Source organism: Senegalimassilia anaerobia JC110 (assembly GCF_000236865.1).
Taxonomy (GTDB): domain Bacteria; phylum Actinomycetota; class Coriobacteriia; order Coriobacteriales; family Eggerthellaceae; genus Senegalimassilia; species Senegalimassilia anaerobia.
In genome coordinates this window covers 1-57,671 of sequence record NZ_HE611015.1, presented here as the reverse complement: position 1 = coordinate 57,671, position 57,671 = coordinate 1, and the positions used below count along the sequence as shown (strand labels likewise).

Sequence of the window (57,671 nt, the reverse complement as noted above, 5' to 3'; positions counted from 1 at the left end):
GGCGATCTTGACGTTCAGGTCGGAATAGCACACGGTGTTGCGGATCTGGTCATAGGCGCGACCGGTGCCGAACACGGCGAAGCTGCCGGTGAACGCGATGTTGCCGGTGGTCGCGAGACCTGCCGCCACATCGATCATGTTCTGCTCGGCGATGCCGCAGTTGAACAGACGGTCGGCGTAGCCGGCCTTCGCGAACTTGGCCGTGGTGGTGGAGCCGGTCAGGTCGGCATCGACGGCGACGACGGGCACGCCTTCGCCGGCGAGCTCCGCCAGCGTGACGCCGTAAGCCGCGCGCGTGGCGCGCTTGACCTGGGACTGTTCTGCATTTGCAAGCGTAACCATCGCTTATGCCTCCTTACGTGCGGCCTCGAGCTCGGCCACAGCCTGCTCGGTCTGCTCGGCGTTGGGCGCCTTGCCGTGCCAACCGGCCTGGTTTTCCATGAACGACACGCCGCGGCCCTTGATGGTGTTGGCCACGAGAACATGCGGGCGGCCGTCGGCGGCGCGCTTGGCGGCGTTGAGAGCTTTGATGAGCGCATCGATGTCGTGGCCGTCAACCTGGCTTGCCTCCCAGCCGAACGCGGAGAACTTGGCGCACATGTCGCCGGGGTCGCACACGTCGGCGGTGTCGCCGTCGATCTGCAGATGGTTGCGGTCGACGATGGCGACGAGGTTGTCCAGGGTCTCATGGGCGGCCCACATGGCGGCCTCCCAAACCTGGCCCTCCTCGCACTCGCCGTCGCCGAGCAGGCAGAATACGCGCTGGGGCTTGCCCGCCAGCTTCAGGCCGGCGGCCATGCCGGCGGCGATGGACAGGCCCTGGCCGAGAGAGCCGGTGGAAACCTCGACGCCCGGGCACAGGTTGCAGTCGGGATGGCCCTGCAGGCGCGTACCCAGCTTGCGCAGCGTCTTGAGCTCCTCGCGCGGGAAGTAGCCGGCATGCGCGAGCGCCGCGTACAGCGCGGGCGCCGCATGGCCCTTCGCCAGGACGAACCGGTCACGGTCCTCCCACTTCGGCTGCTCCGGATCATGGTCCATCACGCCGCCGAAATACAGCGCGGTGAGGATGTCGGTGCACGAAAGCGAGCCGCCGGGATGTCCGCTTCCCGCCTCGGCGATCATGCGCACGATGTCGATGCGCATATCGCATGCCCGCTGCTCAAGCTCGGTCATTGCTTGTCCTTTCGTCGTTTTGACGCTTTCACTATCAACAGGGAACGCGGTTTCCCGCATCCCGCTATCGCTATACCATGGCTCCCCTATCGGCGGCGTTGCGCCGGCAAGAGGACGGTGCTCCAAGCCGCTTCATGCGTCCGCAAGCACCTTGAGAGCTACTCCTGCGACACGCGCCACTTGTGGTAGCCCACCACGAACTGCTCGATGTCGCCGTCGAGCACCGCGTCCACGTTGCCCGTTTCCACGCCGCTTCGCACATCCTTGACCAGCTGATACGGGAACAGCACATAGTTGCGGATCTGGCTGCCGAAGCTGTTCTCCATGCGCTCGCCCCGCAGCTCGTCGATCTGGTCGCGGCGTTTCTGTTGCTCAATCTCGTAGAGCTTGGATTTCAGCACGCGGATGGCGGCATCCTTGTTCTGCAGCTGTGACTTCTCATTTTGGCACGTGACCACGATGCCCGTGGGCATGTGCGTCAAGCGCACGGCCGAGTCGGTGGTGTTGACGCACTGGCCGCCCGGTCCGCTGGAACGGTACACGTCAACGCGCACGTCGTTCATATCGAGGTTGACCTCGATATCGTCGGGGAGCACGGGAAGCACCTCGACGGCGGCGAAGGTGGTGTGACGGCGCTGCTTGACGTCGGTGGGGCTGATGCGCACCAGGCGGTGCACGCCGTTCTCGCTGCGCAGCATGCCGTAGGCCAAACGACCTTCGATCTGCAGGGTGGCCTTGTTCAGGCCGACGGCCTCCGCACCGGGGACCAGGTCGAGGACCTTGACCTTCCAGCCCTTCGAGTCCGCATAGCGGCTGTACATGTTGTACAGCATCTCGGTCCAGTCCTGGGCTTCCAGGCCGCCTTGACCGGGGCTGACGGTGAGGATGCAGTCGCCGTCGTCGAAACGCCCGGAGAACCAGCTTTCCACCTCAAGGGCGTCGAGCTTGCCGTCAAGCGTCTCGAGGGTCTGCTGCACCTCTTCGGCGAACAGGGGATCCTCCCCTGCCAGCTCGTGCGCGGCACGGGCGTCGTCGAGCAACGAGACGGCGGCGTTGTACGCGTCGATGGTGTCGCGAAGCGAGCTTGCCTGCTTCGACACGGTTTGCGCGCGCTGCGCATCGTCCCAGAAGCCCGCCTGCGCGATCTGCGCGTCGAGCGCCGTGAGCTGGGCGGTTTTGTCATCGATGTGCAGGAAGCTGTGCGCATCGGAGACGCGCTGGGCAACCTGTTCGATATCTTTCAGTTCTTTATCTGCCATAGTTATTCCATACTACCAGCAAAACGCCCCGCGCTTGCGTGCAGGGCGTTGGAGTGCATAGTTTCTTCGCGCCTTCGAAGACGCCGTTTCGGGCTATCTATCCTTGCCGTGGCACTTCTTGAACTTCAGGCCGCTCCCGCACGGGCAAGGGTCGTTGCGTCCCACGTTGGCGAACGGATCGTCTTTATCCTTGACGTAGGTCTGGGGTTTCGCCGGCGCGGGCTTGGGCGCCGAACCCGCCGCCTGCTGGGCGCGCCGAGCAGCCTGCTGCTGAGCGACGGCGTGGCCAACGCCCGTCTGCCCGAGCGCCTGCTCGGGGTTGGAGTAGCTCACGCGGCCCTCGAGCGGATTGGGCTCGGCGGGCATCTGCGGAGCGGCGGATGCCGCCACCTGCAGACGCAGCAGGGTGCGCAGATACTCCTCGTACATGGAGTGCGTCAGGTTGCTGAAGGCACGGTAGGCCTCGTTCTTGTACTCCACCAACGGGTCGCGCTGGCCGAAGGCGCGCAGGCCGATACCGGTTTTCAGGTAGTCCATATCCTGCAGATGCGCCATCCACCTGCGATCGATGATGCGAAGCATGACCTGCGATTCCAGCATGCGCATGATGGGCTCGCCAAGCTCGGCGGTCTTCTGCGCCACCACGCCGTCCAGATATGCCTCAAGCGCCTCGCACACCTGCGCCGGATCGTCATCGTGATCGACCTCGGCCACATGGAAGTCGTTGAGGCCCGTCATAGAGGCCGCCCATAAATCGACCGCCTTGCAATCCCAATCGTCGCTCGGCAGCTTCTCGGGGCAGTTCTCCTCCACCACGGCCTCGACGGCATCGGCCACGATCTCGGGGATGCGGCCCTCCATGTCCTTGCCGTCCAGGATGGCGTTGCGCTCCTCATAGATGGCCTTGCGCTGCAGGTTCATGACATCGTCGTATTCAAGGACGTTCTTACGCGCTGCGAAGTGCATGCTTTCAACCTGGCGCTGAGCCGATTCGATGGCCTTTGACACCATGGATGCCTGGATGGGCATATCGTCGGGCATGTTGGTCTTCTCCATCATGGCGCCGATCTTGTCCATACGCGAACCGCCGAACAGACGCATAAGGTCATCTTCGAGCGACAGGTAGAACTGCGTGGTGCCCGGATCGCCCTGACGGCCGGCACGGCCGCGCAGCTGGTTGTCGATGCGTCGGCTTTCGTGGCGTTCGGTGCCGATGACGCACAAGCCGCCCGCCTCCAAGACGCGCTTCTGCTCGGCTTTGCACGTTGCGCGCGCAATATCGAGCGCCTCCTTGCGCTGGCCCTCCGTGGGCGCCGGCAGGCCGCCTTCATCGGCGGGCTGCATGCCGGGCTCGAGATCGGGATCGAGGCCGCGCTCGAGCAGCACGTCGTCGGCGAGCACGTCGGGGTTGCCGCCGAGCAGGATGTCGGTACCGCGGCCCGCCATGTTCGTGGCGATGGTGACGGCGCCGACACGGCCGGCCTGGGCGATGATATGGGCCTCGCGCTCATGGTTTTTCGCATTGAGCGTCTCATGCTTGATGCCGCGCTTGTCGAGCAGGCGCGAGAGCTTCTCGGAGCTTTCGATGGACACCGTGCCGATAAGGCAAGGCTGGCCGGCCTGATGGCGAACGGCCACGTCATCGGCCACAGCATGGAACTTCGCATCGACGGTGCGATAGATCAGATCGTCCTCGTCGATACGTTTTACCTGCTTGTTCGGCGGGATAGCCACGACCGGCAGCTTGTAGATCTGGCGGAACTCGGCGTCCTCGGTCATAGCCGTGCCCGTCATGCCCGAGAGCTTGTCATAGAGGCGGAAGTAGTTCTGCAGCGTGATGGTGGCAAGCGTCTGGTTCTCCTCGCGCACCTGAACGTGCTCTTTGGCCTCGAGCGCCTGATGCAGGCCCTCGGAGTAGCGGCGGCCCTCCATGATACGGCCCGTGAACTCGTCGACGATCTTCACCTCGCCGTTGACGACCACGTAATCGACGTCGCGATGGAACAGGAACTGCGCCTTGAGCGCCTGCTGCAGGTGATTGGGTAGCTGGCCGGACGGGTCGGCATAGATATCGTCGATGCCCAGCATGGTCTCGATCTTGGTGAGGCCCGACTCTGTGGCGTTGATGGTCTTTTTGGCCTCATCCATCTCGAAGTCCTCGTCGAGCTTCAAAGCGGGCATGACGCGGGCGAACTTATTGTACGTATCGGCGGCGCGCGTGCCAGCGCCGGAGATGATCAGCGGCGTGCGGGCCTCGTCGATGAGGATGGAGTCGACCTCGTCGACGATGGCGAAATGATGGCCGCGCTGCACGCGGGCGTCGGCGCGCGTGACCATGTTGTCGCGCAGGTAGTCGAAGCCGAATTCGGAGTTGGTGCCGTAGGTGACATCGGCCTGGTAGGCCAGCTTCTTGGCCTCGGGGCGCATGCCGTTCTGGATAAGGCCCACGCTCATGCCCAGAAACTCATACACCTGCCCCATCCACTGGCTGTCGCGGCGCGCCAGGTAATCGTTGACGGTGACGATGTGCACGTTCTGCCCGCCGAGAGCGTTGAGATAGCCGGCAAGCGTGGACACGAGCGTCTTGCCCTCGCCCGTGCGCATCTCGGCGATCTGGCCGTCGTTGAGGGCCATGCCGCCGATGAGCTGGACGTCGAAGTGACGCATGCCCAACGTTCGCACCGACGCCTCGCGCACCGCCGCGAACGCCTCGGGCAGCACGTCGGCGGTGGAAGCACCGGCCTGCACGCGGCCGCGCAGCTCGTCGGTGAACGCGCGCAGCTGCTCGTCGGATTTCGCCTGCATCTCGGGCTCGAGGCCGCCGATCTTGTCGGCCAGGGCCTGGTAGTTCTTCAGCTGCTTGCCTTCGCCGAACGTGAGCAGCTTGGAGAGGAAACCTGCCATATGAGCGCCATTCCTTTCAGCGCCGGCCCTGTATGCCGGCGCGGGTTAGTTCAATCAGTGAAACTGTAGCATATCCTCGATTCAGCTAGGTTCCTTTAGCCGACTTGCACAGCTTCTTCGCAGCGCCGCGCAGCTTTTCGCGGGGGTTTGCCTTCGTAGGGCTCTTGCTCCACCTGCGCGCGTCACCCGAACGCGCGCCGAAACGGGACCGCCCGCATCAAGCGCTGCAAGGGCGCCGCCCTCGCACACCCTTGCAGCGCCCCTTCGCCCTACACGCGCTCCTCGACCTCGATGATGGAACGGTACAGCCGCATCGTCTCGGCAGAAGGGTCGATCCCCAGATCGTCGGCCAGATACCGCCGGCAGGCGAAGTAGGTTTGCAGCGCGGCGGTGCGCTGCAGCGAGGCTATCTGGGCGCGCATGAGCGCCACATACACGTCCTCGCGCGAGTCGTCGCGGGAAAGCGCCGCACGGGCGAACCACAGGCCCTCCCGGGGGTCGCCCGAGTCAAGCAGCTTCCCCGATGCCGCCACCAAGGCATCCACCAGGCGGTTTTTGCAATCCTCGCGAAGCCCGTCGATGACATCGCAGCCATCATCGCCCGGCAGAAGCTCGTCGGCGAACGAGTCCTCGACCCGCGCGAACAGATGCCCCCAGCCGCCGCGCCCCGGACGGTTGAACAGCAACGCCCGGCATACCTCCTCAAGCTCGAGAACGTCGCTTGCCAGCAGGCGCGCCTCGATGCACACGCCGTTTTGATGCCTGACAAGGTAAGGGCAATCGCCCTCGGGCGTGGATAGCGCCGAACGCAGCTGCGACCAGGTGGCGTAAAAGTTCTTTCGCCGGCACGATGCGCTCGACTCGGGCCAGAGCTGCGCAGCCAGGCGATCGCGCGACACGTCGCGCCCGCGGTTGAGCACGAGCAGGGCAAGCAGAGAGCGGACCTTCTGCCGCGAAAGGTGCCCCGATTCGACCGCAGCATCTCCCACCTTCACCTCCAAGCGGCCGAACAGGTTCACGGTAAGGCGCGGCGGCGCCGGCGTCGCGGGCATCGCCGTCCCCCACGCCACTTTGCGAAACGCATCGGGATGCGTATTCTCGAACGACGCGCGGGAGCGCAGCTTGCGGGCACGGGCGCGCTCGCACTCCATGCGCTGCATGGAAAGGGCCCTCTCAAGCTTGTTCGCCGACATTGCGCAGCGAGGGTCCAAGCCCGGCATATCCAAGCATCCGCGCTCCAACACGCGCGAGAACGAACAAGCCGCAAGGGCCTGGGCAAGCGTGAGCGACCCGGTTGCGGCAAACGCCCGGGAAACGTTGCGGGCGACCGCGGCGGCCACGCGCTCGGCCAGCTGAACCGCCAGCAACCCCTCGGAGCCGCCCGCATCGTCGAGCAGCTTCGCGGCGCACAGCAGCGCGCCTTCCGCGAGTTCCGCCCCTTCGAATGCCAGAAGCCACGCCTGCGCGGGAAGGATATCCTCGTTAAACGCCGGATCGACCACGCAGGCCATGGCGTTCAGCTGAGGAAACGGCCCATCGCCCAGCTCGCGTATGGCCGACGCGCACGCGGCAGCTGCTTCCCCCGCCGAACCGGACAGTTGCACGAGCTGCGCCACCGCCTGCTGCGCAGGGTCGGCGCCGCAGGCAAGGGCGCGACGCGCCGCAAGGCAGCCCGCCACGTTCTCGCCCAACAGAGCGCAGCGCACCGCCTCCTCAAGATGCTGCTGGGCGTCAAGCTGACGGGAATCCAGGCTTGCATATAACGTGCGCGCGTTCAAAAGGCACGCCGCATCGCGCAGCCGGCGACTTTGCGAAGCAAGCCAGGTGCAGCGCACGTGAGCGGATGCCAAACAGCGCATGACCTCGCAAGCCCGGGCACAGCGCCCAGCATCCATGAGGGCCTCTGCCAATCGCAACACGAACGCGCCCGCATCCTCATGCGCGCTCGCACCGAGATTCGCCAGCCTGTCCGAGAACGCCTGAGCGATCTGGGGCACGCCGAACGGGGCCGCGCAAAACGTGCCGCGCACGCGATCGACGCCTACATAGACGTAGCTTCGCTCCAGAAGCTCCGCCACCTCATCGTCGATGCGAACGATGCGCCGGGCGTCGGAAAGGCTTCCCGACCCCAGGCACAGCAAGGCGAACAGGGCCGCCATCACATCAGCGGGCAGCTCCTCGGACGCAGCAAGCTCCAAAAACGCAGGCGATACGGACTCTCCCCAGGCAAGCGCCGCCACGCGGCTGCAACGCGCGACATCGTGCGCCGGGGTCTCGGCGATGTCGGAAGGCAGGCGCGCGAAATCCACCTCCTCGTCGCTGAGCAGCAGGTCGCCCGCGCCTACGAGCATGCGATCGATCTGGTCGGCGAACACATCGGCGGCCGGCGTGCAGGTGATGAGCACCTCGCAACCTCGGTCGAGCAGATCATCGAGAACGGCGCCGAACAACTCGGCTCGCAGGGAATCAAGCGGCGGGACATCCTCGAACACGGCGAGAAAGGACTGGTCGTCAACTTCAACGAGACCATCGACGATGCCGCGCGCGTCTAGATCGCGTAAAAAGCACGGGCTGGCGCAATCGATCCAGAACACGTGGTCGAACGCGAACACCGTTTCAGCGTATTCAAGCGCTAGGGTGCTTTTCCCGAAACCTGACGGGGCCACCATGAACCGCGCGACGTTGCGCTCGCGTAGCAGCTTGGCCACCAGCGCCGGGCGCGGATACGCGCGCAAAGAAGAGAACCTGGACGGCCGGTTTCCGCGGCACGCCGATTGAGCTAAAAAGGACAGCATCCTGCAAACCCCCTATAAGACGGGATCGGATGCTTGGCCTGTGATGCCGCCACCATACCGCAATATATTGATGCCGACAAGAGCCGGTATTTCGATAATGCAAGGTGATTTCGCATGTTTTCACAAACTATAGGATTTCATGAACTATATATTGTGGGTATCACAAAGCGAACTCACAACAGATTCGAGATCCGGATACAGCGATGCCCGCACGCCTTGCGACGTGCGGGCATCTGCTAACGGCACCGGCGGCGCCTTGAACGGTTGCGGGCGATGGTGCGCTACGCTTCGCGGCCAACCAGCTTGGCGATGCGCTCGGAATAGGTCAGATCGGTCAAGCCGGCCTCCCCTTCCAGGTCAACCAGGGGCGCGTCGTTCCACAGCGATTCCAGGCGATAGTAATCGCGCGTTTCGGGCTGGAACACATGCACGATGAAGCTGCCGTAATCCAGCAGCGACCACGTGCCGTCGGCCGTGCCCTCGATGTGATAGGGCTTCGCGCCGCCGCGCAGACGGCATTGCTCCTCGATCTCGTCGACTACGGCATCGACCTGACGGTTGTTCGACGCCGTGCAGATGACGAAGTACTCGGTGACGCCGATCAGGTCGCCGACCTGCTGCACCATGATATCGGTGGCCTTCTTCTCGTTAGCGGCCTGCGCGGCGATGATGGCGCACTCGCGCGGGCTGAGAAGGTCGGGCTTCTGACGTCCGTACATATCCACGCCCTGATTGATGGGGGCGTTGTTGTCCACTGCCTCGTTCACTTGCTTCCTTTCGCATCGTTTGCGGCGGCGCGCTCACGTGCGCGTGCCACGTAATAGTTCCAAACGGTCACGGTATCGGGATGGATGAGCTTGCGACGCTCGATGAGGTTTCCCACCACGTATACGAGCGTTGCCATGAACAGATCCTCAAGCTCCACCTTCCCCACCATATCGCGCAGCTTGTCGACCCCCGCGCAATAGCGCCCAGGCTCGATGACGTCTGCCACGTACACGATAAGGTCGAGCGGCGACATGCCTACGGCCCCGGTGGTATGCAGGCGGATGGCCTGCAGCAACGGCGCCGGAAGCTCGGGGAATTCCCTGGCCAGCGCTGCCGCGGCGGTAGGGCCGTGCAGCAGATGGGGCATGTCCAGATAGCTTGCCAGCTGATCGGCGATACCGAGCTCGACCGCGCGAGCGCGGATGCCCTCGTCATCGTAGCCCTTGTCCCAATCGTGCAGAAGGCCTGCCAGACGGGCCAGACGTTCATCCTGCCCGTAGACCCGCGCCATGCGCGCCGCCGTCTCGGAAACCCCCAGGGAATGCTCGAAGCGGCTACGTTTCACGCGATGCGCGAGGTCATCGCGCCGGGCCTGGTAAAACGCATCGCCGAGAATGCCTGCCGCGCCCAGCTCCGTTGCCCTGCTTCGATCCGCTTCGACTTCGCTCACTTCGCACACCGCTTCCCTGTTCCGCTTCCAACCATAGAGCCCATGGGCGGCAATATAGTCGAGCACCCGCCGCACCGTCAAATAGCGTATGGATAGGCCCGCTTGCACGCGGGCGCGCAGGTAGCTTGACGACACGGCCAGCCCCGTTGCCTCCAGCATATGGATGCGGAAGTTGCCCGACCGCTCGATGGTGAGCTTGGTTTCCTCCGAAAGGGCGTATCCCGGCCGCGTTGCGGCGATCAACTCCGCCATGCTGGCGATGGCGGCGCTTTCGCGCCACTTCAAGATGGAGCATACCGCATCCGCGCCCGTGATGAAGAACAGCGCCACGTTTCCCGGATAATGTTCACGAAGCTGGCGCAGCGTATCGGCCGTGTAGGTGACGCCCGGGCGGTCTATCTCGATGCGGCTGACGTCGAAAGCAGGGTTGCCCTGCACCGCCAGACGGCACATCTCGAAGCGCTGCTCAGCGGGCGTGACGTCGCGCTTGAGCTTGAACGCCGGCTTTCCCGCGGGGATGAACACCACGGCATCCAGGCTGAACGCCTCGCGCGCCTGTTCTGCGCAGGCCAGATGCCCGATATGGATGGGGTCGAACGTGCCGCCCATGATGCCGAGGCGCACCGGACGGCCGTCGGCTCCAAGATCGTCGAAGCGCTCGCAGACCACGGGGGCAGCCGCCGCTTGCTCGCACCCGGCGCCGACGCCGGCTTGCGTGAGGACCATCCTAGGCACGCACCTGCCCCGAGCCGCGCAGCACGTACTTGTACGAGGTCAGGCCCTCGAGCGCGAAGGGGCCGCGCACGTGCAGCTTCTGCGTGGAGATGCCGATCTCGGCGCCCAGGCCGAACATGCCGCCATCGGTGAACGCGGTGGAGGCGTTCACATACACTGCGGCTGCATCAACTTCGTTGACGAACCGCTCGATGGCCGCCGCGCCTTCGGCGAGATTCGGATCGGCGACGATGGCCTCGGAATGCATCGTGCCGTAACGGTTGATATGGGCGATAGCCTGTTCGGGGCCGCTAACGCAGCGCACGGCCAGTTCAGGCGATAGATATTCCGTTTCCCAATCCTGCTCGGAAGCGCGCTCGACCTGCAGCGCGGCATCGGTCGGTAACCGCTTTTCACCGGCAGCAAGCGCGGCCTTGCATGCAAGTTCATCACCGTGGATGCGCACGCCCTTGTCGGCGAGCATGCCGAACAGCTCCGGCAGGAAACGCTCGGCCACGGACTGGTCGACGAGCAGCGTCTCGCAGGCGTTGCACACGCCATAGCGGCGGCACTTGGCGTTGACGACGATGTTTCGCGCCATATCGAAGTCGGCCGTGGAATGGACGTACACATGGCAGTTGCCCGTTCCCGTCTCGATAACGGGAACCTTCGCGCAATCGACGCAATGGGCGATAAGGCCCGCACCGCCGCGCGGCACAAGGACGTCGACCACGCCGCGCAGGCCCATGAGCACGTCGGCCGCGGCGCGATCGGTGGACTCGATGATGCCGATGCATCCGGCGGGCATGCCGGCCGAAACCGCCGCATCGTGCAGCACATGCGCGATGGCGGCGCAGGACTTGGCCGCCAGGGAACCGCCGCGCAGCACGCAGGCGTTGCCCGACTTCAGACAAATGCCCGCAGCATCGGCGGTGACGTTGGGGCGCGCCTCGTAAACGACGGCCACCACGCCGAGCGGGACCGCCACACGCGAGAGCCGGATGCCGCTGTCGAGCGTGCGCGAATCGAACACGCGGCTGAGCGGGTCGGGAAGCGCTACCAGGTCTTCGAGCGCGTCGGCCATGGCCATGACACGCCCTTCGTCGAGCATCAGACGATCGAGCAGGCTTTCCTTGGTGCCGGCTTGACGCGCTGCGTCCATATCCTGGGCATTGGCGGCCACGATGGCGCCGGACCGATCGCGCAAGGCACGAGCCATAGCGCTCAGGGCGGCGTTACGCTCCTGCGCGGTAGCCTGCGCGAGCGCCGGGCTAGCATTCTTGGCGGCCTGCGCGACCGCCAGCACTTCCTGTTCCAGCATGATCGACTCACATTCTGTCGTATATCCAAAGCATGGGGCGAAACGCCCCTATTCGAAGACCACCAGCTCGTCGCGGTGCACCAACGGACGCTGGGTCAGCGCGGCAAGCAGGCGGTTGCGCTCGAGCACCTCGCGCGTTTTGCCGCAGGCAAGTTCCACCTCATCGGCGGAGAACGCCGCGCGGCCGCGGGCGAACAGATGCCCCGCAAGGTCTTTGATGTCGACGATGTCGCCGGCCTCGAAACGACCTTCGACGCTGGCAACGCCCACGCAAAGCAGGGATTTGCCATGCCCGATGAGCGCCGACTTCGCACCTTCGTCGACCACCACCGCGCCGCGCGCCGAGTCGCCAAGGGCGATCCATAGCTTGCGGGGCGTGATCTCGTGAGGCTTCTCCAACGCCGAGAAACGCGTGCCGACGGCCTTGCCCGCTGCCGCATCCTCGACCACATGGGGCTGGCGCCCGTAGCAGATGATCATGGGGATGCCGGCCACCATGAGCACGCGCGCGGCTTTGATCTTGGTGATCATGCCGCCCGAGCCCACCGTGGAACCGGCGCCGCCGGCAACCGCCAGGATCTCAGGCCCGATGCATTCCACATGGGGAATGAGCTTGGCGTCGGGGTTCGTGTTCGGATTACCGTCGTAAAGACCGTCGATATCCGAGAGGATGACCATGAGGTCGGCATCGATCAAGCACGCGGCCAGCGCGGCGAGCGTGTCGTTGTCGCCGAACTTGATCTGCTCGACGGCAATGGTGTCGTTCTCGTTGATGATGGGCACCACGCCCAGCTCCAGCAAGCGCAGAAGCGTGTTGCGGGCATGCAGATACGCATGGCGATCTGCCGTATCGCGGCGGGTGAGCAACACCGTGGAGGTGACGATGCCGTGGGCCGCGAACGCCTCGGCATACGCCGTGGCCAAAGCCGACTGCCCCACCGACGCCGCCGCCTGCAGGCTCGGCATGTCGCTGGGGCGCTTCTGGATGCCCAGGGCCTCAAGGCCGCACGCGATGGCGGCCGACGTCACGATGACAGGCTGCCAGCCGGCGGCCTGCACCTTCGCGATCTGGTCGGCAAGCGCCGCCAGGTACTCGTAATCGATGCTGCTCTCCGACGTGGTGAGCGTCGAAGACCCGATCTTAATGACCAGGCGCCGTGCGACGCCCGCCTTAGCATCCAGCTGCTCCATTAGATATCAAGCTCCTCGAACAGATCTGCCGCCGTCCTGGTGGATTCGAACTCGAAGGCGCGCCCGCAGATGCGGATCTCGTCACCATCGACGGCGCCGGCCTTCTCGAGCGCCTCCTCGACGCCCACGCGCTTGAGACGGTGCTGTAGAAACACCACAGCCTCCTCGTTTTCCCAATCGCACTGCACCACCATGCGCTCGACCTGGGTGCCCACCACGCGGAACACACCCTCGGAAAGCTTGCGCACGGTGAAGCGCTTGTCGCGTGCCTCACGCTTGAGCTCCCAGACATGCTCGTACTGCACGTCGGACGCCTCGGCCTGGCGAGCCTGCTCGCGAAGCTCGTGGACCTGGTTGGCGATGGCGGCCTTCAAGCTGTCCACACCCTCGCCGGTGAGCGCGCTGATGCAGTACACCTTCGGGTCGATGGGGCTCGGCGCGAACTCGTTGCCTCCGGCAGCGGCGATGGAGTCGGCCTTGACCTGCGCCTTCAGACGCTCCAGCGCCTCTTCGGTATCCGCAACGTCGATCTTGTTCGCCACCACGATGCGCGGGCGCGCAGCCAGCTCATCGGCGTAGAGTGCCAGCTCGTTGTTGATGATCTTGTAGTCATCGAGCGGGTCGCGGCCCTCCCAGTCGCCCGTGAGGTCGACCACGTGCACGATGAGCGCCGTGCGCTCGATATGGCGAAGGAACTCGTGTCCCAGGCCACGCCCTTCGTGCGCACCCTCGATGAGACCGGGGATGTCGGCCACAACGAAGCTCAGATCGCCCGAGCGCGCCACGCCCAGGTTGGGAACAAGGGTGGTGAACGGATAGTCGGCGATCTTCGGGCGAGCCGCCGAGATTTTGGAGATGAGCGAGCTTTTGCCGGCAGAGGGCATGCCCACAAGCGCCGCGTCGGCCATGAGCTTCATCTCAAGCTCGATCCAGCGCTCCTGCGCAGGCTCGCCCAGCTCGGCGAACGCCGGCGCACGGCGCGTGGAGGTGACGAAGTGGATGTTGCCGCGGCCGCCCATGCCGCCATCTGCCACGGTGATGCGCTCGCCGTCGTGGGTGAGGTCGGCCATGAGCTCACCGGTTTCCTTGGATTCCTCGAAGTATTCGTGGACCACGGTGCCCACCGGCACCTTGAGCACCAGGTCGGCGCCCGTGGCGCCGTGCATGCGGCTGCCCTTGCCGTGCGTGCCGCGCTCGGCCTTGAAGTGATGCTTGAAGCGGTAATCGATCAGCGAGGACACGCTGGCATCGGCTTCAAGCACCACGTTGCCGCCATGACCGCCGTCGCCGCCATCGGGACCGCCCTTGGGCACATGGGCCTCGCGGCGAAACGACATGCAGCCGGCGCCGCCGTCGCCGCCCTTGACGTGGATTCGGACCTTATCAATGAACACGATGTGACCTCCATCGGTTTAGGATTGCGTGTATCCCCTGATTGTATACGAAAAAAGCCCCCTGCAAGGCAGGGGGCTTCGCGAATGCATAGATGCCACGCACACGCGTGCGGCTTGTGCTACGCCTGGGGGCGGACATGCACGCGACGCTTCACGCCACGCGTGAACTCCAGCGTGCCGTCGCACAGAGCGAACAGCGTGTCGTCCTTGCCACGGCCGACGTTGTCGCCGGGATGGAACTTGGTGCCGCGCTGACGGACGATGATCTGGCCCGTCTTGATCTGCTGGCCGGCGAACATCTTCACGCCCAGTCGTTTTGCGTGGGAATCGCGGCCGTTACGGGTAGAACCGAGACCTTTCTTATGTGCCATTTCATTCCCTCCTTACAATTAAGCGATGGACTTGATTTCAACGCGCGTGAGCTGCTGGCGATGGCCGCGCAGCTTCTTGTAGTTCTTGCGCTTCTTGAACTTGAACACCAGCTGCTTGGGGCCCTTGAACTGCTCGACGACCTCAGCGGTGACCTTCTTGGCAGCTGCCTTGGCCGGATCGGCCTCGACGGTGGCACCGTCGACGAAGCAGATGACCGGAAGCTCGACGGTGGCGCCGACCTCGGCGTCCAGCTTCTCGATGTTGAGCTTGTCCCCGACGGCAACCTTGTACTGCTTGCCGCCCGTTTTCACGATTGCGTACATGTTTTCTCCTACTTTCGAAATAAACGCAAGGCGATAGCTTAGCAGCGCGACCGTAGCAAGTCAACGAAGTGATCGAATGCACAGTCTCCGCGTATCATCGCACTTATTTCCGCTGCGCCTCCTCGGGCACAACATTCGATATGATACCAGATGTTGTGGACACACGCGGCGGCGTTGCCCGCTTTTTCCGCATCGCCGCCCCGCTTCACGGAATGCCCACAAGCTAGTGCGCTTCAGCCCAGGTATCGGCAGCCGAGATATCGGCGAGTAAGGGTACCTTCAGCTCCGCCACGTGCTCCATGACGTCGCGAACCATGGCCGAGAGCGCCTCCACTTCCCCATCGGGCACGCTGAAGTCCAGCTCGTCGTGCACCTGCACGAGCAAGCGGGCCTTGAAGCCCTCTTCCATGAGGCGCTCCTGCACCTGGCGCATGGCAAGCTTGATGATGTCGGCAGCGCTGCCCTGCATGGGGTGGTTCATGGCGGTGCGCTCGCCGAAGCCGCGCGTGTTGCCGTTGGCGGCGCGCAGCTCGGGGATATGACGCTTTCGCCCGAACATGGTTTGAGCATAGCCGTTGGCACGGGCCTGCTCGACCGTTTCATCGAGATAGGCGCGCACGCCGGGATGAACCTCGAAGTAGCGGTCGATCATGCCCTTCGCCTCGGCGATGGAAATCCCCAGGCTTTGCGCCAGCCCGAACGCCTGTTGCCCGTAGACGATGCCGAAGTTCACCGCCTTGGCGCGGCTGCGCTGCTCGGGCGTGACCTGTTCGATGGGCGCGTCGAACACGCGCGACGCCGTGGAGGCGTGAAAGTCGGCGCCGCTGGTGAACGCCTGGATGAGCGCCTCATCGCCGGAAAGGTGCGCGAGCAGGCGCAGCTCGATCTGAGAGTAGTCCGCCGAGAGGAACTTGCATCCCGGCTCGAGCGGGACGAAGCACTCGCGGATATGGCGCCCGAACTGCGTGCGCACGGGGATGTTCTGCAGGTTGGGATCCGATGAGGACAGGCGCCCAGTGGTGGTGACGGTCTCGTTGAAGCTGGAATGCACGCGCCCGTCGCCGGCGCGCATACGCGGCAGCGCGTCGATGTAGGTGGACTTGATCTTCGCCAGCTCGCGATAGCGCAGCACAAGGGCGGGCAGCTCGTGGATCTCGGCAAGCTCTTTGAGCACCTTGGCGTCGGTGGAATACCCGCGCTGGGTTTTTTTGCGCGCGGGCAGCCCAAGCACCTCGAACAGGATGTGGCCGAGTTGCTTGGGGGAATCCACATTGAACTCCTGGCCGGCAAGCTCGAAGATCTGCGTTCGCAGGCCCTCGATTTCCTCGCCCGTGGACGCGCCCAGCTGCGCGAGACGCTCGACGTCGATGGCCGCGCCGGTGCGCTCCATGATGGCGAGCACCGCCACAAGCGGCAGGTCGATATCAAAATAGGCGCGCTCCGAGCCCTCGTCCTCAAGGGCGCGGGTAAGCGGGCCGACCAGGGTGCGCGCGGCGGCAGCTTGCGCGCATGCGCGTTGCTCTTCGGTTTTCGCCACGGGCAGCACGCCGCCCATATAGGTGTCGAGCAGCACATCGTAGGTATACTCGGACACCGAGGAGTTCAAGACGTACCCGGCAAGCCCCAGGTCGAAGGCGCGCATGGACATGAGCTGCCCATCGTCGACCAGCGCGGGAAGGGCGTTGTCGGCCGGATAGACGCGATGCACCGCCGCCTTGACATCGATTGCGGCGAAGTTACCGCCGGCGACCAAACGCGCAAGCTGGGAGAACGCCGCGTCGTCGGTGAACACGGCGCAGCCCTGCGAAGCGGACACCGCCACGACCGACCCGCCGCCGAACAGCGACTCCTGCTCGGGATCGACGATGGCAACGCCCACCTGCTCGCCCGATTCCAAGACCGCATCCACAAGCTTCTCGGCCTCTTCGCCGTGCAGGACCTGGCCAACCTCGATGGCAGCTGAGGCGCGCTCGGGGGCCTCGCCCACCAGCTTGAGCACGCGCGTCAGGTGCGCATTGAAGCGATACTTTGAGAAAGCCTCGGTGACGGCCTGCGCGCTGAACGCCGGAAACGCCGCGCCCTCAAGGTCCAAGGGGAAATCCAGGTCGCGCACGATGGTCGCCACCTTGCGGCTGGTAAACGCCGCATCGCGGTTTTCCTCCATGCGCTCCTTCTGTTTGCCGCGCAGCTCGTCGATATGCTCGTAAATGCCCTCGAGGCTGCCGTAGGCGCCCAGCAGCTTCGCCGCCGTCTTGTCGCCCACGCCCGGCACGCCGGGGATGTTGTCGGAGCTGTCGCCCTTCAGTCCCAGGAAATCGGGGAACTGCGAAGGCTCCACACCGTAACGCTCGCGCACCTCGCCCGGGCCGTAGATGGCCACGTCGGTGATGCCCTTGCGCGTGGTGACCACGTGCGTGAGCTCGGAACACAGCTGGTAGACGTCCTTATCGCCCGAGACCAGCAGCGTGCGGTAACCCAGCGCCTCGTCGCGCGCCGCAACGGTTCCCAGGATATCGTCGCCCTCCCAGCCCGTCACGCGCACCACGGGAATGCTCATGGATTCGAGCAGCTCCTCGATGATGGGGAACTGCGCCTTCAGTCCCGGGTCCATGGGAGGACGCTGGGCCTTGTACTGCTCGAGCGCCTCGGTGCGGAACTTCGGCCGCCCGGCATCGAAGGCGCACACGATGGCGTCGGGATTGGAGATATCGATGAACTTGAGCAGCATGGCTATGAAGCCGAACACCGCGTTGGTGGGCGTGCCGTCCGGGGCGTTCATGGTCGGCGGCACCGCATGGAAGGCGCGGTGCATCAACGAGTTGCCGTCGATGACGGCCACTTTCTTCTCAGGCATAGGGCTTCCTTCAGGTTGGTTGCGCTTTCCCACCATTATATAAGCGATGAAGGAAAAGCGGCGCCAACCGCATCAGACAAGCACTGTTCACCCGCTTCGCTACGCGCTCCAAAGATAGCCGACGCCGCGCACCGTCTCCAGATGCTGCGAGAGCTCGGGGCCGAGCTTTGCGCGGACGCGTCTGACGTGCACGTCGACGGTACGGCTGCCTCCGTAGTAATCGAAGCCCCACACACGGCGCAGCAGGGCGTCGCGGCTGTACGTGCGGCCCGGATGCGTGACCAGAAACGCCAGTAGCGCGTATTCGAGGTATGTGAAGTCAAGCGGCTCCCCGCCCACCGTTACCTGATACGTTGCCAGGTTGATGGTCATGTTGTCCACCGTCACGAAATCGGTCGAGGTGCTCTCGTTGCCCGGCCACAGAAGCTGGCGGATGCGCGCAGCGCACTCCTCGCTACCGGCGCCGTGCACCACGAAATCGCTTTTTACCTGCACGGGAAGACGGAACTCGGGAAGCTGCGCCTCGTTGACGATGACCAGCAGCGATGCCGAGCCGTCCTCGAGCAGCACCGATTCCACCTGCGACAAGGTTGCCAGCGCATCGGCGCGCGCCTCGTAGATGACCAGGTCGTAGGAAGGATGCTGGGACAGCAGCTTCTTGAACTGCACCGAGGACCCCGCCGCGACATCGACGTCCAAGCCCGAGAGCACCTGCTGGAACTTGTGGGCGTTATCAAGGCTGTCCGCAATGAATATGACCGTTTTCCTCATTGTTAGCGCACCTCCTTACATCGCATCCCGCGCACCTCTACAGAACCGCCAGGTAGCGGTCAAGCTCCCAGGTGGATACGTTGGACTGGTACTCGTCCCACTCCGCCTGCTTTGCTTCCACCAGGTAATCGCAAATGTGGTCGCCCAGGGTCTCACGCATGAGTTTCGAGCCCCTGAACAGCTCAACGGCCTGGCCAAGGCTTTCGGGAAGCGTACGGAACCCCTGGCGGAGCAGCTCCTGGCGCGTTTGGGTGAACAGGTCGCGATCCTCGATGGGCGCCGGGGGCTCAAGCCCCTCTTCGATGCCCGCCAAACCCGCCGCCAGCATGACCGCGAAGGTAAGGTAAGGGTTGGCGCTGGGGTCGGGGCTGCGCAGCTCCAGACGGCACGCCATCTCACGATTGGGGCGATAACCGGGCACGCGCACGAGCGTGGAGCGGTTGGCGCGGGCCCACGAAAGGTAGATGGGCGCCTCGCCGCCGGCGAGCAGGCGCTTATAAGAGTTGACGCAGGGGTTGGTGATAAGGGCGAACTCGGGCGCGTACTTCAAGATGCCTGCGAGGAAGCTTTTCGCGGTTGCCGACAGATGATAGCCTTGCGGGTCATCGGGGTCGAAGAACACGTTGGAACCATCGAAATCGAACAGGCTCATGTGCACGTGCATGCCGCTGCCCGGAGCATCGGAGAGGGGTTTGGGCATGAAGGAGGCGTACACGCCGTGCTTCATGGCGATCTCCTTCACCACCAGCTTATAGGTCATGACCGCGTCGGCCATGGACAGGGCGTCGGTAAAGCGAAGGTCGATCTCGTGCTGGGAGGGGCCGTTCTCGTGATGGCTGTACTCCACGGGGATGCCCATCTTCTCAAGGGTAAGCACGGTGTCGCGTCGCAGGTCGCTAGCGTAATCTAAGCTGGTCAGATCGAAATAGCCGCCACGGTCCAAAAGCTCGGTGCCCTCGGCGTCCTTGAAGTAGTAGAACTCGACCTCGGGGCCGACGTTGAAAACGTACCCCATGTCCTGCGCCTTGCCCACCACGCGTGCCAGCACATGGCGCGGATCGCCTTCGAAGGGCTTGCCATCGGGCGTGCGGATGTTGCAGAACATGCGCGCCACGGCGTTGCTTTCCGGGCGCCACGGCAGCACCTGGAACGTGGAGGCGTCGGGAAACGCCAACATGTCGGATTCCTCGGTGCGGCAGAAGCCCTCGATGCAGCTGCCATCGAAGCCCATGCCGTCGGCAAAGGCGTCCTCGAGCTCGCTGGGGATGACGGCGAACGATTTCATGCTGCCGAGCACATCGGTGAACCAGAATCGCACGAAGTGCACATCGCGGCTTTTGATGGTTTTCAGGACGAAATCCTGTTCCGGATTGGAAGCCATGGACGGTTCCTCCTTCACGCGCCAGGCCATGCGGCGGCGCGGATTCTAACATCTTCTTAAAGGGAGATTATATCAACGCATGTTGCCAACGGGTTACGCGCCCGAGGCATTGAAGAAGCGAATGAAACCCGGAGCTTCCCATCGAAAACGGCATGCACATACGCGAAGGGCCGCCCCGAAAGGCGGCCCGAAACCTGTTGAACCTATTTCGTTAGCGCACCGCACCCGGCGAAGGCACGCACCGTACCAACCGGAGCGCAGAACCCTACGACCTGCGGACGCGCTTGTCGACCAGTCGTGCGACCAAGTCGCCGATGGACTGGAACACCTGCACGAGCACGATGCACAGCACGATGGAGGCGATCATGACATCGCCCAGATAGCGCTGGTAGCCGTAGCGGATGGCGATATCGCCGATGCCGCCCGCGCCCACCGCGCCGGCCATGGCGGTGTAGCCGAACAGGGTGATGACGGTGATGGAGGCGCCGCGCACCAGGCTGGGCAGGCTTTCGCGCAGCATGACCTTGCATACGATCTGCCAAGTGTTCGCGCCGAAGCTTTGCGCGGCCTCCACCAGGCCGCCGTCGACCTCTGCCAAGCTCTGCTCGACCATGCGGCCCACGAACGGGATGGCGGCCACGGTAAGCGGCACGATGGCGCCGGGAACGCCGAGCGACGTGCCGACCACCAGGCGCGTGAACGGGATGATGGCCACGAGCAAGATGATGAACGGGATGGAACGGCCGATGTTGACGATCCAGCCGAGCACCGTGTTAAGAGCACGCTGGGGCTTCAGACCGTCTTTGGCCGTGATGACCAGAAGCACGCCGAGCGGCACGCCGATAAGGTAGGCGAACAGCGTGGACGCAAGGGTCATGACGAGCGTGTCCACCGTGCCCTGGGCGAACAGGGCGCCATACTGCGAGATGAAGTTGCTGATGTAATCCATTTAGCCCTCCTGGCCCTTCTCCGCATCGCGCTCGATAGCCGCGAGCATGTCGTCGTTGGCCAAAAGCTCGCGCGTGACGGGGCTTTGCGGATTGCCGAACACGGCTGCCGTAGCGCCCTCCTCCACAATGCGGCCATGGTCGATAACGGCCACGCGGTTGCAGATCTTGCAGGCTACGGGCAGCGAGTGCGTGATGACCACCAGCGTGACGCCCAACTCGCGGTTGATGTCCTGCAGAAGCTGCAGGATAGAGGCGGTGGTGCGCGTGTCAAGGGCGCTGGTGGCCTCGTCGCAGAGCATGACCTTGGGGTTGTTGGCCAGCGCGCGGGCGATGGCCACGCGCTGCTGCTGACCGCCGGAAAGCTGGCTGGGATAGCGCTCGGCAAGGTCGGCCAGACCCACCAGCTCGAGCAGCTCCATGGCGCGCTTGCGGGCGGCCTCGCCCTTCTCGCCGCGAAGCTCGAGCGGGAAGGTGACGTTGCGCAAGACGGTGCGCTGTTGGAACAGGCTGAAGTTCTGGAAGATCATGCCCACCTGGCTGCGCAGCTCGAGCAGCGCTCGACCGGACAGGCCCGTGATATCGCGGCCGTCGTAGAGGATGGCGCCCTCGGTGGGTCGCTCAAGCAGGTTCAGGCAGCGGACGAGCGTGGATTTGCCGGCGCCCGAGGCGCCGATGATGCCGAACACGTCGCCATCGTTAATGGTAAGGTTCACGTTGCGCAGCGCATGATGGGCGTTTTCGCCTTCGCCATACGTCTTGCACACGTGCTGCAATTGGATCATACGTTTCCCGATCACTTGGTTGGATACGACGCAACGGGCTCCAAGAGCCCTATTTGCGCGCGCGAATGCGCAACTTCTAATAATAGGCGAAGCGCAAGCCACGCACAAGGATGGCGTTTGCCGGAAACCCCCATCGCCTCGCTCGAGGCAGGAAGCGCCGGCGGACCGCAAGCCCCTCCGCACCTGGGTGCGTTTCGGCGTAGTCGGAACGGCATTTCAGCGCAACCTTACCGGAATCCACGCGTGGTCGCTCCCGCCGTCGCGCCCGGCAGCGACGGGCCGACCCGCAAGCCCCGCGAGCGCATCGCGCGCGAACCCTACGGAGCTCGTGGGGGTTCGCTGTTCGCCGAGCGCGGCGGGGCGCCGGCTTGGTATACTTGCTTGTATGAATACGCAAACCTACACTCAACGCGCCCAGGCGCGCCCGCGCCCCCGCATCGCCGTGGTCACCATGGGCGTCAAGCTCGGCGACGAGACGCGCGGCTACACGCGCTTCCGCGTCCTGTCCGAAATGCTCGTCGAGCAGGGCTTCGACGTGGACCTGATCACCTCGTCGTTCCAGCACTGGGAAAAGGCCCAGCGCGACACCTCGAAGACCTGCTATCAGGGCCTTCCCTACAACGTGGTGTTCATCGACGAGCCGGGCTACACACGCAACTTGGACCTGCAGCGCATCCGCAGCCACCATGTGGCGGCGAAGAACCTGCGCGAGCGCTTCGAGCGCACCGCGGGCCGCTACTCGCTCATCTACTCCGAGATCCCGCCCAACGACGTGGCGCGCGTATGCGCGGAATACGCTTCCGAGCACAACATCCCCTATGTGGCCGATATCAACGACCTGTGGCCCGAGGCCATGCGCATGGTGGTGAACATCCCCGTGCTCAGCGACGTGGCGTTCTACCCGTTCGCCCGCGATGCGAAACGCGTCTACCAGCTGCTCTCCGGCGCCGTGGGAACCTCGGATGAGTACACGGCGCGCCCGGCGAAGGACCGAACGACGCCCTACCCCCATGCCACGGTGTACGTGGGCAACGACCTTGCGGCGTTCGACGAGGGCGCCCGCGAGCACATGGCCGACGTGGTGAAGCCCGAAGGCGAGCTGTGGGCCGTCTACGCCGGCACGCTCGGCGCCAGCTACGACCTGGCAACCCTTATCAAAGCGGCGGCGTTGCTCGAGAAGCGCCGCGCAACCCATACCGCCCGCACCGCCGCCGCGGGAACGGCTAAGCAGCATCGCCCCTTCCCTCCCGTGAAGGTGAAGATCTTGGGAGACGGCCCCGACCGGCAGCGCCTCGAAGAGCTTGCCCGGCAGGAGAACGCCCCCGTGGAGTTTTTGGGCTATCAAGACCATGGCAGCATGGCGGCATGGCTTCGCGCAAGCGACATCACCGTGAACTCCCTGGTGAAAAGCGCGGTGCAAAGCATCGTCACGAAGATCGGCGACTACCTTGCCTCCGGCAAGCCCATGATCAACACCGGCTCATCGCCGGAGTTCCGCAACAAGGTGACCACCGATGGGTTCGGCCTGAACGTGGAAGCCGAGAACCCCGGAGCGCTCGCCGACGTGCTCGAGGAGCTGGCACGCACCCCATCGCTGCGCAAGATCATGGGAGCGCGCGGGCGCGCCGTGGCGGAGCGGGAGTTCGACCAGCGAACCTCGTATCTGGCCATCGTGAATTTGCTGCGCAATCTGATATAAGCGCCGCGGTTTGCGTCATCATCGAAAGGTACGCCGCCTTGCATCAGCATGTGTTCATGCGGCAGATGCTTGAGCCGGATAGCTAAGGAGATACCATGTCCGAACAGATCCGCATCCCGTTTTCCCCGCCCGATATCACCGAGGCCGAGATCGCCGAGGTGGCCGACGCGCTCAGGAGCGGATGGATCACCACGGGCCCGAAAACCAAGCAGCTCGAGCGCGAGCTGGCCGCCTTCTTGGGCACGCCGCGCGTAGCCTGCCTGGGGTCGGCCACGGCGGCGCTCGAGTGCGCCCTGCGCGCGCTCGGCATCGGCCCGGGCGACGAGGTGATCACGAGCGCCTACACCTACACCGCCAGCTGCTCGCCTATCTGCCACGTAGGTGCGACGCCCGTGCTGTGCGACGTGGCGCCCGACAGCTACGAAATGGATTACGCGCAGCTGGAAAGGCTCATCACCCCGCGCACGAAGGCCATCATCCCTGTCGATCTGGGCGGCGTCATGTGCGATTACGACGCCCTGCTCGCCGCCATCGACGCCTTCGGCGGCGCCTTCACGCCCGCAAACGCCCGTCAGCAGGCCATCGGCCGCATCGCCGTGGTCGCCGACGGGGCGCATGCACTCGGCAGCGTGCGCCATGGCAAGCGAGCAGGCCAGGTTGCCGACCTCACCACGTTCAGCTTCCATGCGGTGAAGAACTTCACCACGGCCGAAGGCGGCGCGGTCACCTGGCGCGAGGGCCTGTTCGATTCCGATGAGCTGTATCACGATTTCATGCTCATGTCGCTGCACGGCCAGTCCAAAGACGCGCTCGCCAAGACCAAGGCCGGCGCCTGGGAATATGATGTGGCCTTCCCTGGCTGGAAGTGCAACATGACGGACCTACAGGCGGGCTTGGGCCTAGCGCAGCTGCGCCGTTACCCGGGCATGCTCGCACGACGCCGCCAGATGGTGGCGCGGTATACGCAAAATCTGGCCGACCTGGACCTGTCCATCCTGCAGCACTATCGCGCCGCCGATGGCTCGGACGCCTGCAACGCCGACGATGCCGCCGCGCGTGCCGATGCGAGCCAGGAATCCTCGAGCGGACATCTGATGCTCGTGCGCCTGAACGCCTGCGGGCGGCAGCTGCGCGACCACGTCATCGAGCTGATGGCCGAGGACGGCGTTGCCACCAACGTGCACTACAAGCCCCTGCCGCTGCTCACGGCCTATCGCAACCTCGGGTTCGACATCGCCGACTTCCCCAACGCCCTGGCCCAATTCGAGAACGAGATCACCCTGCCGCTTCATACCAAGCTCTCCGATGATGACATCGACGAGGTGTGCCGTTGCCTGCGCCAGGCCATCTCGCAGGCGAAAGCGGAGGGCGCGCGCTGATGTACGTACGCTTCGGAAAACGAATCTGGGACATCGTCATCGGGCTGATCGCGCTGCCGTTCGTGCTGCTCATCATCGCAGTGCTGGCGCCCCTTATCAAGCTGGAAGACGGCGGCCCGGTGTTCTACAACGCGCCGCGCGTGGGCAAGGACGGCGTGGACTTCAAGATGTACAAGCTGCGCAGCATGCGCGTGAACGCCCCCGACCTGATCATGGAGGACGGCAGCACCTACAACGGCGCCGATGACCCCCGCATGACCAAGATCGGCGCCTTCATGCGCAAGACCAGCTTGGATGAGATGCCTCAGTTCTTCAACGTGCTGCTCGGCGACATGTCGGTGGTTGGCCCCCGCCCCGACCTGCGTCGCGAAACCGAGCTTTACGAAGGCGAAGAGGGCCTGAAGCTGTCGGTAAAGCCGGGCATCACCGGGTACGCCGCCGTGTACGGCCGCAACTCCCTGCCCTGGAAGCAGCGCCTGTCCATGGACGTGTACTACGTCAAGCACGTAAGCTTCCTGCTGGATGCGAAGGTGTTCTTCCGCACATTCGCCACGGTGCTCGGACAAGAGGGCATCTACGTGGAAGAGAACGGCGAATCGTAAGGCAGGTGCATGAGCGATGTGCACGACGCGCCCGCTAAGTCGCAAGGAGTGCATCGTCAGAACGCCACCGCCGCTGCGAAGGGATTGATTCGCAGTGCTTATCGTCGCTTCACCGTATACGCTTCGCAAACAACCGAGCAGCGCACATGACGCAAGGCAATCGGGCCGGGCATATTGCCCGGCCCGATTCACGTAGGCGTCGATAACGCGCCTGCAGATGAAAAAGCCGCCCAAGGGGCGGCTTTTCGTTTCCTTAGTACACCATGCCCATGGCTTCGCGTACTTCTTCCAGGGTTTGGTTCGCAATCTCGTTGGCGCGGCGATTGCCTTCGCGCAGGACGTCCTTCACATAGTCCATATCGCCCATAAGCTCCACGCGGCGCTCGCGAATGGGAGCTAGGAAATCGTTCACGCTTTCGGTGACGTACTTCTTCAGCTGGCCCGAACCGCCGTTGCCGATCTCCTCGGCGATCTCCTGCTCACCGCGGCCGGTGCACAGCGAGGCCGTGGTGATAAGGGCCGACACGCCGGGGCGATTGTCGGGATCGAAGGTGATGAAGCGCTCGGAGTCGGTCTGGGACTTCTTAATGAGCTTCGCCGTCTCCTCGGCAGTGGCCGCCAAGCTGATGGCGTTGCCATAGCTCTTCGACATCTTGCGACCGTCAAGGCCGGGGATGAGCACGGCATCGGTGAGCAGACCCTCGGGCTCGGGGAACACATGGCCGTAGCGCTCGTTGAAACGACGAGCGATCTGACGGGTTTGCTCGATGTGCGGAAGCTGGTCCTTGCCCACGGGCACGATGTTGCCCTTGCAGAACAGGATGTCACACGCCTGATGCACAGGATAGGTGAGCAAAAGACCGGTGAGCGCGTGGCCGGAGGCCTCCTGCTCGGACTTCACCGTGGGATTGCGCTCAAGCTCGGCCTCGGTGCACAGGGAAAGGAACGGCAGCATGAGCTGGTTGAGCGCCGGCACCTGGGAGTGGGTGAAAATGATGGTCTTCTCCGGGTCGATGCCGCAGGCCAGGTAGTCGATGACCATGTTGTAGACGTTGTCCTGGATGTTGGCCGTGGTGTCACGGTCGGTGATGACCTGGTAGTCTGCGATGATCACGCGAGAGGTGACGCCCAGGTTCTGCAGCGCCACACGCTCGCGGATGGTGCCGAAGTAATGGCCCAGATGCAGCCTGCCCGTGGGGCGATCGCCCGTGAGCATGCAGTATTTGCCGGGATTGACGGAAAGGTCGGCGCGAATCTCATCGCTGCGTTTCTTGCTGGCTTCGAAGCTATCGCCCATCATGCCCTCACATTCATAGTTAGGCGGGAATTCAGTAGTTGTTCCAGTATAGCGCTTATGCCCGATGCGGGCGCGCACCATCTGAAAGCGTTTGGCGCGAGACGCAAGGGCAAGGCCGGCTGCCCGCGATTCCCGCCACCCATCTGGCCGAACCCACCGACGAGCTTCCCGAGACGCTTCCCAGCTCGCCTCCCCTTCCCTGCAGAAACGCAACTGCGCTTGATGCCGGACGCCCGCCAGGTTGAACCTTGCCGAAGCGCTTTCCGGTTCGCCACCCCGTTTCTCAACTGCCAAGCTTCGCACCGCCGAAAACATGGCACAATGGGAACCATCCGCCAGACGAGAGAAGGAGCGCACCATGGAAAACCCTCGCACCCTTGCATTCGCGCAAACGGCGCAAACCATCATCAAGCAGCTTGAGCGCCGCAACATGGAAGGCTATTTCTGCGAAACCTCCGCCGATGCCGTGGAACTGGTGCGCAAGCTGGTGCCCGCCGGGGCCTCCATCGCTTGGGGCGGCACGGAAACGTTCAAGGAAACGGGCGTGAAGTCCATGCTGGAAGCCGGCGATTACCGCATGATCGACCGCGCGAAGGCAACCACGCCCGAGGAAGCGCGCGAGATTTTGCTGCAGCACTTCGCCAGCGACTGCTTCTTCATGAGCGCCAACGCCATCACGCGCAAAGGCGAGCTGGTCAACATCGACGGCAACTCCAACCGCCTTGCCTGCCTGCTGCATGGCCCGCGCGAAGTATACGTACTGGTGGGCATGAACAAGGTAGTGGAGGACGTGGACGCCGGCATCAAGCGTATTCACACCACGGCATGCCCGCCCAACGCCGCGCGCCTGCACACGGACACGCCCTGCGAGCGCACCGGCGTTTGCGGCAACTGCCACGAGGCCGGATGCATGTGCTGCAACGTGGTGGTCACGCGCCACAGCCGCCAAGCCGGCCGCATCAAGGTGATCTTGATCGCCGAGGACCTTGGGTTCTAGACGTTAGTCGGTTACGTGAAACCCATTGCCCCTATGAATGCCCGCACTGCCGGATTTCGGCGATGACCTGATGACAAGATGGCGAACGCGTAGCCAACTATTCTTATGATGCAAGCATAACTCGCTGCCAACGACCGCGCCGCATCCCGATAATAGAATGCAAGAGAAAAGGCCAGGAGCACCAAGCTCCTGGCCTTAAAAGTTTTGGTGGGCCCGCCCGGATTCGAACCGAGAACCAAAGGATTATGAGTCCCCTGCTCCACCGTTGAGCTACAGGCCCGATTGCTGCGGCAACGTTCGCTTTTGCGAAACGCACCTTCATCGCGCTTGAAGCATGCGGCGAAGTTCAACTGAAGAGTCCACTTCGACGCATTTGAAAGAAAAAGGCCGGAACCACTTGATTCCGGCCTTGTCATTCGTGGTGGTCGCTACAGGATTTGAACCTGTGACCCCCGCCGTGTGAAGGCGATGCTCTCCCGCTGAGCCAAGCGACCGTGTTGCGTACTTCGTAGCGCGCTCGATATATATTACGGGAAAGGACCCTACCGCGCAACCCCTGATTTCAACTTTTTTGAAAAAGTTTGGTTGCGAGAAAACTCCTGTATACCTACAATCGATATAGGGTTTTGGCAACACCATCTCCGACACGATGCCAAACCTCACCCTCCAGCAGAAAGAAGAAGCATGAAGCAACACCTTACGCTACGCTGGTGCCTGCTCGCCATCGGGATCGTCGTCATGGCCGCAGGCATCGTCCTCGTCACGAAATCAGCTACGGGCAACACCCCGATCTCGTCGACGGGATACGTGCTCAGCGTGGCCTTCCCCAACGTATCGTACGGCGTGTTCATGTTCTTCTGGAACATCCTGCTGCTGATTGGGCAGATGATCATCCTGCGCCGCCGATTCCAGCTCTTGGCGTTGCTGCAGATTCCCATCAGCGTGCTGTTCAGCCTGAGCATCGACGGGTTCGCAAGCCTGCTTTCCTGGTTTGCACCCGCAAACTACGCCGAATCCCTGGGCATGCTCGCCCTCGGCATCATCACACTTGCTGCAGGCGTATCGCTCACGGTTGTTGCAAATGTGGCCATGAACTGCGGAGAGGCCTTGGTAGCCGCCATCACCTCGAAAACCGGGTGGAATTTCGGCCACACCAAGGTCGGCTTCGATATCAGCTGCGTCATCATCGCCTGCGCGGTTTCGCTTGTCACCATGGGAAACGTGACGGGCGTCCGCGAAGGCACCGTAGCGGCCGCGGTTCTCACCGGGTTCGTCGTGAACTTCTTCGTTCGCAAGATGGGCGGTGCGCGCCCTCCCTTGAAAGCAGGCGGGAAAGCGTAACAGGCGGCAACGGCCAGAAGCACGTCGCACGAGCAAAGCGGTCGCACCAGCAAAGATATGCATGGTGTAGCGGGAGGGTCTGAAAGTGCGTTGCACAAGGCGCTGCGCTTGCTGCAAGATGCAAAGCATAGTCGATGCTAAGAGCACGCAGCGCATTTGGCAAGATCGCCCATTCGCTGCTCGTGCACATAGCGGCAAAACGGCAGGAGCCTGAAAGCGATACAGCTTTCAGGCTCCTGCCTTATATAGAGCTAGTTGGGCGAGTTAGATGCCGTCCGTTTTACGCGCGCTTCACCAGATAGCACTTATGGATGCGCGGATTGCGCTCAAAATCGTGCGGGATGGTTTGCGCCGTGATGTCCTCAAGCGCAACCCCGTACTTGCCCAGCTGCTCCATATCGGGCTTGAACGAGCGCAGGTTGCAGCTGAACACCGCCGTGCCTTCCTTCGTGAGCAGGCGCGATACGCCCACCAAAAGCTCGACGTGGTCGCGCTGCACATCCCAGGTGCGCTTGCCCATGGACTTCGAGTTGCTGAACGTGGGCGGGTCCACGAAGATCAAATCGAAGCGGCGCGGGCTGCGGCGGCAATCGGTGATCCAGTTCATCACATCGCCGCGCTCGAAGCTGTGCGCACGCCCGGTGAAACCGTTTTGCTCCATGTTGCGCTCGGCCCAATCTAGGTAGGTTTGCGACAGGTCGACCGTGACGGTTTCCACCGCCCCGCCCGCCGCGGCCTGGACCGTTGCCGAGCCCGTGTAAGCGAACAGGTTGAGGAAGCGCTTGCCCGCGGCCATCACGCGCACCATGGCGCGCGTGTCGCGATGGTCGAGGAACAGGCCCGTGTCCAGATAGCCGGCAAGATCAACCTCAAGCAGGCACCCTGCCTCGTCGACATGCGTGACGTAGTTGCGCTTTCCCGCACCACGGTACTGCCCGCCGCCCTTGTCATGGCAACGAACCTTCGAAAACACGTGGTCAGGACGAACACCCAAGACCACCGGAGCCAAGGTGAGGATATCATCGAAGCGACGGCGCGCCTTATCGGGGTCGATGGAGCGCGGCGGCGCATATTCGGCGATATGAAGGTATGTATTGCCCGCAGCCTGGCCGGCGCCGGTGTACACGTCGATGGCAGCGGAATAATCCGGCAGATCGGCATCATAGACGCGATAACATGTGACGCCTTCACGGCGCGCCCACTTGCGGCGCTCCTTGGCGACCTTGCGCAAACGATCGGCGAACTGCTGCGAGGATTCCTCGAACACCTCGACCTTATGCTCTGCGCCGCCGTTGGCATCCGGCACCACGGCCTGGGCAAACTGCGCCGGAGGCCGCATGAACAGCAACACCTGGGTTTCCACGCGCCCGCGGCCGAAGCGCAGCGTGTCGGCGGCGTCGACGCCGAACCGCCCCTGCACGCCCTGCCCGCCGGCGACGGCATACAGGCTGCCCGCCGGGACCGCCGCAGCAGCCTTCACGAACGCCGCTGCCTCCGCCTGGGCGCGAGCCTCGGACTGAATGCGGTCGCCCGCCGGCATGTTGGACGCCACCAGGCACGGGCACAGCTTGTCCTGACCGCTATCCGTCGGACGCCTGCTCTGCAGCCGTTCGGCCACATCGCATGCACGCTTGGCCATATCCGCCACGGTATGCGCATCTCCCAGCTCAATGCTGACCACCTGGCGCAAACCGGCGCGTTTGGCGCGGTTGCGGGCGCGAGCGATGGCAGGGCTTGAGTTGGTGGCGCCCACGATGCGCACACGCTCAAGATCGGGGCGATCGGAAGCCGACGCGTTTGCCGCGCCGGCGCCGCCGACGGCCTCCAATCCTTCTTCGAAACGCTCATCGGCCTCGTCGAGCAGACGTTCCCAAGCCGGTTCGTCGAACGCGGCCCAGCCCATGAAACCCCAGCGGCTGCGCGCCAAGCCCGGAGCCATATCGCACGCCGCAGCGGCAGCCTCCACCACCAGCGAGCCGTCGCCGCACGCCGGGTCGACCAACGCAGCGGCGTCGCGCATGCCGTCCCACTCGCACATGGCCAGCACGCCCGCGGACAAGGCGCACTCGAGCGGGGCGTCCTGACCCGCATCAGGCTCCAGATACGGGCGCGCGTACAGCGATTCGCCGGAAAGGTCCAGCGAAACGGTAGCACGGCTGTCGCGGATGCGCACGTCGATGTTGGCGTCGGCGTTGGCGCTATCCACATCGGGGCGCGAGCCCGTGCGCTCCCTGAGCGCATCGCAGATGCCGTCCTTGACCTTCAGCTCGGTGAAATGCGTGTTGCGAAGCTCTTCGTTCATGCCGTGCGCGCGAACGGCGATGCTGGCCCCGGGCGCGATGACCTCATGCCAGGGGATGCGGCGGATGCCCTCGTACAGCAAGCTGGCATCGCCGGCGTTCACGCGCTTGACCACAAGCGTGACGCGCGAGGCCAGACGAGACCACAGGCACACTCGCTGTGCCACGGCCGCCGTGCCGAAGAACGCCACGCCGCCGTGCAGCGGGCGGATGCGACGGCCGCGCAGGCGCTTGAGCTCGTCGGCAAGATATTGCTCGAACCCGGCCAGGCAGCTGGCGAAGAACTCGTATTCATCGTATGCGGGAGAAGTCATCTGGATGCCTTTCGTGGGCGATGGGTCTAGCTAGGGGCGTTTGCCGCCCGAAAAGAAACGCGGGCCTTACGACCCGCGTTTCCGTTAATCTTCCAGGTAATCCTTCAGCTTGCTGGAGCGGGAAGGATGACGCAGCTTTGCAAGCGTCTTGCTCTCGATCTGGCGGATACGCTCGCGCGTGACGCCGAACTCGCGACCGACCTCCTCGAGCGTGCGAGGATGGCCGTCCTCCAGGCCGAAGCGCAGGCTGATGACCTTGCGTTCGCGCTCGGCAAGGCCGTCGAGCACCTTGGACAGCTGCTCTTGGAGCATGCTGAAGCTGGCAGCATCGGGCGGCACCACGGCGGCGTCGTCCTCGATGAAGTCGCCGAGCTGGGAATCCTCTTCCTCGCCGATAGGCGTTTCCAGGGAAACGGGCTCCTGGCTGATCTTCTGGATCTCGCGCACACGCTCGGCGGGAAGGCCCATCTCCTTGCCGATCTCCTCGGGCGTTGGCTCGCGACCGAGCTCTTGCAGAAGCTGGCGCTGGATGCGCACGAGCTTGTTGATGGTTTCCACCATGTGAACCGGGATGCGGATGGTACGCGCCTGGTCGGCGATGGCGCGGGTGATGGCCTGGCGGATCCACCACGTGGCGTACGTGGAGAACTTGAAGCCCTTCGTGTAGTCGAACTTCTCGACGGCGCGGATCAAGCCAAGGTTGCCTTCCTGGATAAGGTCCAAAAACAGCATGCCGCGGCCGACATAGCGCTTGGCGATGGACACGACCAGACGCAGGTTCGCCTCGATGAGCTGCTGCTTGGCATCGATGCCCACCTGCTCCACGCGGCCCAGACGGCGCTTCTCGCGGCGCTCGAGCTCGCGGCCCTCCTCCTCGGCCTTGTCAAGCTCAGCCGCGGCGGCGACGCCGGCTTCGATCTTCATGGCCAGGTCGATCTCCTCGGCGGCGCTGAGCAGCGGGACCTTGCCGATTTCCTTCAGGTACATGCGCACCGGGTCGCCGGTGAGCATGGTAACGTTGGCGGCCTCGTTGCGCTTGCGCACCGAGCTGCGGGTCTTCTTCGTGCGCACCTTGGGCAGCGACACATCGGAAGCGGCCTTGAGCTCCTCCTCGGGGATGCCCTCGAGCAGGTCCTGCTCCTCGCCGTCCTCGTTGATGTTGGACTCCGGCTTCTCGTCGGATGCCGCCTCGGTGCTGCTCATATCGGGCTCGACGTCGTCGACGTCGAGCACGTCCTCGTCCTCAAGCACCTCTTCGACCACCGCGGGGGCAGCGGCCGGCTTCGCGGATTTCGCGGTCTTGGAAGCGGTTGCCTGGTTCTTCGAAGCTTGAGCCACGTGTTCTTCCTTTCGACAGGATAAAAAACGCGCCTATTGCCATTCCGCAAATGGGCGCAAATATGCATCAAATTAAGATAGCATAATCTGCACGTCAGAGCAAGTCATCAGGGTCAACGTCCACGGCGACGTTCACCCACTTGTCGGCCTTGCGGCGTCGGAACACCGGCAGAAGCACTGCGGACACGTCGGCGTCGGCGGGGCACTTGACCACAACATGCCAGCGATACGTGTTGCGCAGCTTCGCGAGCACGCACGGGGTTGCCGGCAGCACGCTCCACCCGTCGCCGCCGAAGGCGCGCGCCTGCTCGGCAAGCTCGACCGCGAGCTCGCGAGCGAGCGCCGCCACGTCGGCCTCGTGGGCGCCCCATACCAGCACGTTCGCCATACGCACGTACGGCGGATACCCGAGCATCTTGCGCTTGGGCAGCTCGTCTCGCAAAAACAGCGCGCGATCGTAGCGCGCCGCGGCGCGGATGGGCGCGGCATCGGCCTCGTAGGTCTGCACGAGCACGCGCCCGGGCAGCTGCGCGCGGCCGGCGCGGCCGGCAACCTGCTCGATCAGGTCGAACGTGCGCTCGTGGGCGCGGAAGTCGGGCAGCTGCAGCTGCGTGTCGGCGTTGATGACGCCCACCAGGGTGACGTCGTCGAAGTCAAGGCCCTTCGCGATCATCTGCGTGCCGAGCAGCACCGCCGCCTGCGCCGCCGCGAACTGCTCGAGCAGGCGCTCGTGCGCCCCCTTCCCGCTGGTGGTGTCGGCATCCATGCGGATGATGGGCACGCCCGGCCCCACCCCGGGCATGGCGTCGAGCGCACAGCGCAGCTCGTCTTCCACCCGCTGCGTTCCCGCGCCAAACTTCTTCAGATAGGGGCTCGAGCACTCCGGGCACACCGCCGGCGATGCCTGCCGGTAACCGCAATGGTGGCACGCCAGGAAGTTGCCTCGCTCATGGTAGGTGAGCGACGTGTCGCAGTGCGGGCACTTCGGCACGAAGCCGCATTCGCGGCACAGCAAGAACTTCGCGAAACCGCGCTGATTGAGCAAAAGCACCGCCTTGCGCCCCTGCGAAAGCTCCTCTTGCAAGGCCCGCGTAAGGGCGGCGGAGAACATGGAGCGAGAACCCTCAGCAAACTCGCGCGCCATATCCACCACGCGGACAGCCGGCATCGGGCGGCCGTTGGCGCGCTCGGGCAAGCGGACCTGCGCCCAACGCGGGTGCTTCGCGCACCGGTAGAGCGCCTCGATCGACGGCGTGGCGCTGCCGAGCACCACCGCAGCTCCGCTGCGACGGGCCATCCAGCACGCGACCTCACGCGCATGGTAGCGCGGGGCGCTGTCCTGCTTATAGCTGCCCTCGTGCTCCTCGTCGATGACGTAGAGCCCCACGTTGGCGAGCGGGGTGAAAAGCGCGCTGCGCGCACCCACCACCACGCGGGCCGCGCCGCTGCGGATGAAGTCCCATTGGTCGTAGCGTTCACCGGCAGACATGCGCGAATGCATGACCGCCACGGTATCGCCGAAGCGTCCGCGGAAGCGTCCTACCGTCTGCGGGGTCAGCGAGATCTCGGGCACGAGCACGCACGCCGTGCGACCCTGCGCGAGGACCCGCTCGATGGCCTGCAGATACACCTCGGTCTTGCCCGAGCCCGTGACGCCGTCGACGAGCACCACGTGGCCGTCGGCGGCATCGCAGGCGGAGGAGATGGCGTCGAGCGCCTGCTCCTGGCCCAGGGTGAGCTGCGGCTTCCGCGAGGGAACATGCGCTGCGTTTTCGTTGCCCGCCGCCAGGTCGGCATCGTCGGCGCACGACCGGCCCGCATGGCCTTCGCAGGCGGTAGCGAAGCCGGCGGCTCCCCCCTCGACGGCACCCCCGCCAGCGGCCTCCCCGAAGCCGACCGTCTCTTCGCCAGCAGCGTCCCCGAAAGCACCCGAAACCGCGCGCTGCGCGATGCGCGCCGCGTCTTCGGAAAACCCGCGCATGCGGCGGCGATGCTCGATGACGACCGCGCCCTTCGCCTCCAATGCCTTAAGCGTCGAGGAAACCGAGCCCAGCTGAGCGGTCAACTCGCTGACGCGCAGCTGCCCGCCGCGCAACGCTTCCATGACCGCGACCTGCTTGACGGCGTTCGCACGAGGCGTGAACTCGGAAAACGCCGGGCCCGCGACCACCCAGCGATCGTCCACCTGGCCGACTGCGGGCTGCTCGAGGCGCCAACCGCCATCGCGCCCGTGCACCATGCGCGGCACGCCGCCGGGCGGCGTGAACAGGCGCACGCACGCCGACAGCGGCGCGATATAGCGTTCGGAGAGCCACTGGGCGCACGCGGCACCCTCTTCATCGAAATACGGCTGACTGACGGCGCGCTCGATGGCCTTGAGCTTGCCCGCGTCGATGCCCTGCGGCCACTGCGGCCCGCCGGGCTGCCCATATTCGCCGATCGACACCACGAAGCCCACGGCGCGCCGGTGACCGAACGGCACCAGCACAGCGCAGCCCACCGAAATGGCGAAGTCGCGCCCAAGCGGGCCGTCGTCGCAATCGCCCGCGCCTTCGCATGCGGCGGCGAACAGCCCCTCTTCAGGGACCGCATAGGTATAAGGCGCATCGAGCGCCTGCGTAGGTATGTCCAAGATCACAGATGCCAGTTTCATAGCGCACCAGTATACCAGCGTTTCGCGGAAAGTCCTCGAAAAGGCGAACAGATATACGCTTTTCGAGAATCGCCTGCGCTCGTGCCCGATTCTCCCGTCGGTCCCGCATTCCGGTCGATACCGCGACCATTCGATAGGGATGGCGAAGCAACTCCCGCGCGCATCGGTGTGGCGGTCGCCGACATGGCGATCTCTCCACAGCATGCCCGGAACGCAGGTAAGCCCGCCGGCGAGCGCGGCATATCCCGGAACCCCGGACTATGCCGCGCTTTCTTCCAGCGGGCTTTCCCTATTTCGAAACATCGATCGCACCCGCCGCCTTCCGCAGCGGGCTTCCTAGCCGATCCGGCCCGGCGTCGTTTCGCAGCATGCGTTGCGATCGGCGCAAACCGGTCACGCGCCACGCCCTTCTGCCGAAGGCGCCGAAAACGCTTACTCCAGACCGCAGGCCTTGCGCAGGGCGTCCGCGCGGTCGGTTGCCTCCCAGGTGAACTCGGGAAGCTCGCGGCCGAAGTGGCCGTAGGCAGCCGTCTTGCGATAGATGGGACGGCGCAGGTCCAGGTCGTCGATGATGGCGCCGGGGCGCAGGTCGAACACCTCGTCGATGGCGCGCTCGATGTCGGCCACGGGCACGCATTCGGTGCCGAACGTGTCGACCATGACGGACACGGGGCGAGCCATGCCGATGGCATAAGCCACCTGCACCTCGCAGCGGTGCGCCAGACCCGCGGCCACCACGTTCTTGGCGACCCAGCGGGCGGCGTAGGCCGCGGAGCGGTCGACCTTCGTGCAGTCCTTGCCACTGAATGCGCCGCCGCCGTGACGGCCCATGCCGCCGTAGGTGTCGACGATGATCTTACGGCCGGTCAGGCCGCAATCGCCCATGGGGCCGCCGATGACGAATCGGCCGGTGGGGTTGATGTGGATGCCGGCGTCGGGGGCAAGCTCCACGCCCTCGCGCTTGAGCACGGGGCGGATGACGTTGGCCTCGATCTCGGCGCGCAGCTGCTCGGTGGAGATCTCCTCGGAATGCTGCGTGGACACCACGACCTTCTCCACGTTGACGGGCTTGTCGTCGATGTAGCGGACCGAGACCTGGGTCTTTCCGTCGGGGCGCAGGTAGGGCATGGTGCCGTCCTTGCGCACCGCTGCCAGCTGCTCGGCCATGCGCTGTGCCAGGTAAATGGGCATGGGCATGAGCGTGGACGTCTCGTCGCAGGCGTAGCCGAACATCATGCCCTGGTCGCCGGCGCCGACCTTCTCGTAGGGGTCGTCGCCCGCCTGGCCGTGCTGGGCCTCGTAGCTCTCGTCGACGCCCTGGGCGATGTCGGGGCTTTGGTCGTGGATGGCGTTGAGCACGCCGCAGGTATCGCAATCGAAGCCGTACTTCGCGCGATCGTAGCCGATCTCGCGCAGCACCTCGCGCGCAAGCGCGGGCACGTCGACGTATGCCTGGGTGCGGATCTCGCCGGCCACGATGATCATACCGGTGGTGGCCATGGTCTCGCAGGCGCAGCGCACCTGCGTGGGGTCGGCCGGTTGGCCGGACGGGGAAACGTAGCCCTGCCCGGCAAGCTCGATCTCCTTCTCAAGGATAGCGTCGAGCACGGCGTCGGAGATCTGGTCGCACACCTTGTCGGGATGACCCTCGGTGACGGACTCGGACGTGAACAGATAAGAAGAATGCGCGTTGGCCATTGATGCTCCTCCTTCATCGTTGTCGGCCGGACCACCTTGGCGCTTTTGCGCCAGGTTGGTGTCGGGATCTGCGAGCCAACCCTCTCCCCCGACTCTTGATAAACGGATATGTTCGGACGGTGCGCGCCGCCCGCGTTTATGCTAGCTGCGAACGATACCACATGGGCATCATTTTGTATGCCCTGCCCGTCGCGCTCGTGGAATCACCATATATCCGCACGCGCGGTATATGGGCGTATCCGAGGTTCCCCGTCCTGCTGCATCAACGCGGCTCCTCGTTTGCTAAACTGGGCGGAAACCAACCCGATCGGGAAAAGAGGACGCATGACGCATACCGCACCCCAGCCTGCCGACCAGCCCGTTTTCAAGAACGCAGCCTATACCCAGGAGTACATCGACATCGCCGAATCCCTTGACGGCGACATCCCCGGCCGCCGCGCAGCGCGCGCTTATATGGATTCCTCCACGGCCATCGTGCATCATCGCGTGGTGTCCACCAGCTTCGTGCCGAAGCTCTACGACGCCGCATCGCGCCAGGTCATGCGCGAGGTGGTGGAAACCACGCACCGCATCCTGTGCAAGGTCATGCAGCACTACCTCGACGACGCCGAGTACCGCAAGATCTTCGACTACGACCCGCGCCTAGCCGAGCTGATCTTGGTCCCGCGCGGCTACGATGCGCTGCTTCCCTTCGCCCGCTTCGACATCTTCTTGGACGAGAACACCGGCGACGTGGCGTTTTGCGAATTCAACGGCGACGGCAGCTCGGGCATGAACGAGAACCGCGAGATCACGCATTCGGTGGAGGAAACGGCCACCTTTAAAGAGTTCGCACGCCGTCATCACGTGGAGGGCTGCGAGCTGTTCGACGCGTGGGTGCGCGAGTTCGCCGCCATCTACGCCACCTATGAGCATCGCGTGGAAAATCCCCGCTTCGCCATCTGCGACTACCTGCAAAACGGCGTGGTCGACGAGTTCCACCTGTTTGCGAAGCGCTTCACCGAGGCCGGGCATCCCTGCACGGTGTGCGACGTGCGCGACCTGACCTTCGACGGCGAAGTGCTGCGCGACAAGGAAGGCCAGCCCGTCCACGCCATCTGGCGCCGCTGCGTCACCAACGACGTGCTGGAGTTCTGGGACGAGTCGCAGGCGCTCATCGAGGCCGTCAAGGCGCAGAAGGTGGCGCTCATCGGCAGCTTCGCCGGCCATATCGTGCACGATAAGCAGATCTTCGAGGCGCTGTTCAACCCTGCCACCCAGGCGTTTTTGACGCCCGAGGAGATCGCGTTCGTCGAGCGAACCGTCCCGCAGACGCGCTATCTGGACGAGAAGGAGGTCGACCTCGACGCCGTCCGCGCCGACAAGGACGCTTGGATCATCAAGCCCACCGACGCCTACGGCGCGGCCGACGTGTACGCGGGCTGCTTCCAAACGCAGGAGCAATGGGAACAGATCATCGAGAAGTTCGCCAACGGGGCCGCCGGCGCCCCCTTCTTGGTGCAGCGCTACATCACGCCGTTCAAGACGCAGATCCTCACGCCCGACGACGGCATCGCCGACATGGCCGATGACCAGGTGCAACGCGAGCCGGTGCTGTACAACAACCTGGAGGGCCTGTACTGCTACAACGGCACGTTCCAGGGCATCTTCAGCCGCTTAGGGCCCTTCCCCACCATCAGCAAGCCCATGAAGGGCATCACCTGCGCCACCATCTGGGTCGACTAAAACGCGCCCAGTCTGCCCTGCTCGCGGCCCCCAAGTCCCAAGACGCGGGGGCCGCGGCCGTTTCACCCTTCCCCCAACACCTGCGAGGCCCCTTTCACATGACCCGACTGTTTAACGGAATCGTCGCCTTCGGCAGCGCACTGCTACTGGCCGTCACACTCATCGGCGCCGGCTTCGCCGTCGTCGCCATCCCCGACGCGGCCACCGCAACGCTGTCGCGCGCGTTTTCCGGCTGCGACCAGCCCAGCACCCCGTTCACCGCCGACGAGCTGACCTCCATGGCCATAGCCGGCAAGCATTACACCTTCGACGACAACGACCGCGAAAAGCTTGACGCCGCCATCGCCGAGGCCAACGCCGCCGCCGAGGCAGACGGGCGCGCCACCGCGTCGGCCAGGGAAAGCGCCGCACGCAACTTACCCGCTGACGCGATAAGCCACCTTGACGATGTCTACCGCGTGGCATGCGTGGCAAAGCCCGCCCTCGTGATCGTGGCCATGTTATGCATCGCAGGCCTTGCGCACGTGGCGGTGCGCATCGGCCGGCGAGCGCTCGGTCGCACGCTTATCGCGGGCGGCGGGTTGGTGCTCGCGGCGTTTTGCGCGCTAGGGGCATGGGCGGCCATCGACTTCGACGGGCTGTTCGCCGCCTTCCACAGCCTGTTCTTCCAGGCGGGAACCTGGACGTTTCCCTACGACAGCCTGCTCATCACCTTGTACCCAACCGCTTTTTGGATGGGCATGGGCGGCATCTGGCTTGCAGCTACCTGCATTGCCAGCATCATCTGCATCATCGTAGGACGATTGCTGCGCAGTGAAACTGAATAACGTACTGGATAGAATTTGTTCGGCAAATGGAAGGGCGGCATCGAGATGCCGCCCTTCCATTTGCCGAACAAATTAACCTTGTGGGTTAATTCAATAACATTTTCCGATATCTTTAATGTGCTTCTTAGAAGAAGCGTTACATATACGGACGAAAGGAGACTCGCAATGAAGAGCCTCGTCGCCTCGAAGTACGACAACGATAACTCCGCTCAAGGACGCGCGAACAACGACAAACTATGCTCTGGCTGCAAGCAATATATGAGCACGCGGGGGCAAGCAATACAAACCTGCGAGCAAAGCACGCCAACCTGGACGCAATACAAAACTAGCAAAGATAACTGGTACATGTCACTATTCTGCGCAGGCATAATCGACACCGCAACCGGAAAGCGATCGGGGCGCACAATGTCCGTGCAAGGCTACGCTCTACTCGGGCCCATCGTGTACCCCAACGAAGAAATCAAAGTCCTTGGGGTACACGATGGCTGGAATACTTGCACTCGGCGCTTTAACTTCTGCTTCCCAAACTACAAGGACACTGATGGGGCCTTCTATGGATAGCAAGAAAACAGCTCTGATTGCCGCATTGGTTATTCTCACGCTATCGATTCTGTGCCTTTCCGTAATTACTATAAGCTCAATCTGTTCTTCGCGCAAAACAGCCGACGAAAGCAGCAGCTCCCCGTCGCAACAGACTATCTTCAACCCCATCAATGACATCGAGCCCGAAACCAACAAATCGAAAACCATGACGAACGGATTCAGCATTGATAACAACGTCAGCGGAGACAGCCCTGCCGTAATTATCACAACGAAATGTTCGGTTCAAGCCATCGAAATTACCGAAGACGAACGAAACCTCGTGACAATAACTTCTTACGCCAATGAATTGACTGATCTAATTGGTGCACAATCTCTAATTCTTGACTGCACGCCACGAGTCGATAACAGCACCGCTCCGCCGCCTCCCGACGTCGGATCAGATGCAATCGCCGAATTCGGATGGCCGCAGGGGTCGAACCCGCCACTAGGATCAATCAAGGCAATTAGCAATTAGCAAGGAGACCACCATGGAGCATTGCTCCGATTTCAAGCACAGCAAACAAGCTGAAATCAAAATCAAAAACACGGCTGCGATAATCGCTCGTGTTTTCACGATTTTGTTTGTGTTATCAGCAATAGGCCTACTAGCCTATTTAGGCGTTTCTGTATATTCCTTTATCAGCAACAACGATGCATCCTTACTAAGCATTTTTTATCCAACGATCCAGCTCGCAACGGCATGTATTACTCTACGGCTTATGTATGCACTGTTTCGCAATATCGCAAACGGCAAGTCGCCTTTAACTAAAAAACACGCAACAATCCTTGCAATCATTGCATCTCTCTTACTTGCAAGCTGCCTAGTCGAAATTGTCATGCAATTAATACCTGCAGTAAGCGAACATATTTTTCAAGTTGGATCTTTCGCAGAAATCGGATACGTGCAAGACCCTGCCACCAGCTCCTTACACATTGACTTGAAAACCGCAGTCATGGCTGCATTCTGCTACGCCGTTTCAGCCGTGTTTTCTTATGGAGCCGATTTGCAGCAGCTATCAGACGAAACAATTTAATATGAGCAAAATTATAATTGACATCGATAGCGCAATGCGGCTCAAGGGGCTCAACAATAAAAAGCTAGCGGCCATTCTTGGCTTAACAGAAGTTCACGTTAGTCGATTGAAGAACACAAACATCAAAGCAATTCGTCTTGATACCCTAAATTCTCTTTGCGAAGTGCTTGAGTGCGAGCCCGGGGACATAATCAAGCGAATTCCCTAAAAGCCAATTCGTCAATCGCTTCGTGCTCGTATAGCTCATAGAAATACTTATTCATAGCGCAGTACGAATCGGGGCTATCGAGCTGCACGTTTCCCTTTGGTTTCGTTTTTAAAATAGCCAGAATAAGACTTCCTCTTAACCGACCGAGAGAAGAACATGCATGACCTCCAGCGAAGAGAAATGCACTTCTATTGCCCCAAACGAAATAAGCATCCCTCATTCATGAGACTCGGGCAACCGCTTAATCGACGAGCGTCAAGCATTAGCAAGTTCAATCACATCGTTTAGCAGTATTTCGCATTTTGGGTGGTAAACGCATATGCCCATCTTGCAGCTGCGCTCAAGCCGCCTATACTGAAACAACTGATGATTCAAACACGTAAAGGAACTAACGAACCATGACTGAGAGCAAACCGGTGCGCGTCCGTTTCGCGCCTTCCCCTACGGGCAAGCTGCACGTCGGCGGCGCCCGCACGGCAATCTACAACTGGGCGTTCGCCCGCGCCACAGGCGGCACCTTCATCCTACGCATCGAGGACACCGATCCCACCCGTTCCACCGAGGAGAACACGCAGGTCATCCTGAACGCCATGAAGTGGCTCGGCCTTGACTGGGACGAGGGCCCGGAGGTCGGCGGCGAGTGCGGCCCGTACTTCCAGACCCAGCGCTTCGACACCTACGCTGACGCCCTTGAGCGCCTAAAAGAGCGCGGCATGGTCTACCCGTGCTTCTGCACGAAAGACGAGCTTGACGCCAAGCGCGCGAAGGCCGAAGCCGAAGATGGCGGCTATGCCGGCTACGACCGCACGTGCCGCGATATCGACCCCGCCGAGGCCGCCCGCCGCATCGAGGCCGGCGAGCCGCACGTGTGGCGCCTGAAGGTGCCGCTCGAGCACGGCCCCATCGAGTTCGACGACGCCGTCTACGGCCATATGTCCTTCCCCGCCGACGTCATGGACGACATGATCGTCGTGCGCACCGACGGCACGCCCACCTATAACTTCGCCGTGGTCTGCGACGACGCCAACATGGGCATCACGCACGTCATCCGCGGCGATGACCACCTGTCCAACACCCCACGCCAGATCCTCATCTACGAGGCCCTCGGCTACGACGTGCCCACCTTCGCGCACCTGTCCATGATCTTGGGCTCCGACGGCCACAAGCTGTCCAAGCGCCACGGCGCCGCCAGCGTCGAGGAGTTCCGCGACAACGGCTTCCTGCCCGACACCATGGTGAACTTCCTGGCGCTGCTCGGCTGGAGCCTTGACGGCGAGACCACCATCATCGACCGCGAGACCCTGTGCGCCAAGTTCACCCTGGACCGCATCACGAAGAAGGACGCCATCTTCGACCAGACCAAGCTCGAGTGGATGAACGGCCAGTACATCCAGCGCATGGGCGCCGACGAATGGGTTGCCGCAAGCCGCCCATGGCTCGTGCAGGCCGGCGCATCCGAGGCCGACATCGACGCGCGCCCGGAATGGTACGCCAAGCTCTACCCGCTGGTGTCCGAGCGCCTGCAGCGCCTCGACGAGGTGCCCGCGAAGCTCGCCTACATGTTCTGGGGCGCCAACGTCGCCGAGCTCGACGAGAAGTCGGTGAAGAAGGTGCTACTCAAGGAAGGCGCCCGCGCCGACGAGGCCCTGGCAAACTGCCGCGCCATCCTGGCCGACGAGTCCCGCGCCTGGGAAGCAGCCGGCCTTGAGGCCGCCTGCCGCGAGCTGGGCGACAGCATGGACATGAAGCTGAAGTTCGTGCTGCAGCCGCTGCGCGTGGCCGTGTGCGGCAACATGGTCTCCCCGCCGCTGTTCGAGTCCATCGAGCTCATGCCGCGCGAAGATGTGCTCGCCCGCATCGACCAGGTCACCGAGCAGGTCATCGGCGCATAACCCGAACACGGAAGGCACCTGTTGACCGAAACCAACCAACAACAGCCGTATCAGATCCCGCAGCGCATCCTCGTGCTGCGGGATCTGTGCATACGCACCCGAGGCGCCGATTGCACGCGCTGCGGCGAAGCCTGCCCGAAAGGCGCCCTGTCCTTTCCCGAGGGCAAGCCGCCCGTCATAGACAATGCTGCTTGCTCGCTGTGCGGCATCTGCCAGGGAACCTGCGACGCGTTCGCTTCCACAAGCTATACGCTCACGCAGGCCCATGCCGACGCGCGGCGGGCCGCCATGGGCGCCAGGCCCGCTATCATCACCTGCGCTGAAAACGTCTCGGAGCAAGACGACCTCGCAAGCAACGTGGTGACGCTCCCCTGCTTGGCCATGCTACCGGCCCAGCTGTGGGCCGCGCTGCTGGCCGAAGGGGCCGATGTGCAGGTGGCCATCGACATGGAGCGCTGCGAAACTTGCGCGAAGGCGGGCGGGCCTGCGCAAGCCCTCTACGCCGAGCGCATCGCGCAAGCCGAGGAATGGACGCAGCGCAATGTGGGGTTCGCGCCGTCGCTGCCCCAGGCCGCTGACGAGGGCCTGCTCGCCGGGCTTGCCAACGCCGGCGCCGACGGGGACCGCCGCAGCCTGTTCACCGACATGCTCTCGCAGCTCAAGGACGCGGCATCGGGCACCACGCGCGAACGCACCGACGCCCGCCTGCAAACGCTGCGCGAGCAAAACGAGCGGTTCGCCGCCCATCAGCGGCTCGACCTGGGAAACGGCACGCAATTCAACAAGTTCGCCCCGCACGGGCGCGTGAAGCGCGTCATGGGGGCATCGCGAAACCTGCTGCTGCAGGCGCTTGGCGCCCAGCCCGATATGGCGGCGCGGGTGGAGCTTTCCCTGCCTGAAATAGACGCCGATGCCTGCGAGGGCTGCCTGCGCTGCACCCGCGCCTGCCCCACCGGTGCGCTTGTGCCCGACGCCCAAGACGGCACGCTTACCCTCGACTGGCGCTACTGTATAGGCTGCGGCCTGTGCGAGTCGGCGTGCCCCCGCAATGCCATCACGTTAACAACCAAGCCCGTCTCCGAGGCTGCGTGCTAAGATAGCCGGGAACAAACCGTTAGGAGCGCTTCCATGAACCAGCCTCGCAACAACCATGATTCCAATCCCTACGAATCAACTCAACAAACGCCCCCGCAAGGCGAACAGCCCGAAACCCCTGCGGGCGCTACGCAAGCACACGGATCGCAAGCAGGCGGCAACGCCGGCATGAGCCCCAACGACCCCGCGCATTCGGCAGCGTCGCAAAGCCCGCAGCCTGACACGGCTGCAAGCCCTGTACAGGCGCCCGGCAACGCCGACCCTGCCGCCGTCCCGCAAACCGCTCAGCAGCCTTCCGTATACGCCGCCGCCCCGCAGGCTCCCTACACGCAACCTTCCTATGGCGCACCTCAGCCGCCCGCAAACCCCTATGCTGCCGTCGCGCCGAAACCTGCGAAGAAGTGGCCTTGGGTGCTTCTGGGCTGCGCGCTGGCGTTTCTCATGGGGCTTGGCGGATGCGTGGGCTTCGCCACCGTGGGCATGGTGGCCGATTCGCTTCACAGCCGCGCCGACGGCGTGCATTCGTTCGATTTCGACGACCTGCCGTACGGCTACGACCCCGATGACCTGCCTGATAGCGATTATTACGGCGGCTTCACGCTTTCCGACATCAAGGAGGCGGCAGGCGACCTGCCCTGCGATATCGACGACGAGGGCAAGGCCGCCCCGGGCGTGTACGTGGTGGGTCGAGACATCGACGAGGGCCTGTACTTCCTCCAGGGAAACCCGTCGACCGAATCGGAGTGCTACCTGTTCGATCCCGAAGGGTTCGGCACCTACAACATGGACGCCGCGGTTACTTACACGGGCAATTACTTCGCCGATCTTGAAGACGGGCAGGTCGTCGTGTTCATGCCTAGTTCCGCCAGCATGCTGATGATCCCCGCCGACCAAGCCGATTTCCAGCCGCAGGCACCCTACGCCAGCGGCCTGTACCGCGTCGGCCAAGACATCCCCGCGGGAACCTACTCCATTGCCGTCAGCCCCGATGCCCCGCGCAACGCCTCGCAGGACTACGCCGCCTACGTGATGAAGGACCTCGACTTCGACGACGATTCCATCACCGACTCCAAGCCCTTGCTGCGCGGAAGCACGCAAACCATCACCGTGGAAAACGGCGAATGGCTGGAGCTGTTCGGCACCACAGCAACGCCAACTGAATAACCCGCACAAGCCATCACGCGCCCTTCGACAAGCATCGGAGGGCGTTTCTTTCTCACCCGCCACCACCGAAAGGACGCCCATGCTCCCCGAAAACCCCGCCATCGATCAGGTTCGCGAGTTCTTCGCCGATGACAAGTTCGCCACGGAGGCCGCGGGCTGCACCGTCATCGAAGCCGCCATGGGCCACGCCGTTTGCGAGATGCCGCTCGAGCGGATCCACTACAATGCCCAAGGCGGAGTCATGGGCGGGGCGATTTTCACCCTTGCCGACTTCTGCCTGGCCATCGCCTGCAACGTAAACGAGCAGCCCACGGTCTCGGTAAGCAATACCATCGAGTTCCTGAGCGCTGCCAAGGGAAGCAAGCTCATCGCCGAATGCGACGTCGACAAATCGGGAAGGAAGCTTGGCTTCTACACGGTGAACGTCTCCGACGACACGGGCCGCAAAGTGGCCCGCATGACCGCAACCTGCTACCGATAATCGTCAGAAGGGATTCGACGACCTTAGCTGCACTGCTGAACTTGCAAATCAAACGCTCAGCCCATCCAGAATCGCTGCCGAAAAAATTTTCAAAATTAGGGGTTGCGCACTGAAACGGTTTCCGTATAATAGTCAACGCACCTGATTCGGGGCCTTAGCTCAGCTGGGAGAGCGCATGGCTGGCAGCCATGAGGTCAGGGGTTCGATCCCCCTAGGCTCCACCAAATTTTCTAGGTTCGGCATACGCCGAACCTTTTTTATTTCTCAACCTTTGATGTACTACGTATACGACTGGGTTCGATATAACAAGTACCGGTCGTTCGGAGAAGCTTGCGAATCAAACACCCATCCCCGCCTGAAAACCCTGCTGAAAAAAATTTGAAATAGGGGGTTGCGCGCTAAAGCGGTTTCCGTATAATAGTCAACGCACCTGATTCGGGGCCTTAGCTCAGCTGGGAGAGCGCATGGCTGGCAGCCATGAGGTCAGGGGTTCGATCCCCCTAGGCTCCACCAAATTTAACAGCCGCCTTTAGGGCGGCTTTTTTATTGCCGCGGAAAGGGGAACCCATGGCGCAGACCACATCCGGCGATTCGCAAACCCGCGACTCGTTCACCTCGCGCACCGCCTTCATCATCGCCTGCATCGGATCCGCCGTAGGCCTATCGGGCATCTGGCTGTTCCCGTACCGCGTTTCACAGCTCGGCGGAGCGGCCTTCCTTATCCCCTACCTGTTCTTCGTCGTGCTGCTCGGCCTTACCGGCGTGGTGGGCGAGATGTCGTTTGGCCGCGCCATGGGATGCGGTCCGATGGGCGCATTCGGCAAAGCCCTCGAACTCCGAGGCGTATCCCACGCAACGCGTATCGGCAAAGCCATCGGCATCGTGCCCGTGCTCGCCGCGCTCGGCATCGCCATCGGTTACACCGTCGTTTTGGGATGGTTCCTCAAGTACCTGTTCGCCGCCGCAACCGGAACGCTGCTCGCCCAACCGGACATGGGCGCGTACTTCGGTCAGATCACCGGCGATTTCGGAAGCATCGGCTGGCACGCCGCGGCGCTCATCATCACGCTAGCCGTTATGATCTTGGGTATCTCACGCGGCATTGAGCGCCTGAACAAAATCATGATGCCGCTGTTCTTCGTCCTGTTCTGCGTGCTGCTCGTTCGCGTGGCCATGCTGCCCGGCGCAATCGATGGCTACGCCTACCTGTTCATGCCGCGCTGGGAGGCGCTCGCCAACCCGCAAACCTGGGTGCTTGCGCTTGGGCAGGCGTTCTTCGGACTGTCGCTTGCCGGAGGCGGCACGCTGGTATACGGCAGCTACCTGAAGAAAGACGTGAACGTGGTCTCGTCGGCGCGCAACGTCGTGGTGTTCAGCACGCTGGCCGCGGTTTTGTCGGCCATGGTGGTGGTGCCGGCCGTGTTCGCATTCGGAGCCGACACCCAGGCAGGCCCCCCGCTTCTGTTCATCGTGCTTCCGCAGGTGTTCGAGGAGATGCCCTTCGGCGGGCTGTTCTGCTTCTTGTTTTTCCTGGCCGTAGCCTGCGCCGCCATCACCAGCTTGGTGAACCTCTACGAACCGCCGATCGAGGCGCTGCAACAGCAGGCGCGCCTTCCCCGCTGGGCCGCCGTGGCCATCGTGGCCGCCGTCTCCATGGGCGTCGGCGCCTTCATCGAGAACGGCGATGCGGTCAGCGCCTGGATGGATGCCGTCAGCATCTACGCAATCCCGTTGGGGGCGCTTATAGCTGCCGTGATGTTCTTCTGGGTGTGCCCCAAGGGTTTCGCCTCAAAACAGGCTCAGATGGGACGAGAGAAGCCCGTAGGCGCATGGTTCGAGTTTATGGGACGCTATCTGTTCGTCCCGCTCACGGCGATCGTCATCATCCTGGGCATCGTGCTCGGCGGCATCGGATAGCGCAAAGCGCCGCCGCATCATCTGAACGCCGCTTCCACGGCGGCCCCAACAGCCTCACAAAACCGCGAAGGCCTGCATGCTCCACGTAGCATGCAGGCCTTCTCTTATCATGCAGGGAAAAAGCCAGATTCTAAAAGCCCCTAACTGCCAAGTCGATATCTGCTGGAGTGGCAAGATCGAACGCAGCAGCATCGCCAGCCCGGCATCGGACCGGCTCGCGCAGCCCAACGCCGCAGCGGGCCGAACCGACGCCGACAAGCCGCAGCATCTAAGGCGATCGACGCGCAATCCAGCCCTACCCGGCTGAAACCCGCAGCCATCGCCCCGCGGCGCCGTTTGCCGCGCTAGCCCCGTTCGGCGAAGAAACGCTCGGCGATGCGAGCCGATTCCGCGGCGTCCTTGGCATAATAGTCCGCGCCGATCTGCTCGGCGTACTCGGACGTCAAAACCGCGCCGCCGACCATCACCTTGCAACCCGGCAGCTTCTCATGCAGAAGCTCCACCGTCTGCTCCATGGCACGGACCGTGGTCGTCATAAGCGCCGAAAGCCCCACCAAGCGGATACCCTGCTCGCTTGCCACGCGCAGCACTTCTTCCGGCTCGACGTCGCGGCCAAGGTCGACCACGCGGAAGCCGTAGTTCTCCAACAGCATCTTGACGATGTTCTTGCCGATATCGTGGATGTCGCCTTTCACCGTGGCCACCGCGATGGCGTTCGACCCCACGCCGTCGTCGGCCGAATCACCCATGTGCGCCTTGACCACGTCGAATCCCACCTTCACCGCCTCGGCGGAAGCCATAAGCTGCGGAAGAAAGAACTCTCCCTTATCGAACTTCTGCCCCACCACATCAAGTGCGGGGACGAACACGCCGTTGACCAGGTCGAGCGGGTTATATCCCTTGAGCAACGCCTCAGTGGCAGGCCCCATCGGGCCCCTTCGACCCGTCAGGATGAGATGCACCATGTCGCGAACGGCATCGGCGGCGTCCGAAAGCGAATCAGGGACCGCCACCGGGCATTCCGCTGCCGAATCGGCAGCCCTCGAAGGCTGCGCTGCCTCCGCAGCACCCGCGGCAACACCCGCTCCCGCCGCGCCTGCCGTATACGGGTCCGCGGCGTCGGCATACTCCCCGATGAACTCGACGGCGCCGGCATCCTGGCAGTTCAGTACCCTGAACGTGTTCACCGTGTCGGTGTAGCGCTTCGCCTTCGGGTTCAAAATAGGCATATCCAGCCCGCATCCGAACGCGGCGGCCAAAAACGTCGAGTTCACCATGTTGCGCTGAGGCAGGCCGAAGCTGATGTTGGACACGCCGAGCGCCGTGCGCACGCCCAGGCGCTCCTTCACCATGGTCACTGCGCGCAATATCTCAAGCGCCTCCGATTGGTTGGTAGCACACGCCATGGTCAGGCAGTCGATGACCACATCGGTTCGCGGGATGCCGTAACGCTCGGCGGCTTCCACGATCCGCTCGGCAACGGCGAAACGCCCCTCGGCAGTGGGCGGGATGCCCTCTTCGTCAAGGGCAAGGCCGATCACGGCGCATCCGTAGCGCTTCACGATGGGAAGCACGGCCTCCAGGCTTTCCCGTTTGCCGTTGACGCTGTTGATGAGCGGTTTGCCGGCGTAACCGCGCACCGCCGCCTCCACCGCCACCGGGTCGGACGAATCCACCACCAGCGGCAACGTGACCGTAGAGGATAGCTTGTCCACTGCAGCTGCCAGCACAGCAGGCTCATCAAGCTCGGGAAGGCCCACGTTGACATCGAGAACATCGGCGCCCAGCTCCTGCTGCGAAACGGCCTCGCCCACCAGGTAATCCAGGTCACCCGCCCGCAGCGCGGCCTTGAGCTTAGGCTTGCCCGTAGGGTTGATGCGCTCGCCGATCACGGCGATGCGGGGCACGCCCACCGGAAGCACCACGGCCTCCTGGGCGCTGCACAGCACGCAAGCGGGCTCGTAGGCGCGCGGCGCCGGCACGCGGCGGGCATCCGCCATGCGACGAAGCTCGCGCGTGTATTCCGGCGACGTGCCGCAGCACCCGCCGATGACCGAAGCGCCCGCATCGAGCATACCCTCCATGGCGGCGGCGAAATCCTCGGGCGACACGTCGAACACGGTGACCCCGTCCTCCACGCGCGGCAGGCCTGCGTTCGGCTGCACCATCAATGGGCATCGCGAGCGACGCGCCATATCCTGCGCGGCGCCCAACAGCTCCGCCGGACCAAGCGAGCAGTTCAAACCCACGGCATGCGCGCCCATGCCCGAAAGCACCTCCGCGGCCACTTCCGGCGACGTGCCCAAAAACGTGCGCCCATCCTCGCCGAAGGTCATGGTGGCGAACACCGGCAGATCGCAGTTTTCCTGAGCAGCCAGCAGCGCCGCCTTCGCCTCGCGCAAGTCGGCCATGGTCTCGATCAGCACCACATCGCAGCCGGCGGCGGCAACGGCGCGCACCTGCTCGGCGAACAGGTCGTAAGCCTCTTCGAAGCTCATGGTTCCCATAGGTTCCAACAGCGCACCCGTCGGACCGACATCGCCGGCGATGTAAGGCGCGCCGGCGGCACGGGCGCATCCGACAGCCGCACGATACACCTCTTCAACGCTTGCGGCACCTTCCAGCTTCAACCGGTTCGCCCCGAACGTGTTCGTAGTGATGACCTCGGCACCAGCATCGACATAGGCCTTATGGATAGCCGCGATGTCGTCGGGATGCGAGAAGTTGAGCAGCTCGGGAATCTGCCCCGCATCGGCAAGACCCCGCTCCTGCAGCTGCGTACCCATGGCCCCGTCCACCACCAGAAAATCCTGCCCGAGCAGCGCTCGTTTCAAATGCTCGTCTTTGATGGCAAGTCCCGACAAATCGGGCTGGGGCAGCTGTGCCGCCTTCGCCCAACCGCCGGTCAGCTCCTTGTGCGCGCGCACGCTATCTCCCATGGCAGGTAATCCCTCTTTTCCTTAACTCGCAACCATCTCTCAAACGGCAAACCGCGCAGGCATCGCGCGCTTCGCCGCCATTATCGGGCTCATCGAACAAACCTAGCACGGCGGTAACGCTTTTCACCGGAACGAGCATGTTCGTCGACGTTACCGTGATGCCCAAGCGCCGACTCGCATCAAGGACTCCCAAAAACGCCGGCTGCACATTCAGCGGCAAGTCGCCATAGCCGGGGCTGAAACGCCAGTTCGTGCTCAGACCCATATCATGGGCGAAGCGGACGATAGCATCTTCGGTGATGTTCGCCGCCGCCTCGACCAGCGCCGAGCAGCAAGCTCCGAACATCACGCCGTCCGCCACGCTGATGGCCTCATGCTTTCGCATCTCCCGCTCGCTGACGGCGCCGAGCGTGCACGCCATCAGCGCAACCTTGCAAGCCCCGCGCAAATGCCCGGCGATGCTGTTGCCCTCGAGGACAAGATCGCAGCCCGCCAAAGCCACCTGGGGAACGAGCCCCTTCCCGCATCCGGCCCCCTGGCTCGACACCGCGCTGCGGCTCTCGGCCGCATCCATCGCCGCATCAAGGGCGTCAGGCGAACCCGTCGCCGCAGGCTCCGGCGCCTCCCAACACGTTCGCTTCTCATCGATGCCGAAGACGCTCCAGGCGAACGAAGGCGCGATAACCCTCTCGCACTCATCGGCCAGCCTATTGAAACGGGTCAGCAGCGCCTCATCGACCTGCTGACCCGTGTATCCCAGATATCTCAGCGCCTCGCTGCGATCGAGCCGCGCATTAGGCACGCCCCCTGCGCCAAGACGTCCATAGCGCACCATCACGAAACCAGCGCCACCTTCAACGCGCACGAGGCCGCACGGGCGATCTCAGGGTTGTTCATGGTGTACACATGCAGCCCCTCGACGCCATGCGCCTGCAAGTCGGTCAGTTGGCGGCACGCGTATTCAATGCCGGCCTGGCGCAAGCTTGCCGGGTCGTCCTCATATCGCGCGAGCAGCTTGATGATGGGACTGGGAAGCGAAGCCCCGCACATGAACACCATGCGCTGGATCTGCGCCTTGCTCATGAACGGCATGATGCCCGCGGTTATCGGCACGGTGATGCCGGCAGCCTCGGCCCCTTCGCGAAAGCGATAGAAGCAGTCGTTGTCGAAGAACAGCTGCGTGACCAAGAAGCTTGCGCCCGCATCCTGCTTCTGCCTCAGATGCTCCACGTTCAAGCGAAGCGAGTCGCAATCGATATGGCCCTCGGGATACGCCGCAGCGCCCACGCAAAAGCCGGCGTCCGCCAACACCGGGATAAGATCTTTGGCGTACAGGAAATCACCGGGTTCGTAGCCCTCCGGCAAATCGCCGCGCAATGCAAGCACATTGCGTATACCTCGGTCCTTCATGTCGGCCACAGCCGTTGAAATCGACTGCTGCGATGCGCCGGCGCAGGTCAGGTGAGCCACAGCAGGGACGTCATGATCGTCTTGGATCATTGCGGCGATTTCAGCGGTGGCCTGCTTGTTGCCGCTGCCGCCCGCGGAATACGTAACGCTGATGAACGCGGGATCGAGCTTTGCAAGCTCCTGCGCGATCGTGCGCGCCGACTCCATGCTCAGCTCGCCTTTCGGCGGGAAGATCTCGAACGAAACCGGCTGCGCGCCCATCTGACGAGCTTGCGCGAAGATGTTCTCTACGGTATCCATAATGCTGCCTTTTGTCATTTTCCGTCATCAGTATCTATGGCGCTGCTAATTATAACGACACAGGCCTTTCCGTCATCGATAATTCCTTGCACGGAGGTATGCTTTTTTGAGAATGCGACCTATCTGCCAACACGATTGCCGGGAGGATCGAGTACCGACACACAGCAAGCATCGAGTTTATGGCAGGCATTCGTTAACGCAATCTTACCCATCAACATGTCGCCCTCACCGGTTTCGCTAACTACGCCGTCGACGGGAAGGGAGGGTTGAACGAACTTACATCGAGATACGTCACACCGGCTAGCATCCGCCAGCGTGACTTCGGGACGAGCTCGAACCTTCACGCGCCATGATGCCGCCCTCCCGGTATCGCTGCCGCCGACTCCATCGGCGGAAAGGCCAGGGTTACTCCCGAGGCAGGTCTTCGCCCTCCCCTCTACGCGCGCAGTTGCGATCAGAGGGAGGATCGAACACATTCACGCTGCTGCCGGTTTCGCTTTGACGAAACGCGCTGAAGCATACGAGCGTCTGCCAGAGTTCGACCCTTTTCGCAAGCTGACGTGCTTCTTTCGCTCGCTGTTTAGCCTCGGCTTCATCCTCGAAGGCCGACAACCCACCTGCCTCCCCGTTCACCCCCGCCCCCTGCGCCGCCTCCAACTCCAACAACTCGCAAGATTCCGCAAAACCGCCCCTCGGCATGCTTCGACGACGCATCCTTCCTGCAACCTTCTCGCACAGCTGCACATAAGCATCGAATTCATGCACCTGCTCGGGACGCACTAATATCGCCCGACGCCGCAACCCTCCAAGCCCTTTATTCGATACCTCAACTTCTCCACTCGCATTTCGATCCATCTTCCTTGCGTCTCGAGCATCCTTCGCACCCGCCGGTGCGGCTCCAACCGTTTTCTTTGCCCTTTGGTCGCCCTCTGCATCCGCAGCCTCGCTTCCCCGATCGAGCGTGGTGCCGCCATGCCGCGCGCAAAACGCTGCCACGGGAAGCTCCTCAGGGTCCTCCGGGTCATCGATGCCACAGGCAAGGCCATTCGCCCTTCGCCCGCCGATCCCATCAGGCAACGAGATGTTCAACGCCGCCACATCGCGCCTTCGGCTCGTTGAACGTACGGTCAGCATGCGGCCAGATGCACCCGAGCCCTCCGCCACTGACAAACAGCCTCTTCCTGCAACATTCTCGCCAAGAACCACATCCCCCGCCGCAAACCCGCCGAAACGTCGCGGCATGCTCAAGGCCATCGCCATCGCAGATTCCGTCGGCGAAATCGATCCATCTCGTACATAGGCAAGGGCACGACGCGCCTTCGCCGTCCCATAGGCCCCATCGACCTTCGCCAGATACTGGCCGATTCTTGCAGCGGACGTCAACGGCTCATCATCGCCCTCTCGTAAAGCGATCCCGTTTTCAGCATCGGCATCGATCCGATACGACGAGCAGAGCGCATAACCCATATACACCGTTTCCAACAAGGTATGTTTGACCGCAATCTGCAAAAACGTCAGCTCAGGGGACGAGCAGCAAACCGCGCCGAACCCCTCAACAGGCACTTTCACAAACGATCCTGCTGGATACACGCTTCCCGAATAATGGGACCGCAAGCAATCACCGTCGCGTCTGCCCGCCGAAGTCCGCACAAGCACCTCGAGCTTGCCATCCTCGATGCCCAAAAGCGAACGAAGCGTCTTACTCTCGGAAACAAACGGCGACGTGCAAGGCAGCACCCGAGCCGTGGTCCTGTTCCCCGTGATGCGAGGGTTGCGATTCCGCACAAGCCAGCGAAATGCCGCATCGTGGGACAAGCAGATATTCATGGTAGCCATAACCGGTTCCTTTCAAGCGCAAATCACTTCGCAAACCAGCATGACGCCGCCATCTTACACAACCCTTGCCCGCATCTCGCATACCGCACCGCCAAACCTTGCAGGCCGGTTACCGATACATCTTTCCAGTAGATCGAACAGCGCCCTCACCAAACCGGAAGACGTTCCCTTGCACCCGGATCAATTCCACAAATCCACCGAAGCGAAGCTCACAACCAGCTACTCGCCTTTAGCTCGAACGTGCAAGCACAGGAACCACCGACCCGAAACTGAAAGCAGCAAGTGCAAAGAAAGCAAGAACGCAAAAGACGAAAAACAGCGACCGAGAATCAACCTAGCAAGCAGACGGCACTGCCCCGCCTGGCTGCCTTAACCACCCTCTCGTGCCCACTCACGACATCGGCAGGCCCTCTTTCCCAAACAAGCATCGGGGAGCCGAGGCAAACCAGGTCCGCAGATCATCCACGAAAACACACCTCCGCGACCCCTATCCGAGTATTTCTTACCGATTAAGCACCATATTTGAAGTCCGCAGATCATCCACGGATATACGCCCCGCGACCAGGCGAACAGCAGGAAGTGAAGCGAAGCAAAGAAAAGCCAGGAAAGCCCTATCATGCAATACGAAGACACGTCTTGTGCGACTTCTACCATGTCCTGCCATGCCCTGTCATGCCGACCACGTCCTGCAACACAATGCAAAGCCATGGCATGACGAGCGATGCGAAGCAGAGCGACGCAGATCCATGCTCTGGCACACGATGCGAAGAAGTGCGATACGAAGCTACGGCATGAGGCGCGTTGCGTGGCAACCGAAGCAGAGTCAAGGCATGGCATGAGATACGAAGCCATGCCGTTCGATGCGAAGCCGCGCCGTGCGAAGCAGCATAATGCAATGCGACGCTATGCCATGCAATGCGAAACGAAGCCGTGCCATGCCATGCGATAAGCACTGGATACGTCCTTCACGAGATGATTCCGGAAAACGATAGCGGTTACCGGCTTATACCGGCTATACTGGCGTCATAGCTTTAACAATACTACACAAACACAGCATCGGGAGATCAAGCTATGGCAGTAGAGCACAGTCAAGACAAACGTCAGCTAGCCGCATGGGTAGATCGGAAGCTGGCCGAAACGGTAGACGAGGTTGCCAGCAAGCGCGGCATCACGCGAACCGCGGCAATCACGGAAGCGCTACAGCGCTACGTAGAGGAAGAAACCAGCGTGGCGCTGCAACTTTCCGATTTCGCCGAGAAGCTTGAAACCCTGCTTGAACGCAGCGAGACGATGCAGAGCGAGCTTGAGGAAATCAAGCAGATGAAACCAGCCCGCTCCACGCGCAAAGCGAAAGCCGCGCAGCCGGCCCCTGCCGCGCAAACGCCATCGCTGTTCTAGAAGCGAATCAAGCTTATGAGCATCTTCGTGACGGGCGATATCCATGCCTCATACGACATCGCAAAACTCTCGGAAAGCTGCTTCGACACCGCTGGATTGACCAAAGATGACTACGTGATCATCTGCGGCGACTTCGGCCTTGTGTGGAACAACTCCGCCAGCGAACAATATTGGCTTCGCTGGCTTGACGCTAGACCTTTCACGACCCTATTCGTTGATGGTAATCATGAGGGCTTCAGCCTGCTGAACAGCCTTCCCGAAACCACATGGAATGGAGGAGCGGTACATCAAGTAGCAACCAGCGTCCTCCACCTCAAACGAGGCCAATTATTCAACATCGACGGATATCGAATCTTCACGATGGGCGGAGCAACTTCAAGCGAATACGACAGGACGCATCGAATTCAGGGCAAAACATGGTTCACCGAAGAAATTCCAAATGAGCAAGAGCGAGCAACAGCACTTGAAACACTTGATGCAGCAGATTGGGATTGCGACTTCGTCATCACCCATTGTGCGCCATCGTCTAGCGCGCAAGGCATATCCGAGCACACCGATCGCCTGGAAATCCACCCGATGGACGAATACACCGACTGGCTCCAAACAATTCAAGATCGTCTAGCTTACCGCCATTGGTTCTGCGGCCATTATCACATCGACGCTCAAATCCAAGATAAGACAACCGCGCTATACAACCGAATAGCCGTGTTGGCAGACCCCAAAATCATCGCCGATACCGATGACGAAGAGACCTTGTCGCTACCCTATCAACTACTCCCCGAGCCAGCAGGAAACCAAAAATCACCGATACCCGACTACTGCTCCGAACTCGAGGACCAAGATTCCTTGGAAATCGATCTAGAGTAAATGCAAAACAGCCCTAATGGCATGAAATAGCCCCAGCGTTGGCGGGGCTATTTTCATACCATCTGCAGAACAAACAAATACATGCATTCAATCGGAAAGCAATAACAAGTGAAGACTGTGCCAGAGTGCTTTCAATTGCCGCTATTTCAACTTTACTCACCGGTGCGATCGCAAAACTGAAAAGACTCTAACCAGCTGTCACAGATTAACACAAACCCCAGAAACCCGGAGCCAAACGGAATCGCCCAAGGCGACTTAAGATGAAGCGCGCAGTGAGCTAGCGCTTCAAGAACACGGATCTGCCCACGATATCGAAAAACCACAATCGCAGCATCAATAATAGGAGGATCAAAGATAAAGACCCGCCCAAACGCGGAAAGAGCTCGCAAGGGACATGCGCACCTCCGTTACGTCCCCCCTGCGAGCCCTCAGGCGCACAATATGTGACCTTCTGCGCTGTGAGGTCATCGCCCATTGAACAGGTCCGCGAGCGCAGGAAGCTTCAGGATGGACAACTAGCCAAGAAAAGGAAAACTCCAACGAAAACGCCAGACAATACGAGAAAAGATAGGGAAGGCGCGCGCACCTCGTAACCAGTTAGGCGTTTCGAGCAAATTCAATATAGAGACATCATCGCCAAGAGGAAACTCGCAACCGCGCTGATGAGGGATGCCGCCATCCAAGGGGTCGGCGCCCTCAACCGCGGAAAGGGCTTGCAAGAAGACAATCTCCTTCACAGGCCTTCAGGCGTCCCCC

At 62.8% G+C, this 57,671-nt stretch carries 43 protein-coding genes, 4 tRNA genes and 1 riboswitch (1 of these 48 running past the window's edge); of the genes, 19 read left to right on the top strand and 28 right to left on the bottom strand.

From position 1 onward, the window contains the following. The 17 genes from SFHG_RS03555 to SFHG_RS03475 all read right to left on the bottom strand — a co-directional run. Positions 1-342, bottom strand: partial view of a transketolase family protein gene (locus SFHG_RS03555; RefSeq protein ID WP_042433868.1) — the 5' portion only. It extends 624 nt beyond the left edge of the window; the window shows 342 of its 966 coding nt (coding positions 1-342); the start codon lies at positions 340-342; its stop codon lies beyond the left edge, outside the window. Between the two features lie 3 nt (positions 343-345). Then, complete coding sequence (locus SFHG_RS03550; RefSeq protein ID WP_042433865.1) at positions 346-1,173, bottom strand: transketolase; 828 nt, start codon at positions 1,171-1,173, stop codon at positions 346-348. Between the two features lie 158 nt (positions 1,174-1,331). Continuing rightward, positions 1,332-2,432 carry a peptide chain release factor 2 gene (prfB, locus tag SFHG_RS03545; protein ID WP_042433862.1) on the bottom strand — a complete coding sequence of 367 codons (1,101 nt, stop codon included), beginning with the start codon at positions 2,430-2,432 and terminating at the stop codon, positions 1,332-1,334. 93 nt (positions 2,433-2,525) lie between these two features. Continuing rightward, positions 2,526-5,336 (bottom strand): preprotein translocase subunit SecA, encoded by a 2,811-nt coding sequence (secA, locus tag SFHG_RS03540; RefSeq protein WP_042433859.1) that lies wholly within the window; start codon positions 5,334-5,336, stop codon positions 2,526-2,528. A gap of 269 nt (positions 5,337-5,605) precedes the next feature. Then, positions 5,606-8,071, bottom strand: coding sequence for an AfsR/SARP family transcriptional regulator (locus tag SFHG_RS03535; RefSeq protein WP_052297792.1), 2,466 nt, complete (start codon positions 8,069-8,071; stop codon positions 5,606-5,608). A gap of 341 nt (positions 8,072-8,412) precedes the next feature. After that, entirely contained in the window at positions 8,413-8,898 is a 486-nt protein-coding gene (gene rsfS / locus SFHG_RS03530; RefSeq protein ID WP_238318262.1) for a ribosome silencing factor, read from the bottom strand. Then, positions 8,895-10,295, bottom strand: a complete 1,401-nt coding sequence (nadD, locus tag SFHG_RS11220; protein ID WP_316244716.1) for a nicotinate-nucleotide adenylyltransferase — start codon at positions 10,293-10,295, stop codon at positions 8,895-8,897. Before nadD ends, rsfS begins: the two co-directional genes overlap by 4 nt. Position 10,296: 1 nt before the next feature. Then, positions 10,297-11,604, bottom strand: a complete 1,308-nt coding sequence (locus SFHG_RS03520) for a glutamate-5-semialdehyde dehydrogenase (protein WP_042433853.1) — start codon at positions 11,602-11,604, stop codon at positions 10,297-10,299. Between the two features lie 48 nt (positions 11,605-11,652). Then, positions 11,653-12,795, bottom strand: a complete 1,143-nt coding sequence (proB, locus tag SFHG_RS03515) for a glutamate 5-kinase (protein WP_042433850.1) — start codon at positions 12,793-12,795, stop codon at positions 11,653-11,655. Continuing rightward, entirely contained in the window at positions 12,795-14,189 is a 1,395-nt protein-coding gene (gene obgE / locus SFHG_RS03510; protein ID WP_042433847.1) for a GTPase ObgE, read from the bottom strand. The genes proB and obgE overlap by 1 nt, the downstream gene beginning before the upstream one ends. 119 nt (positions 14,190-14,308) lie before the next feature. Continuing rightward, positions 14,309-14,560: a 50S ribosomal protein L27 gene (gene rpmA / locus SFHG_RS03505; protein WP_042433844.1), complete on the bottom strand. Its 252-nt coding sequence runs from the start codon at positions 14,558-14,560 to the stop codon at positions 14,309-14,311. A gap of 18 nt (positions 14,561-14,578) precedes the next feature. After that, complete coding sequence (gene rplU, locus SFHG_RS03500) at positions 14,579-14,884, bottom strand: 50S ribosomal protein L21 (protein WP_042433842.1); 306 nt, start codon at positions 14,882-14,884, stop codon at positions 14,579-14,581. A 223-nt stretch (positions 14,885-15,107) separates the two neighbouring features. Further along, a complete protein-coding gene (gene polA / locus SFHG_RS03495; protein ID WP_042433838.1) occupies positions 15,108-17,738 on the bottom strand; it encodes a DNA polymerase I in 2,631 nt (876 codons plus the stop codon). Between the two features lie 99 nt (positions 17,739-17,837). Next, positions 17,838-18,509, bottom strand: coding sequence for a winged helix family transcriptional regulator (locus tag SFHG_RS03490; RefSeq protein WP_042433833.1), 672 nt, complete (start codon positions 18,507-18,509; stop codon positions 17,838-17,840). Between the two features lie 37 nt (positions 18,510-18,546). Further along, positions 18,547-19,890, bottom strand: coding sequence for a glutamine synthetase family protein (locus SFHG_RS03485; RefSeq protein ID WP_042433830.1), 1,344 nt, complete (start codon positions 19,888-19,890; stop codon positions 18,547-18,549). Between the two features lie 265 nt (positions 19,891-20,155). Continuing rightward, complete coding sequence (locus SFHG_RS03480; RefSeq protein WP_042433827.1) at positions 20,156-20,839, bottom strand: methionine ABC transporter permease; 684 nt, start codon at positions 20,837-20,839, stop codon at positions 20,156-20,158. Further along, complete coding sequence (locus tag SFHG_RS03475; RefSeq protein ID WP_042433824.1) at positions 20,840-21,622, bottom strand: methionine ABC transporter ATP-binding protein; 783 nt, start codon at positions 21,620-21,622, stop codon at positions 20,840-20,842. Positions 21,623-22,007: 385 nt separating this feature from the next. Here SFHG_RS03475 and SFHG_RS03470 point away from each other — a divergent pair, with 385 nt between their 5' ends. The 3 genes from SFHG_RS03470 (at position 22,008) to SFHG_RS03460 (ending at position 25,302) form a co-directional block, all read left to right on the top strand. Further along, positions 22,008-23,321, top strand: coding sequence for a glycosyltransferase family 4 protein (locus SFHG_RS03470; protein ID WP_042433822.1), 1,314 nt, complete (start codon positions 22,008-22,010; stop codon positions 23,319-23,321). Between the two features lie 95 nt (positions 23,322-23,416). Then, positions 23,417-24,700, top strand: a complete 1,284-nt coding sequence (locus SFHG_RS03465) for a DegT/DnrJ/EryC1/StrS family aminotransferase (RefSeq protein WP_042433820.1) — start codon at positions 23,417-23,419, stop codon at positions 24,698-24,700. Then, a complete protein-coding gene (locus tag SFHG_RS03460; protein ID WP_042433817.1) occupies positions 24,700-25,302 on the top strand; it encodes a sugar transferase in 603 nt (200 codons plus the stop codon). The genes SFHG_RS03465 and SFHG_RS03460 overlap by 1 nt, the downstream gene beginning before the upstream one ends. Positions 25,303-25,555: 253 nt before the next feature. On the opposite strand, the gene trpS is transcribed toward SFHG_RS03460, so the two are convergent. After that, entirely contained in the window at positions 25,556-26,599 is a 1,044-nt protein-coding gene (gene trpS / locus SFHG_RS03455) for a tryptophan--tRNA ligase (protein ID WP_392391956.1), read from the bottom strand. A 358-nt stretch (positions 26,600-26,957) separates the two neighbouring features. Here trpS and SFHG_RS03450 point away from each other — a divergent pair, with 358 nt between their 5' ends. Further along, complete coding sequence (locus SFHG_RS03450; RefSeq protein WP_042433811.1) at positions 26,958-27,596, top strand: lactate utilization protein; 639 nt, start codon at positions 26,958-26,960, stop codon at positions 27,594-27,596. 205 nt (positions 27,597-27,801) lie between these two features. On the opposite strand, the gene SFHG_RS03445 is transcribed toward SFHG_RS03450, so the two are convergent. After that, a tRNA-Ile gene (locus SFHG_RS03445) sits at positions 27,802-27,876 on the bottom strand. Between the two features lie 139 nt (positions 27,877-28,015). Next, a tRNA-Val gene (locus SFHG_RS03440) sits at positions 28,016-28,090 on the bottom strand. Positions 28,091-28,280: 190 nt separating this feature from the next. Here SFHG_RS03440 and SFHG_RS03435 point away from each other — a divergent pair. Then, positions 28,281-28,937 carry a YczE/YyaS/YitT family protein gene (locus tag SFHG_RS03435; protein ID WP_042433809.1) on the top strand — a complete coding sequence of 219 codons (657 nt, stop codon included), beginning with the start codon at positions 28,281-28,283 and terminating at the stop codon, positions 28,935-28,937. Between the two features lie 280 nt (positions 28,938-29,217). Here the strand turns inward: SFHG_RS03435 and rlmKL are convergent, their stop codons facing one another. The 4 genes from rlmKL to metK form a co-directional block, all read right to left on the bottom strand. Then, positions 29,218-31,551, bottom strand: coding sequence for a bifunctional 23S rRNA (guanine(2069)-N(7))-methyltransferase RlmK/23S rRNA (guanine(2445)-N(2))-methyltransferase RlmL (gene rlmKL, locus SFHG_RS03430; protein ID WP_042433805.1), 2,334 nt, complete (start codon positions 31,549-31,551; stop codon positions 29,218-29,220). Between the two features lie 84 nt (positions 31,552-31,635). Next, complete coding sequence (gene rpoD / locus SFHG_RS03425; protein ID WP_042433802.1) at positions 31,636-32,889, bottom strand: RNA polymerase sigma factor RpoD; 1,254 nt, start codon at positions 32,887-32,889, stop codon at positions 31,636-31,638. A 94-nt stretch (positions 32,890-32,983) separates the two neighbouring features. Continuing rightward, positions 32,984-35,542 (bottom strand): replication restart helicase PriA, encoded by a 2,559-nt coding sequence (gene priA, locus SFHG_RS03420; RefSeq protein WP_042433799.1) that lies wholly within the window; start codon positions 35,540-35,542, stop codon positions 32,984-32,986. A 432-nt stretch (positions 35,543-35,974) separates the two neighbouring features. Further along, on the bottom strand, positions 35,975-37,240 hold the full coding sequence (gene metK, locus SFHG_RS03415; RefSeq protein WP_042433795.1) for a methionine adenosyltransferase: 1,266 nt from the start codon (positions 37,238-37,240) through the stop codon (positions 35,975-35,977). Between the two features lie 10 nt (positions 37,241-37,250). After that, positions 37,251-37,345, bottom strand: a riboswitch (SAM riboswitch). Positions 37,346-37,564: 219 nt separating this feature from the next. Between metK and SFHG_RS03410 the strand changes: the two genes are divergently transcribed. The 12 genes from SFHG_RS03410 (at position 37,565) to SFHG_RS03355 (ending at position 48,165) form a co-directional block, all read left to right on the top strand. Next, entirely contained in the window at positions 37,565-38,965 is a 1,401-nt protein-coding gene (locus SFHG_RS03410) for a carboxylate--amine ligase (RefSeq protein WP_042433793.1), read from the top strand. Between the two features lie 98 nt (positions 38,966-39,063). Beyond that, complete coding sequence (locus tag SFHG_RS03405; RefSeq protein WP_042433791.1) at positions 39,064-39,792, top strand: lipoprotein intramolecular transacylase Lit; 729 nt, start codon at positions 39,064-39,066, stop codon at positions 39,790-39,792. Positions 39,793-40,345: 553 nt separating this feature from the next. Next, positions 40,346-40,849: a hypothetical protein gene (locus tag SFHG_RS10580; protein ID WP_148514750.1), complete on the top strand. Its 504-nt coding sequence runs from the start codon at positions 40,346-40,348 to the stop codon at positions 40,847-40,849. Between the two features lie 13 nt (positions 40,850-40,862). Next, a complete protein-coding gene (locus tag SFHG_RS10575; protein WP_042433788.1) occupies positions 40,863-41,408 on the top strand; it encodes a hypothetical protein in 546 nt (181 codons plus the stop codon). Then, positions 41,368-41,616: a helix-turn-helix domain-containing protein gene (locus tag SFHG_RS11235; protein ID WP_081468922.1), complete on the top strand. Its 249-nt coding sequence runs from the start codon at positions 41,368-41,370 to the stop codon at positions 41,614-41,616. Before SFHG_RS10575 ends, SFHG_RS11235 begins: the two co-directional genes overlap by 41 nt. A 398-nt stretch (positions 41,617-42,014) precedes the next feature. Next, on the top strand, positions 42,015-43,508 hold the full coding sequence (gene gltX, locus SFHG_RS03385; protein ID WP_042433782.1) for a glutamate--tRNA ligase: 1,494 nt from the start codon (positions 42,015-42,017) through the stop codon (positions 43,506-43,508). Positions 43,509-43,529: 21 nt separating this feature from the next. Beyond that, positions 43,530-44,603, top strand: a complete 1,074-nt coding sequence (locus tag SFHG_RS03380; RefSeq protein WP_052297791.1) for an ATP-binding protein — start codon at positions 43,530-43,532, stop codon at positions 44,601-44,603. A 33-nt stretch (positions 44,604-44,636) separates the two neighbouring features. Continuing rightward, positions 44,637-45,767 carry a hypothetical protein gene (locus tag SFHG_RS03375; protein ID WP_052297790.1) on the top strand — a complete coding sequence of 377 codons (1,131 nt, stop codon included), beginning with the start codon at positions 44,637-44,639 and terminating at the stop codon, positions 45,765-45,767. A gap of 79 nt (positions 45,768-45,846) precedes the next feature. Beyond that, complete coding sequence (locus SFHG_RS03370; protein WP_042433777.1) at positions 45,847-46,248, top strand: PaaI family thioesterase; 402 nt, start codon at positions 45,847-45,849, stop codon at positions 46,246-46,248. Positions 46,249-46,396: 148 nt separating this feature from the next. Beyond that, a tRNA-Ala gene (locus SFHG_RS03365) sits at positions 46,397-46,472 on the top strand. Between the two features lie 213 nt (positions 46,473-46,685). Next, positions 46,686-46,761: transfer RNA gene (locus SFHG_RS03360), tRNA-Ala, on the top strand. Between the two features lie 54 nt (positions 46,762-46,815). Then, positions 46,816-48,165 carry a sodium-dependent transporter gene (locus SFHG_RS03355; protein ID WP_042433765.1) on the top strand — a complete coding sequence of 450 codons (1,350 nt, stop codon included), beginning with the start codon at positions 46,816-46,818 and terminating at the stop codon, positions 48,163-48,165. A 344-nt stretch (positions 48,166-48,509) separates the two neighbouring features. Here the strand turns inward: SFHG_RS03355 and SFHG_RS03350 are convergent, their stop codons facing one another. The 4 genes from SFHG_RS03350 to SFHG_RS10075 form a co-directional block, all read right to left on the bottom strand. Continuing rightward, positions 48,510-51,104, bottom strand: coding sequence for a homocysteine S-methyltransferase family protein (locus SFHG_RS03350; protein WP_081468921.1), 2,595 nt, complete (start codon positions 51,102-51,104; stop codon positions 48,510-48,512). Then, a complete protein-coding gene (locus SFHG_RS03345) occupies positions 51,094-51,942 on the bottom strand; it encodes a vitamin B12 dependent methionine synthase (RefSeq protein ID WP_148514749.1) in 849 nt (282 codons plus the stop codon). The genes SFHG_RS03350 and SFHG_RS03345 overlap by 11 nt, the downstream gene beginning before the upstream one ends. Beyond that, a complete protein-coding gene (locus SFHG_RS03340; RefSeq protein WP_042433762.1) occupies positions 51,939-52,814 on the bottom strand; it encodes a methylenetetrahydrofolate reductase in 876 nt (291 codons plus the stop codon). The genes SFHG_RS03345 and SFHG_RS03340 overlap by 4 nt, the downstream gene beginning before the upstream one ends. Positions 52,815-53,219: 405 nt before the next feature. Then, on the bottom strand, positions 53,220-54,650 hold the full coding sequence (locus SFHG_RS10075) for a hypothetical protein (RefSeq protein WP_052297788.1): 1,431 nt from the start codon (positions 54,648-54,650) through the stop codon (positions 53,220-53,222). Positions 54,651-55,721: 1,071 nt separating this feature from the next. Here SFHG_RS10075 and SFHG_RS03330 point away from each other — a divergent pair. Then, the gene (locus SFHG_RS03330; RefSeq protein ID WP_042433760.1) at positions 55,722-56,048 is read left to right on the top strand and encodes a ribbon-helix-helix protein, CopG family; all 327 of its coding nucleotides are present in this window, start codon (positions 55,722-55,724) and stop codon (positions 56,046-56,048) included. Between the two features lie 15 nt (positions 56,049-56,063). Then, positions 56,064-56,915 (top strand): metallophosphoesterase family protein, encoded by an 852-nt coding sequence (locus tag SFHG_RS03325; RefSeq protein ID WP_052297787.1) that lies wholly within the window; start codon positions 56,064-56,066, stop codon positions 56,913-56,915. Positions 56,916-57,671 lie beyond the last annotated feature (756 nt).

Excerpts from the sequence above, each read along its gene's own strand:
- SFHG_RS03405 (WP_042433791.1), top strand. The coding sequence starts at position 39,064 with ATGACCCGACTGTTTAACGGAATCGTCGCCTTCGGCAGCGCACTGCTA.
- SFHG_RS03340 (WP_042433762.1), bottom strand. The coding sequence starts at position 52,814 with ATGGATACCGTAGAGAACATCTTCGCGCAAGCTCGTCAGATGGGCGCG.
- polA (WP_042433838.1), bottom strand. The coding sequence starts at position 17,738 with ATGCCTGAGAAGAAAGTGGCCGTCATCGACGGCAACTCGTTGATGCAC.
- SFHG_RS10580 (WP_148514750.1), top strand. The coding sequence starts at position 40,346 with ATGGATAGCAAGAAAACAGCTCTGATTGCCGCATTGGTTATTCTCACG.
- SFHG_RS03410 (WP_042433793.1), top strand. The coding sequence starts at position 37,565 with ATGACGCATACCGCACCCCAGCCTGCCGACCAGCCCGTTTTCAAGAAC.
- rlmKL (WP_042433805.1), bottom strand. The coding sequence starts at position 31,551 with ATGACTTCTCCCGCATACGATGAATACGAGTTCTTCGCCAGCTGCCTG.
- SFHG_RS03550 (WP_042433865.1), bottom strand. The coding sequence starts at position 1,173 with ATGACCGAGCTTGAGCAGCGGGCATGCGATATGCGCATCGACATCGTG.
- SFHG_RS03465 (WP_042433820.1), top strand. The coding sequence starts at position 23,417 with ATGTCCGAACAGATCCGCATCCCGTTTTCCCCGCCCGATATCACCGAG.
- nadD (WP_316244716.1), bottom strand. The coding sequence starts at position 10,295 with ATGGTCCTCACGCAAGCCGGCGTCGGCGCCGGGTGCGAGCAAGCGGCG.
- proB (WP_042433850.1), bottom strand. The coding sequence starts at position 12,795 with ATGGAGCAGCTGGATGCTAAGGCGGGCGTCGCACGGCGCCTGGTCATT.
- gltX (WP_042433782.1), top strand. The coding sequence starts at position 42,015 with ATGACTGAGAGCAAACCGGTGCGCGTCCGTTTCGCGCCTTCCCCTACG.
- trpS (WP_392391956.1), bottom strand. The coding sequence starts at position 26,599 with ATGGGCGATAGCTTCGAAGCCAGCAAGAAACGCAGCGATGAGATTCGC.
- SFHG_RS03475 (WP_042433824.1), bottom strand. The coding sequence starts at position 21,622 with ATGATCCAATTGCAGCACGTGTGCAAGACGTATGGCGAAGGCGAAAAC.
- SFHG_RS03520 (WP_042433853.1), bottom strand. The coding sequence starts at position 11,604 with ATGCTGGAACAGGAAGTGCTGGCGGTCGCGCAGGCCGCCAAGAATGCT.
- secA (WP_042433859.1), bottom strand. The coding sequence starts at position 5,336 with ATGGCAGGTTTCCTCTCCAAGCTGCTCACGTTCGGCGAAGGCAAGCAG.
- SFHG_RS03350 (WP_081468921.1), bottom strand. The coding sequence starts at position 51,104 with ATGGGAGATAGCGTGCGCGCGCACAAGGAGCTGACCGGCGGTTGGGCG.
- rplU (WP_042433842.1), bottom strand. The coding sequence starts at position 14,884 with ATGTACGCAATCGTGAAAACGGGCGGCAAGCAGTACAAGGTTGCCGTC.
- SFHG_RS11235 (WP_081468922.1), top strand. The coding sequence starts at position 41,368 with ATGGAGCCGATTTGCAGCAGCTATCAGACGAAACAATTTAATATGAGC.
- SFHG_RS03480 (WP_042433827.1), bottom strand. The coding sequence starts at position 20,839 with ATGGATTACATCAGCAACTTCATCTCGCAGTATGGCGCCCTGTTCGCC.
- SFHG_RS03450 (WP_042433811.1), top strand. The coding sequence starts at position 26,958 with ATGGAAAACCCTCGCACCCTTGCATTCGCGCAAACGGCGCAAACCATC.
- prfB (WP_042433862.1), bottom strand. The coding sequence starts at position 2,432 with ATGGCAGATAAAGAACTGAAAGATATCGAACAGGTTGCCCAGCGCGTC.
- priA (WP_042433799.1), bottom strand. The coding sequence starts at position 35,542 with ATGAAACTGGCATCTGTGATCTTGGACATACCTACGCAGGCGCTCGAT.
- SFHG_RS03460 (WP_042433817.1), top strand. The coding sequence starts at position 24,700 with ATGTACGTACGCTTCGGAAAACGAATCTGGGACATCGTCATCGGGCTG.
- metK (WP_042433795.1), bottom strand. The coding sequence starts at position 37,240 with ATGGCCAACGCGCATTCTTCTTATCTGTTCACGTCCGAGTCCGTCACC.
- SFHG_RS10075 (WP_052297788.1), bottom strand. The coding sequence starts at position 54,650 with ATGGCTACCATGAATATCTGCTTGTCCCACGATGCGGCATTTCGCTGG.
- SFHG_RS03435 (WP_042433809.1), top strand. The coding sequence starts at position 28,281 with ATGAAGCAACACCTTACGCTACGCTGGTGCCTGCTCGCCATCGGGATC.
- SFHG_RS03485 (WP_042433830.1), bottom strand. The coding sequence starts at position 19,890 with ATGGCTTCCAATCCGGAACAGGATTTCGTCCTGAAAACCATCAAAAGC.
- SFHG_RS03375 (WP_052297790.1), top strand. The coding sequence starts at position 44,637 with ATGAACCAGCCTCGCAACAACCATGATTCCAATCCCTACGAATCAACT.
- SFHG_RS10575 (WP_042433788.1), top strand. The coding sequence starts at position 40,863 with ATGGAGCATTGCTCCGATTTCAAGCACAGCAAACAAGCTGAAATCAAA.
- SFHG_RS03330 (WP_042433760.1), top strand. The coding sequence starts at position 55,722 with ATGGCAGTAGAGCACAGTCAAGACAAACGTCAGCTAGCCGCATGGGTA.
- SFHG_RS03355 (WP_042433765.1), top strand. The coding sequence starts at position 46,816 with ATGGCGCAGACCACATCCGGCGATTCGCAAACCCGCGACTCGTTCACC.
- SFHG_RS03325 (WP_052297787.1), top strand. The coding sequence starts at position 56,064 with ATGAGCATCTTCGTGACGGGCGATATCCATGCCTCATACGACATCGCA.
- SFHG_RS03370 (WP_042433777.1), top strand. The coding sequence starts at position 45,847 with ATGCTCCCCGAAAACCCCGCCATCGATCAGGTTCGCGAGTTCTTCGCC.
- SFHG_RS03490 (WP_042433833.1), bottom strand. The coding sequence starts at position 18,509 with ATGAGGAAAACGGTCATATTCATTGCGGACAGCCTTGATAACGCCCAC.
- rpmA (WP_042433844.1), bottom strand. The coding sequence starts at position 14,560 with ATGGCACATAAGAAAGGTCTCGGTTCTACCCGTAACGGCCGCGATTCC.
- SFHG_RS03470 (WP_042433822.1), top strand. The coding sequence starts at position 22,008 with ATGAATACGCAAACCTACACTCAACGCGCCCAGGCGCGCCCGCGCCCC.